Origin of the sequence: Haloferax chudinovii (genome assembly GCF_042663345.1) — an archaeon.
GTDB classification, from domain to species: domain Archaea; phylum Halobacteriota; class Halobacteria; order Halobacteriales; family Haloferacaceae; genus Haloferax; species Haloferax chudinovii.
In genome coordinates this window covers 169875-213923 of record NZ_JBHTAB010000006.1, presented here as the reverse complement: position 1 = coordinate 213923, position 44049 = coordinate 169875, and the positions used below count along the sequence as shown (strand labels likewise).

The 44049-nt window shown below is 58.0% G+C and carries 37 protein-coding genes and 7 pseudogenes; 13 read left to right on the top strand and 31 right to left on the bottom strand.

Annotation, left to right across the window (positions count from 1 at the left end; all coding sequences use genetic code 11):
* On the bottom strand, positions 1-425 hold a 425-nt coding region (locus ACFQI8_RS12755), incomplete at its 3' end, for an NAD-dependent epimerase/dehydratase family protein (RefSeq protein WP_390245322.1).
* Between the two features lie 1004 nt (positions 426-1429).
* Between ACFQI8_RS12755 and ACFQI8_RS12750 the strand changes: the two genes are divergently transcribed.
* Positions 1430-3280, top strand: coding sequence for a DUF2206 domain-containing protein (locus ACFQI8_RS12750; RefSeq protein WP_390245336.1), 1851 nt, complete (start codon positions 1430-1432; stop codon positions 3278-3280).
* Positions 3281-3362: 82 nt separating this feature from the next.
* Positions 3363-4379 (top strand): glycosyltransferase family 2 protein, encoded by a 1017-nt coding sequence (locus ACFQI8_RS12745; protein ID WP_390245320.1) that lies wholly within the window; start codon positions 3363-3365, stop codon positions 4377-4379.
* A 7-nt stretch (positions 4380-4386) separates the two neighbouring features.
* Here ACFQI8_RS12745 and ACFQI8_RS12740 read toward each other — a convergent pair whose 3' ends face one another.
* Entirely contained in the window at positions 4387-5856 is a 1470-nt protein-coding gene (locus tag ACFQI8_RS12740) for a flippase (protein WP_390245318.1), read from the bottom strand.
* Positions 5857-5971: 115 nt separating this feature from the next.
* Positions 5972-7153 carry a carboxylate--amine ligase gene (locus ACFQI8_RS12735; protein WP_390245316.1) on the bottom strand — a complete coding sequence of 394 codons (1182 nt, stop codon included), beginning with the start codon at positions 7151-7153 and terminating at the stop codon, positions 5972-5974.
* A 194-nt stretch (positions 7154-7347) separates the two neighbouring features.
* On the opposite strand from ACFQI8_RS12735, the gene ACFQI8_RS12730 reads away from it, so the two are divergent.
* Both ACFQI8_RS12730 and ACFQI8_RS12725 read left to right on the top strand, forming a co-directional pair.
* Positions 7348-8166, top strand: a complete 819-nt coding sequence (locus ACFQI8_RS12730) for an FkbM family methyltransferase (protein ID WP_390245314.1) — start codon at positions 7348-7350, stop codon at positions 8164-8166.
* A 279-nt stretch (positions 8167-8445) separates the two neighbouring features.
* Complete coding sequence (locus ACFQI8_RS12725; RefSeq protein WP_390245312.1) at positions 8446-9873, top strand: glycosyltransferase family 2 protein; 1428 nt, start codon at positions 8446-8448, stop codon at positions 9871-9873.
* Positions 9874-9960: 87 nt separating this feature from the next.
* On the opposite strand, the gene ACFQI8_RS12720 is transcribed toward ACFQI8_RS12725, so the two are convergent.
* Entirely contained in the window at positions 9961-11226 is a 1266-nt protein-coding gene (locus ACFQI8_RS12720) for a sulfatase-like hydrolase/transferase (protein ID WP_390245310.1), read from the bottom strand.
* A 267-nt stretch (positions 11227-11493) separates the two neighbouring features.
* On the opposite strand from ACFQI8_RS12720, the gene ACFQI8_RS12715 reads away from it, so the two are divergent.
* From ACFQI8_RS12715 to ACFQI8_RS12705, 3 genes are read left to right on the top strand one after another with little or no spacing between them, the layout of a single operon-like run.
* On the top strand, positions 11494-12435 hold the full coding sequence (locus ACFQI8_RS12715; protein ID WP_390245308.1) for a polysaccharide deacetylase family protein: 942 nt from the start codon (positions 11494-11496) through the stop codon (positions 12433-12435).
* 2 nt (positions 12436-12437) lie between these two features.
* Positions 12438-13508 carry a GNAT family N-acetyltransferase gene (locus ACFQI8_RS12710; RefSeq protein ID WP_390245306.1) on the top strand — a complete coding sequence of 357 codons (1071 nt, stop codon included), beginning with the start codon at positions 12438-12440 and terminating at the stop codon, positions 13506-13508.
* Positions 13509-13510: 2 nt separating this feature from the next.
* Positions 13511-14701 carry a glycosyltransferase family 4 protein gene (locus ACFQI8_RS12705; RefSeq protein WP_390245304.1) on the top strand — a complete coding sequence of 397 codons (1191 nt, stop codon included), beginning with the start codon at positions 13511-13513 and terminating at the stop codon, positions 14699-14701.
* 10 nt (positions 14702-14711) lie between these two features.
* Here ACFQI8_RS12705 and ACFQI8_RS12700 read toward each other — a convergent pair whose 3' ends face one another.
* The 7 genes and pseudogenes from ACFQI8_RS12700 to ACFQI8_RS12670 form a co-directional block, all read right to left on the bottom strand.
* Positions 14712-15539 (bottom strand): alkaline phosphatase family protein, encoded by an 828-nt coding sequence (locus ACFQI8_RS12700; RefSeq protein WP_390245302.1) that lies wholly within the window; start codon positions 15537-15539, stop codon positions 14712-14714.
* Positions 15540-15757: 218 nt separating this feature from the next.
* The gene (locus ACFQI8_RS12695) at positions 15758-16609 is read right to left on the bottom strand and encodes a glycoside hydrolase family 16 protein (protein ID WP_390245300.1); all 852 of its coding nucleotides are present in this window, start codon (positions 16607-16609) and stop codon (positions 15758-15760) included.
* A 15-nt stretch (positions 16610-16624) separates the two neighbouring features.
* Positions 16625-16795, bottom strand: coding sequence for a hypothetical protein (locus tag ACFQI8_RS12690; RefSeq protein ID WP_390245298.1), 171 nt, complete (start codon positions 16793-16795; stop codon positions 16625-16627).
* Positions 16796-16895: 100 nt separating this feature from the next.
* A complete protein-coding gene (locus ACFQI8_RS12685; RefSeq protein ID WP_390245296.1) occupies positions 16896-18662 on the bottom strand; it encodes a glycoside hydrolase family 16 protein in 1767 nt (588 codons plus the stop codon).
* 478 nt (positions 18663-19140) lie between these two features.
* Positions 19141-19653: a metal-dependent hydrolase gene (locus ACFQI8_RS12680; protein WP_390245294.1), complete on the bottom strand. Its 513-nt coding sequence runs from the start codon at positions 19651-19653 to the stop codon at positions 19141-19143.
* A gap of 136 nt (positions 19654-19789) precedes the next feature.
* Positions 19790-20019: pseudogene (locus ACFQI8_RS12675) on the bottom strand (hypothetical protein).
* A 3-nt stretch (positions 20020-20022) separates the two neighbouring features.
* Positions 20023-20283 (bottom strand): annotated as a pseudogene (locus ACFQI8_RS12670) (DUF7995 family protein); the annotation flags it as partial.
* A gap of 220 nt (positions 20284-20503) precedes the next feature.
* Here ACFQI8_RS12670 and ACFQI8_RS12665 point away from each other — a divergent pair.
* A complete protein-coding gene (locus ACFQI8_RS12665) occupies positions 20504-21031 on the top strand; it encodes a hypothetical protein (RefSeq protein WP_390245292.1) in 528 nt (175 codons plus the stop codon).
* A 323-nt stretch (positions 21032-21354) separates the two neighbouring features.
* On the opposite strand, the gene ACFQI8_RS12660 is transcribed toward ACFQI8_RS12665, so the two are convergent.
* Positions 21355-22032, bottom strand: a complete 678-nt coding sequence (locus ACFQI8_RS12660; protein WP_390245290.1) for a helix-turn-helix domain-containing protein — start codon at positions 22030-22032, stop codon at positions 21355-21357.
* A gap of 223 nt (positions 22033-22255) precedes the next feature.
* Here ACFQI8_RS12660 and ACFQI8_RS12655 point away from each other — a divergent pair, with 223 nt between their 5' ends.
* A complete protein-coding gene (locus tag ACFQI8_RS12655) occupies positions 22256-23428 on the top strand; it encodes an FAD-dependent monooxygenase (protein ID WP_390245288.1) in 1173 nt (390 codons plus the stop codon).
* A 334-nt stretch (positions 23429-23762) separates the two neighbouring features.
* Here ACFQI8_RS12655 and ACFQI8_RS12650 read toward each other — a convergent pair.
* From ACFQI8_RS12650 to ACFQI8_RS12625, 6 genes and pseudogenes are all read right to left on the bottom strand, one after another.
* A pseudogene (locus tag ACFQI8_RS12650) lies at positions 23763-24412 on the bottom strand (IS6 family transposase).
* 445 nt (positions 24413-24857) lie between these two features.
* Positions 24858-25163 (bottom strand): annotated as a pseudogene (locus ACFQI8_RS12645) (DUF6735 family protein); the annotation flags it as partial.
* A 165-nt stretch (positions 25164-25328) separates the two neighbouring features.
* Positions 25329-25647 (bottom strand): annotated as a pseudogene (locus ACFQI8_RS12640) (biosurfactant protein 1); the annotation flags it as partial.
* A pseudogene (locus ACFQI8_RS12635) lies at positions 25646-26035 on the bottom strand (SWIM zinc finger family protein); the annotation flags it as partial. The pseudogenes ACFQI8_RS12640 and ACFQI8_RS12635, both read right to left, overlap by 2 nt.
* A gap of 215 nt (positions 26036-26250) precedes the next feature.
* On the bottom strand, positions 26251-26721 hold the full coding sequence (locus ACFQI8_RS12630) for a hypothetical protein (protein ID WP_390245286.1): 471 nt from the start codon (positions 26719-26721) through the stop codon (positions 26251-26253).
* Positions 26718-27371, bottom strand: coding sequence for an HXXEE domain-containing protein (locus tag ACFQI8_RS12625; protein WP_390245284.1), 654 nt, complete (start codon positions 27369-27371; stop codon positions 26718-26720). Before ACFQI8_RS12625 ends, ACFQI8_RS12630 begins: the two co-directional genes overlap by 4 nt.
* Positions 27372-27566: 195 nt before the next feature.
* On the opposite strand from ACFQI8_RS12625, the gene ACFQI8_RS12620 reads away from it, so the two are divergent.
* The gene (locus ACFQI8_RS12620) at positions 27567-28208 is read left to right on the top strand and encodes a helix-turn-helix domain-containing protein (protein WP_390245282.1); all 642 of its coding nucleotides are present in this window, start codon (positions 27567-27569) and stop codon (positions 28206-28208) included.
* Between the two features lie 251 nt (positions 28209-28459).
* On the opposite strand, the gene ACFQI8_RS12615 is transcribed toward ACFQI8_RS12620, so the two are convergent.
* Together ACFQI8_RS12615 and kdgK1 are read right to left on the bottom strand one after the other, a co-directional pair.
* Positions 28460-28861, bottom strand: a complete 402-nt coding sequence (locus ACFQI8_RS12615) for a hypothetical protein (RefSeq protein WP_390245280.1) — start codon at positions 28859-28861, stop codon at positions 28460-28462.
* 351 nt (positions 28862-29212) lie between these two features.
* On the bottom strand, positions 29213-30169 hold the full coding sequence (gene kdgK1 / locus ACFQI8_RS12610) for a bifunctional 2-dehydro-3-deoxygluconokinase/2-dehydro-3-deoxygalactonokinase (protein WP_390245278.1): 957 nt from the start codon (positions 30167-30169) through the stop codon (positions 29213-29215).
* 137 nt (positions 30170-30306) lie between these two features.
* Here kdgK1 and ACFQI8_RS12605 point away from each other — a divergent pair, with 137 nt between their 5' ends.
* On the top strand, positions 30307-30954 hold the full coding sequence (locus tag ACFQI8_RS12605; RefSeq protein WP_390245276.1) for a bifunctional 4-hydroxy-2-oxoglutarate aldolase/2-dehydro-3-deoxy-phosphogluconate aldolase: 648 nt from the start codon (positions 30307-30309) through the stop codon (positions 30952-30954).
* Positions 30955-31153: 199 nt separating this feature from the next.
* On the opposite strand, the gene ACFQI8_RS12600 is transcribed toward ACFQI8_RS12605, so the two are convergent.
* From ACFQI8_RS12600 to ACFQI8_RS12560, 9 genes are all read right to left on the bottom strand, one after another.
* On the bottom strand, positions 31154-31528 hold the full coding sequence (locus ACFQI8_RS12600; RefSeq protein ID WP_390245274.1) for a Rid family detoxifying hydrolase: 375 nt from the start codon (positions 31526-31528) through the stop codon (positions 31154-31156).
* A gap of 12 nt (positions 31529-31540) precedes the next feature.
* Positions 31541-32383: an SDR family NAD(P)-dependent oxidoreductase gene (locus ACFQI8_RS12595; protein WP_390245272.1), complete on the bottom strand. Its 843-nt coding sequence runs from the start codon at positions 32381-32383 to the stop codon at positions 31541-31543.
* Between the two features lie 51 nt (positions 32384-32434).
* Entirely contained in the window at positions 32435-33601 is a 1167-nt protein-coding gene (locus ACFQI8_RS12590; RefSeq protein ID WP_390245269.1) for a mandelate racemase/muconate lactonizing enzyme family protein, read from the bottom strand.
* A 41-nt stretch (positions 33602-33642) separates the two neighbouring features.
* Positions 33643-34791, bottom strand: coding sequence for a hypothetical protein (locus ACFQI8_RS12585; protein ID WP_390245267.1), 1149 nt, complete (start codon positions 34789-34791; stop codon positions 33643-33645).
* A 45-nt stretch (positions 34792-34836) separates the two neighbouring features.
* Positions 34837-35682: a carbohydrate ABC transporter permease gene (locus ACFQI8_RS12580; RefSeq protein WP_390245265.1), complete on the bottom strand. Its 846-nt coding sequence runs from the start codon at positions 35680-35682 to the stop codon at positions 34837-34839.
* Positions 35679-36617 carry a carbohydrate ABC transporter permease gene (locus ACFQI8_RS12575; RefSeq protein ID WP_390245263.1) on the bottom strand — a complete coding sequence of 313 codons (939 nt, stop codon included), beginning with the start codon at positions 36615-36617 and terminating at the stop codon, positions 35679-35681. Before ACFQI8_RS12575 ends, ACFQI8_RS12580 begins: the two co-directional genes overlap by 4 nt.
* A gap of 9 nt (positions 36618-36626) precedes the next feature.
* Positions 36627-37898: an ABC transporter substrate-binding protein gene (locus tag ACFQI8_RS12570; RefSeq protein ID WP_390245334.1), complete on the bottom strand. Its 1272-nt coding sequence runs from the start codon at positions 37896-37898 to the stop codon at positions 36627-36629.
* 154 nt (positions 37899-38052) lie between these two features.
* Complete coding sequence (locus ACFQI8_RS12565; protein ID WP_390245261.1) at positions 38053-38853, bottom strand: creatininase family protein; 801 nt, start codon at positions 38851-38853, stop codon at positions 38053-38055.
* A gap of 1 nt (position 38854) precedes the next feature.
* On the bottom strand, positions 38855-39952 hold the full coding sequence (locus ACFQI8_RS12560; RefSeq protein WP_390245259.1) for an ABC transporter ATP-binding protein: 1098 nt from the start codon (positions 39950-39952) through the stop codon (positions 38855-38857).
* Positions 39953-40455: 503 nt separating this feature from the next.
* Here ACFQI8_RS12560 and ACFQI8_RS12555 point away from each other — a divergent pair.
* Positions 40456-41238 carry an IclR family transcriptional regulator gene (locus tag ACFQI8_RS12555; protein ID WP_390245332.1) on the top strand — a complete coding sequence of 261 codons (783 nt, stop codon included), beginning with the start codon at positions 40456-40458 and terminating at the stop codon, positions 41236-41238.
* A 384-nt stretch (positions 41239-41622) separates the two neighbouring features.
* Here ACFQI8_RS12555 and ACFQI8_RS12550 read toward each other — a convergent pair.
* A pseudogene (locus ACFQI8_RS12550) lies at positions 41623-41817 on the bottom strand (transposase); the annotation flags it as partial.
* A 643-nt stretch (positions 41818-42460) separates the two neighbouring features.
* On the opposite strand from ACFQI8_RS12550, the gene ACFQI8_RS12545 reads away from it, so the two are divergent.
* Positions 42461-43765, top strand: coding sequence for an acetamidase/formamidase family protein (locus tag ACFQI8_RS12545; protein WP_390245257.1), 1305 nt, complete (start codon positions 42461-42463; stop codon positions 43763-43765).
* Here ACFQI8_RS12545 and ACFQI8_RS12540 read toward each other — a convergent pair whose 3' ends face one another.
* Entirely contained in the window at positions 43766-44026 is a 261-nt protein-coding gene (locus ACFQI8_RS12540; RefSeq protein WP_390245255.1) for a ubiquitin-like small modifier protein 1, read from the bottom strand.
* Between the last annotated feature and the right edge of the window lie 23 nt (positions 44027-44049).

Here is a 44049-nt window from a genome sequence, read left to right as displayed (position 1 = left end):
CCTTTGGGTTCGTCTTCGCGGACCGGGACGGTTCTGGGACGTCCATAGATTGCCGCGCTTGACGCGAGAACGACTCGCGCGTCTTCGCGCCGGGCCGACTCGAGAAGTCTGAGCGTCGCAGTCGTGTTCACAGAATGGTATCTGAACGGGTCGTCGACGGACTTGCTCACGCTCACTTTCGCCGCTTGGTGGAAGATGAGGTCGACGTCGGACGTCGCTTCGGCGATTGCGCGAGAATCCCGAATATCGGCCTGTACCAGCTCTACCGAGTCGGGAAGTCGAGAAGAAGAACCCGAAGAGAGGTCGTCGACGACTCTGACCTCGTTGTCCTCGGCCAGTACGTCTACGATGTGGCTCCCGATGAATCCGGCACCACCTGTGACGAGAACTGTCTGCCCACTAATGTCTGCCATGACACTACCCACATTGCAATGTCGACTCAAGGTTACTTTGTGTCTTAGTCAGTGGTCTTTACGTCCTCACTATTTAAATTAATATTACAAAATATTTCATTTTTAAATAAATATGCAAAAATATACATATTAGATTCAACTTCGAATGCGATATTTTCGCACCGTCGGCGGGTTTGGCGACCTACTGTCGGAAATATGTCACTACTAAGTATCAAAGTTCCCGGCTTAATTCGGACTTTCATTACAAGACTACATTTGTAATTAGACTGACCGCCAACGAAGCGGCCAATTTCGAGTCTCTCAGCCGTGTCCCTGCCGGCCACCGGGGTTCGAAGCCCGTGTATACCTCCGGTATACACTACCTAATCAAACAGCGGTGAGGACAGTGCCACCGACAACACTTCTCCATCGGCTATAGTTACAAACGTGTGTGATTTTCAACTCATTTTAATGTTCGTCGTGAAACGGAGTGTCACATCCATTCGTCCGCTTCTTGATTATCGCCGAGGTTCGGTTCTCAGTCAGAGTCGGCGGTGACTCGTCCAGACGAGTGTCAGGACAAGCCGTCATTCATCGTCTGACGAAAGTATCGAATAACGGTCATATTACTTACATTGGTTGGGTGATATCTCGAATCATAGCCTCGAATCACGACCATGTTTCCGAAATTGAACAGGGTAGCGCACCCATCTCTCTCACAGACAGTATCGATTCAGTTTACTATCGTAACGCTACTCGCACTGTTTTGGTTGACTCTTGGACTAGGTTCGGCTGGGATATTCGTCTCCGGTCTCAGGGTTGGAAGCACACTCCTCCTGTTATTTTTCTTGCCCGGCCTATTACTCACGCAGTTCGCTCGACTCCGGATTACTCGGGGTGGAGAAGCCGTACTCTACGCAGTCGGGTTGAGCCTCGTCTTCCTTTCGTTGTTCGTCACTTCGGTCGGCATACTCACACCGCTACTGAACGTCCAAGACACATTTTCGTTGCAACCGCTGGCTCTCTCCTTGACCGTCGTGTTGCTGCTGATAACCGCGCTTTTACACGTTGTTGAAACCCCAGAGACACGATTTGACTGGGTTGCGCCAACTCGTTTGACTGTGGGACTGATAGCTGTTCCAGTCGTTGCGGTACTGGCTGCGAGGTTCATGAACGACGGTGGGGACGCCTCGTTGATGTTCCTCTTCGTCGTTCTCGTCGCCGCTGCTGTCGTGGTCAGCTCGACTCGATTCCTCCCGCCGACGCAGTACCCACTGGCCATCTTCCTCATCGGACTTGCGACATTCCTCCATCGAAACCTCCTCACCGGTGGTGTCATCGGCGCAGACGTCCAGTTCCAGTACTTCCTCGCCCAGCATATACAGGTGACTCACGTCTGGTCGCCCGGTGTCGGGAGTCGAATCATGACGCTCCCGATGGTGACCGCAGTCCCGGCTGCTATCTCGACGCTCGCCGACGTCTCAGTCGCGGCGGTGTTCAAGCTCGCATACGTGTTTGTCTTTTCACTCGTCCCCGTCGGAATCTACTACGTTGGACGGAGTATCTTTGGGAACCGGGAGGCGATGCTCGGAAGTCTCTTTTTCATCTTCTATCACATCTCCTTCTCTCTCACTCCGGGGAAGCAGTTACTCTCGGAGTTGTTCGTCGTACTGCTTTTGCTGCTCTTGTTCGAGCACGGCCTATCGACAGTTGGCAACAAAGCTGTCGCCGTCTTACTGAGTATCGGCGTTATTCACACCCATTACGGGACGGCATTCGTGCTTGGCGGGTCGCTACTCGCCGGACATCTCATGCTTGGTGTGGTTCGTCGCATCGTCGACGAGTTCGAACACGATAGCTCGGTCGTATACCCCGTCACATTTCTCGGGTTGGCCATCGCTTGGTACGCGACGTTTTCGCCGCAGTTACTGAACCAGATTCTGCGGATGCCGTTAGTCATCGGACAGCAGGTCGCCAATCTCGTCGTTGGCACGGCAGTTGGAACCGGTGCGAACTACATCGGTGGCCAGGTGACCGTACTCGACCAGCTCAACGTCCTCGTCTACTTGGTCCTGACCGCACTGCTGGGGATTGGGTTGCTGTCACGGGTCGCCACTCACGGGAGTCGATTACGTCGCGGTGAACGCACGGAGTACGTCGACTACACTGCCCTCTCGATACCAATGTTCGTCTTCCTCGCGTCGACGTTCTTCGTCATCGTGAACCTCTGGGCCGACAGGACGTACCAGATGGTGTTAGTCGTCCTTGCACCGTTCGTTGCCCTCGGCTTTCGGGCCCTGTTCGCGGCGACGGTCACGGCGCTCGAACGCCTCGGGAAACCTATAGACCACCATCCCAGATGGTCGCTCCTCGCAGTCCTTCTCGGCGTGTTGTTCGTCCTCAACTCGGGTGCCGCGTATGCCGCGGTCGGGAACGCGGACACGGCCACGTTCGACTCGAACGCCAACGATTACGTATTCACTGACGACGAACGCGCTGGTGCCACGTGGCTCAAGGAACACGCCGGGTTCACTGGCTCCGGTTCGTACCGCTCTCCGAGTGCCGCTTCACCTTCGGACAGCACAGTCACGATATACACTGACTCGGTGAGCTACCAACTGCTCCGTTCGACTACCCCGGAGACGTACTACGACGTCCGAATCGAGCGACTGCGGAGCCCTTGGCACCCAGAGTTCGACCAGAGCCGACTGCAAAGCGGGTACGTGTTCATTCGGGAACGAAGCGTCAGGGACGTTTCCGGGTCCGATCGTCTCCCGATTACGTCACTCTCACGTGAGCATGCCGAGGACGTGACCGAAGCGGGAACGGTCGTCTTCCGGAACGAGGAGGTGACTATCGTGAGAGTCGAGGGCCGATCAGACGGATGATTCGACGACTGGTGAGGGTTCTATTCGCCTTGGAGAGTCCGGAGGGAACGTAACACCCCCAAAACGCTTTTACTGAGATACGATGTTGTATCAGATGATTGTGGCATCGACAGATCCGTCCACTGATCCACTCGTGTCGTACGTTCTGGCGACGTATAACCGGCCAGACGATCTGAAAGAGGCTATCGAGTCCATCCTCAACCAGACCTACGACCCTATCGAGGTAATCGTAGTCAGTAACTCGACGGATGATACCTCGACCATGTTTGAGGACGGCGGTCGCTTCGACGAACCGACCGTCCACTATCACGAGTTCCCCGGCCGGATGGGTGTCCCACAGGCGCGGAATATCGGATACGACCTCGCGTCAGGCGACATTCTCGTGACCATCGACGACGATGCGGTATTGACCAGTAACGATGCGACGGAGACCGTCGTCCGTCTGTTCGATTCGAATCCCGAGATCGGTGTATTGGCCTTCCAGTGCCGTGACTACCGGACCGACGAGGTGAACCCCCACGAGACGCCCGACCCACCGCGGTTCGACATGACACCGACGGTCCCGTATCGCGCGACGAACTTCGTCGGCGTCGGAAACGCGATTCGAAGCGCGGTCATCGACCGAGTCGGTGATTTCCCGGAGGATTTCGTGTACGGGTTCGAGGAGATGGACCTCTCGTTCCGGGTCCACGAAAGTGGCTACGATATCCTCTTTACGCCCGAAGTAGCCGTCTGGCACAAGAAGTCGCCCGAAGCACGACGTACCGACCTCGAAACGCAGGAGCGGCTGGTCGGGAACCGAATCAAACTCGCACTTCGTAACCTCCCGATGCGCTATGTAGTGGTCTCGGCGATTCTGTGGTCAGTGTATGGATTGCTACTCACTCGGCAGCCGTCTTCGCTCTTGAACATCTATCGCCGTCTCTACGACGAACGAGAGACGACTCTTGAGGCGAGACACGTCGTCTCCCCGAGGACGATTCGACGAATCAAATCACGGAAGACGATGTTGTTCTTCTGGTGGTATGGTCCACACCCCGGTCGCCTCTTCGGGAAAGACGGCACTCCACAACGGGTGTTTTGGGAGACGAGTAATTGAATCGCAGCTACTTATCGCTCGTCTGTCCACGACCTGAACGCCGTTCGTCCGAAACGTAACGGGATACTAGCAATCGAACCGCGGGCAGTACGATACGGTTCCTGACGTCCGGAATCGACACAGAAAAGGCGAGGTAGAGAAGTCCCCCGAGCAGTACCTGTAACACTAACGAGAACACGGTATCGACCGGGAAATGCGTCTTGACGCCGTAGACGATAACACCCATCGCAACTGACGAGAGCGTAAACCATCCGATGAGCGGGTACGGAATCGAGAAATCGACGTATCGTCCGAGATAGCGCGTTTGAAGTAGTGCGTTTACGACCCACGAGACGGTCGTCGCCACCGCGGCACCGACGAATCCGATAGTGACGATGAGGACCGGGCTCAGGAGTAAATTGACACTGACGGCGGCGATAGTCGCTTTTGCGGCGAGGTTCGGCTTGTTGATTGCCCTGACTGAAACCCCGACAATATCGTTGATAGATTGGAAGAACTTCTCTATCATCAAGACAACGAGGACCAGCGATGCGATGACGTATTCAGGACCGAAAAGGAACTCGAGAACGTCGGAGCCGTATATCATCGCCCCGACCACAGCGGGAATAGAAAAGAACACCGCGAACCCGATGGCCGTCGAGATGGTCGACTCTATCTGCTTCGCCGACGAATCCGAATTCCACTGGCTGATCTGTGGGAACAGAGTCAACGAGATCGACTTGCTGAACATGAGGACGAGTAGCGTCACCTGCCAAGCGACCTCGTACGCACTGACGTAACTCTGGACGAGGAAAAACCCGATGAGGGCAGAGTCCATCCACTGGTAAATGCTCCCCCCGACGGAGTTCACGACGTCGTACTTCGAGAAATCGAACAACGACCGCATCTGTGGGAGTGCCGGCCGACCAAGGTCGATGTCGCAGGCGAGAACCGCCCAAACCAACGCGACGGCTGAGCCTGCTAAGAGTCCGTAGACAATGCCCTCGGGTCCATATCCACGCGAAACGAAAAGCGAACCGAGCCCGACCCAAGTGAGACGGCGAGCGAACTCGATTGATGCGGTACGGCCGACCCGAAGTCTGCCTCGTACCGCATGAATGTACAGCAGCGAGAGTTCCCGAAGGAAAACGGCGAGTACCAACAACACCGCGAGATCCCCCCCGAGATAGTCGTTGATTCGGCCTCGAAACGCGAGGACGCCGAGTGAGACCACCGTGAGCAACACCAGTTTGAGAGCGAGTGCAGAACTCAATGTCCGGACTGGGTCTTCTCCCTCACTCAGCCGTTTTTCGAGTGCGGAACGGAGGCCGAAATCGGCGGGAATCGAGAGCAATCCTTGGACGGCAAAGAACAGGAAAAAGATACCCAATTGCGTCTGCCCGAGATTTCGGGAGAAGTAGATGATGCCACCGAACATCAGTAGAGCACGTCCCGTCTTTGAGAGGAACAGCTTGAACGTCGATAGTCCTATATCCATGATGGCACAGTGTCGCTAGCGAGTGGGGAACGAATAGTTACCCTGCCGCTACAGGGCACGACGTTCTTCGACCGACACGGTTCGAATGCTGACCTGCGGCCGGGGCGTGACTGCGTCACGATGCACTGAACAGGGTGTTGAGCACACCTCGTGCGAACGGTTTGGGGTCATCGAACGAGATGTAATCGAAGTGGGGGTGCTGGTAGACGGACGAAGCGACTTCGACGAACGCCTCTCTCATCGATGGCTTGTCGACGTTTGGGAAGTCGTCGACGAGGACGCTCCTGAGATACTGGAGTTCGCCGACGAGTAGATGCGTCGCGACGCCTTCCTCGTACCCCGGTCTGATTTCGTCTTTCCGACCCTGGTTCGTGAGCCAGTAGTCGTACGGGTAGGTAGCGCCGGCACGGATATCAAGATTCACGGAAGCCCACACTCGCGGATTGATTTCGAGAAGGTAGAACTCGCCGGTCTCTCGTTCCTTGATGAACTGAACTGACGCGAGTCCGTTCCATTCCAGATGAGTAAGCAACGATTCGGCCAGCTCCTCGACCTCTGGGTCGCGTGTCATCTCCCGAAACACACTCATCCCGCCAGCGTACGTTTTTCCACGAAGTTGCCGTCGAAGACTCGTCTTCACTGGCTCGCCGTGGTCGTAGAGTGCCCGAAACGAGTACTCCTCTCCCCAGTGACACTCCTGCACCACGGGAACGTGGCCAAGCATGTCTTCGATGAGTTGGTCGACGTCGGGCGAGACGCCTCTCGGGATGTACTCGGGGCGTTGCCTGCCTTCACACTCCGTCGCTTCTAGATGGTCTACGTAATCGTGAGTGAGGATTCCGTACCGAGGTTTCACGATGAGCTCTCGATCCCAGTCTGTCACGTCCGTGAGGCGTTCCGTCTTCGGAACGCGGAGTCCGATGTCTTCTGCAACAGTAGCTAATCGATACCCGTCCTGAGCGACCCTGACTGCATCGAACGACGGCCACCCGATCTCGACATGTGGTTTAAAATCTTCAACGTACCGTGAGAGGATGTAGGCGTCTTCCTCCCTGATTGGGAGTATCGCTTCCACGTCGGGGCGCATCGAGAGCGAGACGAGCGCATCTTTGTACGCGATGACGTCCTCGTGTGGTGATGGAACGACGACGGTCTCGTCTGCGTACTTCGATGCGAACGCTGGAACAGTTTCGTCTTCCGAAACGACGACTGTATGAACCCCTTCGGGCGAGAGTGCCCGAAGCGACGCGACGACGCTCACAGATTGATTCGCTGGGACGATGATCGACTTCCACATGATTGTCTTCTCCTCCGCTACTTTTCACCACATCATGATTGTTTATCAATATGATTCACCTTGTGCTTGAGAGTCTGTGTTTGCTGAACGAAGAGGCCCTCAAGAATGTAAATTGGCCTGCAATTGGGGTGTCTTCCTCGTCGAGTGCGTGCTACCCTCAACTATTTGCGCGTTCCCGCCGATAGTCTTCCCCGATGACTTTCGTCTCCAAAATCGGAGACCTCCTGTGGGGTACCCCAGCGTACAGCGTCGGTAACAGACTCTTTGAGACGACAGTCGAGATGTATCTACGCACTCGCCCGGCCCACAAGTTCTCCTGCGGAGAGGCGACAGCCACGTTCCGCCCTCGTACGTTCGTCGAGTGGAACAATCTTCGGCACAGAATCCGGGACGAAGCCGAAGTATTGGAACACGTGCTCTCGAACGTACAGGGTGGCGACGTCTTTTACGATGTCGGCGCAAACATGGGTATCTATGCCTGCCTCGTCGGGGCCAGCGTCCCCGACGTGACTGTCGTCGGATTCGAACCGTATCCACCGAACACCGAATCGCTTCGACGGAACCTCACCGAAAACTCGATTGACGCGACCGTCGTCGAACGACCGCTCTCCGACGGGACTTCGGAAGAGAGGTTTCACCTCTACGACACCCTCGATGCAGGTGCGCAACACGGATCGCTCGACACGAGGTATCCCACCGGAGAGGCGCTCACATCCATACCGACGACAACTATCGCTGGAGACAGCCTCATCGGAGCCGGTCGAATCCCCGAGCCGAACGTCGTCAAAATCGACGTTCAGGGGACTGCGCCGTCCGTACTCATGGGGCTGAAATCGTCACTCACCGGACAACGGTGCCGACTGGTCTACGTGGAGGCGCACGACAACGCAAGCGAGATTACAACCATATTATCGGAGTTCGGGTACCAGATATCGACACTCCGCGTCGACCGACCGAACAAAGATCCCACGGTAGTGGGACGGAAAGTGAATGACTGCGTACCAGCCGCCTGACCCTCGGTTTCGAAGCACAAATCGAACATTGTGACCTTACCAGCAGACATAATTTCTCACATCTAGTATTAAATTCCATAAGATAGGAGTGATCAATAGATTAAATATGTCGTGAGTTGACGTGTTAACCGGAGATACCGATCTGAAGCTTGATGAGCGAGGCTGTACCCAGAGACAGCGGTCGGGCAGACGGCTCAATGAGTGATTGGAATGAGGATGAACACGAGAAAATATGAGCCCCCACTGGCAGTTGATACGAGGGCGGGGGGTGGTTGGGAGATGAAGCGAGAAAACGAGTCACACGAACGAGATGCTGAGCAACCCGCTATCGGATTTGTCGCGACCGACGAAAACATCCCCACGTTGCCACGAGATGTCGTTCACACTCGAAACAACGGGTTCGACGTCTTCGTCACGTATCAGCGATCTGTTGACGAAGACGAATTAGATGTCGTCTCCGAGCTGGGCGCAACTATCGTCGACCCGGTTATCGAGGCGGGACGGGTCAATCCGTACAAGACGTTCGCGAGCGCGCTCGACGGTCAGACTCTCGTCATCGTCTTCCACCTGAACGATTCCATCGAACAAGTGTTCGTGGACTCCAACGCAACGACAGGCGCGCTGGACGAATCGAACAAGCATGACACCGACGTCCTTTCTCGGCCCATTCGGAGAGACTCGGACGGCTCTGTCGAACTAACGGAGAGCTCCTCAGCGAGACCGCGAGAGCGGACGAACGGCGACCAGTTACAACCGGCGAGTGAGTCCTCGGCTATGGTCGCAATCCCGGCATACAACGAGGCGACGACGATAGCGTCCGTCGTACAAAGCGTCGCACCGTATGTCGACGAGGTCCTCGTCGTCGACGACGGAAGCGGTGACGAAACGGCCACCGCTGCACGTGATGCGGGTGCGACCGTCATCGAACACGCAACGAACCGTGGCTACGGGGCCGCGTTGAACACGGCGTTCAAAGAAGCGGACAGGCGGAACGCGAACAGACTCGTAACTATCGATGGGGACGGACAGCACGACCCGAACGACGTCCCGAAGTTACTCTGTAAGCTGGACGAGACCGCCGCCGACCTCGTGATCGGGAGTCGGTTCGTAGCGGGGGCGTCGACGAACGCACCGTTCTATCGACGGTTCGGTCTCAAAGTGATCAACCTCATGACCAACTTGAGTATGGGCGTCGTGAGGCGAGAGTCTCGTGTCGCCGACACACAGAGCGGGTTCCGCGCATACAACGACCAGGCGATACGCTCGATCAACTTAGACACGGGTATCGGCGACCAGATGAACGCGAGTATTGACATCTTGTATCACGCCCACCACAACGATTACCAGCTCGAAGAGGTAGGAGTCACGATAGACTACGACGTCGAAAACGCTAGTAGCCACCATCCTATCGCACACGGGCTGTCTCTCGTGTCGAATATCCTGAAGACCGTCGAACTCGAACGCCCGTTGACTGCACTTGGTGTTCCCGGGTTCTTCGGTTCGACCGTCGGAATCTTCATCGCGTATTTCACGATTTCTAACTATCTGACGACAGGTCAGTTCCAACTCGGTATGGCCGTCACCTCGACGTTGTTCGTGCTCGCTGGGTTGCTCGCTTGCTTCACCGCGATCATTCTCCACTCGATGGGTCGGCTGTTCGAATCCAGTCGGTCGTCGTCGACAGAGTATCCTCCGTTCGATCGCTGACGAGGAGACTTCCTGCCCGGTTGGAGGGTGAGAAGCGATTTGGCAGATAGACGAATCGGGTGAATCAGGACTCGACCCCGAGGGGGCTCACTGTAGATAGCCGAGGTCACGCAGTTGGGTCTTCTGCTCGTCGCTGAGTCCGGCGTCTGACGCCTCGTGTGTCGCCTGTTCGAGATGCGAGGGGATGACGCGTTGTGCTTCGTCTCTGGAGAAATCCGGGGCTCCATAGGTCATACTGCTCGTCAAGGCGATGGAGAGCATGTTCAGCGCCTTCGTCGGAGACAGGTTTCCGAGCCACGCGGGGGAGTACCCCCGGAATACATTGTCGTATCCGATCGCACCGAGTCGTTGGACCGAAGACTTTCGGTGGAAGACGTATCCGCCTGACCGATTCCACGCGGATGTCGCGGCGTAGACGGAGAGTTCGACCGCTCTCCCCGCAACGTCGACGTCGAGGTGCTGCCAGACGTCTGAACGAACTTTTCGGGTCGGTTGTGGAGTGGACCGCCAGAGGTCGACACCGTCCACGTCTGCGGGAGGTTCTCCGCGCTGCGCAGAGATGACTGTGGGAGCGACGTCGACGCCGCTCAGAAGTGGATCGTACGTCTCGCCTTTGGGCAGTCCCGCTCCCGCGAAGACGATCGGAACTTCCACGTTCTCCGGGGACATGGGGTGGCCGTGGCCAAAGCGCCCACCGTTGATCCATTCGCCGAGACACTGACCGTGGTCGCTCGTGAACACGACTAACGTTTCGTCGAGGAGTCCGTCCTCAGATAGTCGTTCGTACAGCCGCAGGAATCGCTGTGCAGAGTTGTGACAGTCTTGGCGGTAGAGGCTCACCAACTGCGGACGACGCTTCTCGTGCGTTCGGAAGAACTCCTTCGTTGAGTCGAATACCCCGTTTTCGAACCCGTATGGAGCGTGTGGTCCGACGTCGTGGACGAAATTGACGAACGGTGGTTCGAGGTCTTCGATTGTCCGCTCGGTATCCACGTGGTTAATCTGGAGTGGTGGTTTATCGGGCGCGTCGAGTTCTATCCACACTGTCTCCGTGTCAAATCCGACGTCATATGCATCGTCGTCGAGCAACGGCGGCCGTTTCGGAAGTCGGTCGTCGAACATCCAGACGCCATGTGTCGCCGGGTACAGGCCCGTGGTCAACGAAGGTATTGAAGACGCCGTGAACGTACTCGCGGATATCGCCTTCGCCGTCACCCCCAACTTTCGTACCTCGTCCGGGAGGAAGTCGTACCGCATCGCGTCGGACACGAATATCAAGACGTTATTTACGGTGGGACGGTCGGCCAGTTTCGAGAGAGGCGTGCCACTAGTGGACGCAGTCGTATCTGTCATGCTAGCAACATAGTATTCGACGGGAGGCCACCTAATAGTTAGTGTCAATCAGTTATTTGATTATCGGTGAAAGTAGAGCAGTCCTCCGTCCGGCGTCAGGTATCGTCCGGGACGTTCACAGGCAGAAAGTTATGCCAAAACCGCGTCTGCCGGGTGTCTAGAGACGAATAGAAGATATCAGTACAAGTGATATTACGCTCTAACTCAGCAATAATCAGATTATCAAATATATAACAATATTCGCTACCGTCAACCCCTGTCTTACCTGTGAGCGAGAAGCGTAACGACTGTGTACAGAACTCGATCTCCTTCGACTTGGAGCACTGGCACAGTGCGACGCTCCTCGTCGACGAGGTGAGAGATCCGATAGACCGTATCGTAGAGTCCACGGAGATCGTCCTCGATTTACTTGACAGACACGACGTCGCGGCGACCTTCTTTGTCGTGGGAGACGTAGCCGACGAGTACCCATGGCTCATCAACCGAATCCACGAGTTAGGACACGAGATCGGCTCTCACGGACAGACTCACAGACCACTGTTCGACCTCTCGCCGACCGAGTTCGAGCGGGAACTGGCTGAGTCGGGTACTGCAATCGAATCAGTGACAGGTGAGTTCCCGATGGGGGTTCGACTCCCAAACTTCTCGCTGACAAGACAAACACAATGGGGGTTCGAAGTCCTCGCACGGAGCAAGTACCGATACGATTCGAGCGTGTTCCCGGTGAAGACGCCGATGTACGGCGTCCCCGGAGGACCGTTGAGACCCTACCGGGTGCATCCCGGACGGCCGTTCGATTCGAGTGCGACAGGTGGCAGCCAAAGAGAGTCGCTTGTAGAATCGCCCCTCGCTGTGACCAATACGATGTTACGGCTCCCCATCGGTGGGGGATTTTACGCGCGGGTTACACCAATTCGTTTGTTCGAGTGGGCGATCGGTCGGCTGAACAAGGCGAGTATTCCGGCAAACCTGTACTTCCACCCGTGGGAATTCAACCCATCGGTCCCTGTTTCGGAACCGAGGCTCCACAGGAGAGCCGTGAGTTTCACGGGAATCGAGCGGTTAGGAGACAAAGTTGAACGGCTCCTCACGACCTTCGAGTTCGGACCAGTGAGCGAATTGATCCGTGCGGAACTTGGGCTGGACGTGTTCAACGAACCGCAGTCCCGGACCAGTCACGAGGTCTCAAAACGGCCCTCTCACCACTGACGATGAGTACGAGCAAGACAAAGACGCAGTTGACGGTGACAGACTGTACAGACAGGCACGAATGGAACGACTTCGTCGAATCTAACGACGGTTCCCCGTTTGGACTGTGGGGGTGGCGCGAAGCCAGTCGGAATTACGGACACGACACGCACTGGCTCGCCGCCCGAGATAGGGGTGACATCGTCGGCGCACTTCCCCTCGTCGAAATTCGAAGCCGTCTCTTTGGTTCGAAGCTCGTCTCACCTCCATACGGTGAACGTGGGTCGGTCATCTTGGCCGACGACGCACCGGAGTCAACGACCACGCATCTCGTCCGACAGATGAAGCGTATCGCGGACGACGCGAGAGTTGATTTCGTCAGTCTCCGTGGGACGACCGTCGACCACGCGCAATTCGAGGGATTCGAACACGAAAACCGGTTCGTCACCTTCGACGTTCCGGTGGGCGTCAACCACGATGAGATGTGGGACGGTCTCAAGGAGAGTCGACAACGGCAAATCGACCAGGCCCGGGAAAACGATCTAGAGTACGTCGTCGGTGACTCAGTCGACGGATTACGCGAGTACTACGAGTTGTATCTCCAGTCGGTGAGAGGCCACGGGTCTCCACCCCACTCCTTCAACTTCTTCAAAAAGGTCTGGGAAACCTTCACAGATCACGGGACACTCCATCTGGGACTGGTACGACACGACGGACGAGCGATTAACGGTATCATGAACCTCGGCTGTGGGTCAACGGTCTCACAGTGGGGGGTCATCACTGATTACGAGTACCGAGATCTTCAGGGTGGGAGTTTCTTACTGTGGAAATCGATGGAGCACGCACACGAAAACGGGTACCAATCCTACGAACTTGGACGAACGAGAGAGGGAACAGGCGTGTACATGTTCAAAAAGAGCTTCGGCGGAGAGAAGATTCAGTACGACGATTTTCACTACTACCCGACCGGACCGGTCGAACTTCCACATCCAGACAAATCGGCCTACAAACCGATAAAAGAAGCTTGGAAGCGTCTCCCGATTCCGGTGACGAAACTCATCGGTCCCACGATTCGGAAGGACATCAGCCTCTAACCATGCACGTACTCTATATCGTTGGACAGAGCACGGGTGGGCTCCCCCACTACGCTGCCGAACTCGCAAACAGCGTTGCGAATTCCGCCGAAGTGACGGTGTTCAAACCGACCGAAACCTCGGCTGACGATCTGTTCCGCGACGATATTGAACTCGTGAACGCGTTCGATCCGATCGGCATCTCGATGCCTGGGCTGTACAAGTTAGACATCAATCCACTGAACATCTTCAGAGGCCTGTACTCATACAGCGCGGTGAAAGAAATCGAGCAGTACAACCCGGACGTCATTCACGACAGTACCGGAATTTTCCCACAAGTGAAGTTTTTCGCCAAACTGCACGATGTGGACGACTATCCGTTCGTGACGACTCGACACGAAGTGCCAGTGAACCGCTTCAGCCTCGCACGCCCTCCCGTCCTCATCGAAGAGATACTCAATCTCACGGTCCCAGATATCGATGAAGACCGGACTGTCGTCCACACGAAGCGACAAAAAGAGGTCCTCGTAAGCCGTGGATTCGACGCGGACGGCGTCGTCGTTATCCCACACGGGGCGTACTCAGTTTTCGGCGGTGTTGACGATATCGAGCGTGAACCCGAGGAGAACACGCTTCTCTTCTTCGGGAACATCGTTCCCCCGAAAGGACTTGACGTACTCGTCGACGCAGTCGAGAGACTCCGCGAAGCGATTCCGGATGTTAATCTGATTATCGCCGGGGACGGGCAACTTTCGAGCGGAGTGCGCAAGACCATTGAACGATATCCCGATAACTTCGAAGTTCACCGTCGGTTCATCCCCAATGACGAAGTCAAGGAGTTCTTCGCGCGGGCCACAGTCGTCGTGATGCCGTACCGAGATCAGCGTGGGACGAAGGGCCACAGCGGTGTTCTCTCGACCGCGTTCTCGTTCGGGAAGCCCGTCGTAGCATCGACAGCGAGTGAGTTTCCCGAACAGGTCGAAGACGAAGGTTGTGGTCTCGTCGTCCCTCCAGAGAACCCCACGAGGCTGGCTTCGGCTCTTGAGACGGTGCTTCGAGACGAGTCTGCCCGGTCCGAGATGTCGCAAAACTGCGTCCGGATGAGTGAGCAGCTCTCGTGGGACAGCGTGGCTCAGCAGTATCTCGACGTGTACAGCGCCCTCGCCGGAGCGCACGAGTTGGGGGACAAACAGGCCGTTCTTCGAACTCCGTGACGGATTCCCGTCACTCGGTATACCCCAAAGCGCGGAGTTGTGCTTCGCGGGAGACGTCGCTTGGTCGCGTGTCGTACGATGCGGGTGTGTGTGTCCCCTCGTCTGTTCCTGTCGTCGTCACCCACGGAACCTGCGTCAAACACGGAAGGTCGATTTGATTCGGATGCCCGTAGATGCCCCACTCTCCAAACGCCTCGCCGTGGTCGGCAGTAATCACGACCCGCTCTGCGTCTACGTTCTGTAAGAGGAGGTCTACGTCGGTGAGGACGAACCGGAGTGTCTCTCTGTACCGGTCGATAGCGACCTGCCGCGACAACTCTCCGCTCGTCACCCGGTCCCACGCGTCGGGATTACTCTCGTTCCTAAAACTGAAATTCGCGCGGTCGAGCGCTGCAGCGTCTTCAGTGAGGAACGGAACGTGCGGCTGAAGGTAGTGAACTAAGAGTCGTTCTGTTTCGGCGTTTCTCCCGTGATGTATCGCTCTGTCAGTGACGGGCCTCGGCCGGACTGTACCCCACTGTTCGTCCCACGCGTACCGCCACACTTCGTCTAATTCACCGAACGTGTCTTCGTTGCAGAATTCGTCGGTGAAGGGGTTAGCTGACACGTACGCAGTCTCGTGAAGGACGTCTCTCCCCGTTCGTTCGAGGGTTTTGGGGAGCCAGTTCCACGTGCACGACGCTACGGAGGGAACGTCGTCGACTCGTTGTATCCAATCGTAGCCGTCTGAGTGACGTCTGAGTTCGTCTGCCCTGCACGCGTCCAAGAGTATACAGACGTCCCAGTCCTCCTCGAAGACGCTACGCCCTGTGATATCTCCTGTCGAGCGGTGGTACACGATTCCAGACCACCGACGCAAACCGCCTGAGAGACCATATTTGTCTACAAACCCCGGAAGGCTTCTGAGACCTTTGCGTAACTCTTGGGGAGTAACCATACGTCTTCGTATTGATTGTTTATACATATCAAATTTTCCCAAAATATTCCGGAGAATAATACAATGAAAGTTGAAAGTGAGGTCTCGATGTTTTTCATTCATAACCTTAGGTGTCGCGTCTACAGAGACGCGTCTTCCCAGAGTCGGACCCAATCGACCACCATCTCTTCCCCCCATCTCTCTGCTCGGTCGGCAGTGCCGATATTGTTGATATTGAGTGAGAACATGAGATAAAACGGTGCTCCGTTGGACAGTGCGGTCAGTAGTGTTTCGTCGAGCCACTTTCGGACGACCTTCCCGTCGACGTAGTGAACTAGCTCTTCGGCCTGCCACTCGACACCGTACGTATGAAACTCCCGCGTGAGGTCCCCACCTGGCGTATACGACGCACCGAGATTCCTATGTGTCGAGCGGTCACCCGCCTCCGTCGAACCCGAATAGTGGACGCTGTGTCTCGAGATGTGCCTATCGTCCCACCCCGTGTCGTCTTGCCAAATCTCCACAACGTCGACCTCCGGCGGCCATTGTTCGGTGTTCGGTTTCGCCCAGAAGGCGTTTTGAAAGCCGATTCGCCCCGCAAACGAGATTCTGGCTTCGAGATAACTTCCCGGTCCGAACGTCACCTTGTCCCGCGTGTTCACGGCACCGGATCGTATCTCGCCTCGTTCGTGTGTCCCTCGGAGCCGGAGTGACCCGCCTTCCGTTCGAACGTTCGCTGAAACGATTCGGGTTGGACTCGTGGACGTTTCGAGTCCCCAGCCCCAGCCCATCGACCACGACGAGGCGTCTAACGAGTCACCCGAGAAGGTATCTTCGAAAGCGAGTTCCCAGTGTGCTCCTCCCGGTGGGCTTGCGCGAAGTCTGTCTCCGTACCGATCAGAGAGCGACTCTCGATTCAGTACGACGCCGCCGACGACGAGACCAGCGCCGGCTGTCGCCCCTGACACTCGGAGGAACTCTCGTCGGTTCATGTCTCCGAATTCTTCTCACCCGTTCGCACGGGGGTCCGAACGCGGAGTGACTGTGACGAACTCCCCGAGTAGCGTGACAACCACCTTCACCGACAACGCCGTCGTGCCACCACCGGCGAGAGAGTTTCCGAGAGATATCGACGGGTGCCGTTCACCGGTCACACGGCTGTAGGTCTCCGAGCGCATGCTACTACTGTGGGGGTAGAGACACAAAGCCGCTTCGTCAAAAAGTCAGTTCCGTGCTTCCAACAGCCCCGAATCCGGATGTAGCTTGCGCTACTACGGATTAGAGCTCTTGGCCGTTGAGCGTCGCGACGACGTCGCCGCCGTACGTCGATACGTCGAGGATACTCCCATCGAACAGCCAATACGCGTCCGCGTCGTCTTTCACAGACCCGTGGATCTTCGAGTTGCCGACGTCGTCGCCGCTGTCAGCAACATCCGACGACGTCTCTGCCTTCTGGACGGTCCCATCGGTTTCAACAAGGTACCAAACGGTTCCGTTGCTGTTCGACCCACGGCGGATGACGAGGAGGTCGACGCGTGACTCATTTACGTAGACGTCTGCAGGTCCATCGAGCGCGATGTCTGTCACATCGCCCTCGAATCGATACGTGTCTGACCCGGCACCGACCGCCCCGCTTGCGGTCGTCCCAGAGACCGAGTCTTCGCTCGTAATCGAGTCGGTCTCGGCGAGTGCACCGCTCACAGAGACGGTGTAGGAGGCCGAACTACTGTACCCACTCCCGTCGATGGTGATGGTGTTGGGAAGTGTCGTCGTCTGCGTCGAGTCCGACGTTTGGCTCTGGTCAGACGGCTTGTAGGGGCCGGGTTCGGAACCGTCGACTAAGTCGGCCGTATTGACCGGTGAGTTGTCGATATAGATATCGAGGTCACCGTCGAATCTGAGGTCCGTGATGTCACCAGTAAACCGGAATCCGGGAAGTGACGACGTCTTACTGGTCGTCCCACCTGCGACGGTACCGTCTTCAGCGACCCAGTAATCCTCGGTCGTGTCCTGCGGTTCGATTCCGATGTTCCCACCACTCGCCTCGAACGCGAACGTGACTGGGTTGCCGTCACCTGATCGGGCCCAGAGATAATGCTCTGTGTCGGTCTGACTGGTCGTATCAGTGGTCGAGTCGGTCGTTGAACTGTCCGAGCTAGTCCCCGAGTGGTCCCAGACGCGGACCCAGTCGATTGCGACTTCTTCGCCCCACTGCACTGAGTAGTCAGGCGTGCCGACATTGTCGATGTTCAGAGAGAACATCATGTAGTGGACACCACCGTTCTGCATCGCCTCCATGGCGGTACTATCGGTGGACTCCCAGACTGCTTCTCCGTCGACGTAGTGAGTGATTCGGTCTTCTTGCCACTCGACTCCGTAGATGTGGTAGTTCTCAGTCAGGTCGTCACCCGGCGTGTAACCGCCGCCAGGGCCGACGTGAGTCGAGTTGTCGCCCGGTTCCGTCGAGGTCGAGTAATGAATATGGTGTCGTGACCGATGGGTGTCGTCCGTCCCACTTCCGTCTTGCATCAGTTCGACGACGTCGATCTCAGGCGGCCACGCCTCGGTATTCGGCTTCGACCAGAACGCGTTCTGGAACCCCTCGCGTCGCGCGAACTTGATCTTCGCTTCGTAGTAACTGCCTGGGCCGAAAGTGACTTTATTCTTTGTGTTCACTCCACCCGCGTACGGTTGGTCTCCGTCGTGCGTTCCCTTCAAATAGAGGTTGCTGTCGCGGACATCGACGTTGCGTTCGACCACTTCGGTCGGACTCATGGTCGTTCCGGTTCCCCAGCCCCAACCGATAGACCACTGCTCTGTGTCCAGAGAATCACCGTCGAAGTCGTCTTCGAAGGTCAGGGTCCATTCGTCTTGGTTTGCGGGACCTCCTTCAGTCACTGCCGCAGAGCCCACACCGATGCTAGAGACGCCCAGTGCTGTCAAGGCACCGGCGCCGGACAGTTTCATGAGATTCCGGCGAGTGCAGTGGAGGGCCCTTGCATTCGTTTCTTCGTCCGGTGTATCCGGACATTCGTCGTCTCTCATAGGTACAGTTTCGTGAAAGGCAGAGGAGTATAAATGTCTTTTTTGAATGAATTTGTAAATATTGGCACGTTAATTGAACAATTAGATTATGTCTAGGATAATACCACGTTATAATTTTTCGAATTTAAGCTAGTGATTAAGATAAATTCAATTTTCTAACAGTAGCTAGATTCAATCAATACTTTAGCCATATATAATTGAGTTATTCATATAATTAATTTATCAAAATAATCTATGTAATCGACATACAGAACTCGGCTATTGGGACATCAAGATCGTTACAAGATATTATAGTTATCAAGTTGGAAATTCTTTTTTCACCGGGAGAAAACAGTCTCTTAATACATATTTTCTGACGATAATTTCGTAGAAAACGTTTGTTAACCCCGCGTTAAGCTATTCTGAAGATCTGATACATCATTGGTTCGTACTGTGTGTTAATTGTCAACGTCACACATAGATATGACGTTCGAGCAGGTCAGTTGTGTGCAGTGCGCGCCCGGAGATACCACCCTATCGCGACGAGTGTGAGGAGACCGAGTTGGACGAAGAGCGCTGGCGAGGGGTCTAACGCTTGAACTCGGGGGAGCAACGTGAGCTCCGTCCCGTAGTCCACTGCCGGGAGTGCAGGCCAGAGGAAAAACGTCGCGTAGTAGCGTTCGCCATCGAGCAATGGCGGGATAATGTCACCGACGATGTGCGTGAAGTACCCAAAGAGAAAGGCGAACACCGCTTCATCTCGGTCCACCCTTCGCCCGACCCGAGTGAGGACAATCCCCACGAGAAAGAAGGTGAAGATGGAGTGAGCAAGCGACCGGCCAGTTGGTAACACGCCGACGTACCATGCGAGCGGTTTGTCAACTAAGTCCGGGAACTGCGTACCGAGTGTGAGCGACAGTCCGACACTGACCCGTGAGATTCCCAGTTGTCGTATTCGACGATAGCCGAAGTACGCGAAAGCACCGAATAACAGGTGTCCCCAAGGCCACATCAACGTAGATTGATCGACGAGCGAACTATGTAATGCGCTTGCTACCCAGTCTCGCCGTTGACGAATACCGTCCCAGCACAACGGACTTGTGACCTCATCGTACCCACGCGGTTCAGGTGACCGCTGTCACACCCGCTTACTTGGTAGTCCGCTCAGCGTCTACTGCTAGCCCTGCAAGGACATCGTCATGTGAGTGGTTCGGACGCGCTCGACAAACGCACGTGCAGCGGCGTCAGTCGGAAACACCGACGCATCGTAGCCGACGCTCCCACCGAACACAGTCCATTCGTCGGTTACCACCCCGCCGGACAGCGGCGTGTATTCGACACGATAGCGATAGCTGTCAGCCGCATCGTCGACGACGATTCAAAGGTACACCACCGGCCCGCGGTATGCCCCGAGATTGTGGCACGCATGCCTGACGAGGTCCTCATCGCGCATGACTGCCGTCGCGTCAAGCTCGTCAACAGCCTCTCGAACACGCTCGAGGTTTCGCTCGAACTCGCGTGGCGTCGCCTGCCATCCGCGCTCAAGCAGTTCTTGGCCGACCTCCGAGCCAATGGGTGCTGCAACCGGCAGGTCGCCCCACCGGGCGCTGCCGGCGACCATTGTCGGCGCACACAAACACAACTCACTACGACGGAGTTCACGTGTACCGTTGCTCTTGAGGGGGGTCGATGACGCTTCACTCTGTTGAACCCACAGTCGTTGAAGCCGTGCTGAACTCAGGGTGCAAGTCGGATCCCGACATAATATCTCGCATGAGAGAGCCGAATCGCTCAAAACAGAGGATGTAGCTATCACCGGCCCATGTCACTAACTTATCTCCTCATACCCCGATAAAAGCCACATGGCCGCGTGGCATCGGGACGTGATGAGTGGGTGGTGGCAGGACGTCGGTGCAGGGGTTGCCACGGCGTCTACAGCCCTTGTCACCTCTTTCCTCTACTCGCTCGTGCTAATGGTCATCCCGTTACAGCTCTCAGCAGATGCGCAGTACTGGGCCGGGTACGCGCCGCAATTCGCATTTGTCGCTGGACTCGTGATTGGCACTTTCGTATGGCGACGGGTTATGTCTCGAGCGTCTACACCGGAACAGGGGGCGTTCGCGGGCAGCGTGCTGGGCCTCATTATCGCGATACTCGTCCCGATACTGGCGGCGATGTACGTGCTGCTATTTCCAGTCCTGCTTAGTGTCGTCACCGGACAGGGGTTGCACTACGCACTACAGCTCTACCCAGCACCGCTGTGGGCTGCTGTCGGTGCCGCTCGAACCATCGCTACTGCGTGGAGCCCGCTCGTCGGTGTTTTGCTTATCCTCATCGGAGCGCTGTTCGGGTGGACGTACCAGCGTCGACGTCGCTTTAGTGGTTACTGACCATTCCAACCACTTGTGAGTGGTTGAGTACCGATGGGCACACACCGCTATTTCCCTGACCGACGCGCCCCCTGTATTCAGTGGGATGCCGAGAATTTCGACGGGCTTCCACGATAAGAGAGTGTATGCAGCACAATAGTCACAAGCCGAGAAAGGTGTGAATGAGAGACAGCTAATGGGGGAACGTGCTGTTTGGGTCGCTTATCTGGTCAGTATATTCTGCCGTATGTCTCAGAGAGGTCACAGAAGAACTGTCTGAAAATCATTCGGCGATCGCTAACAGTTAAGAGCAGAGACGCTTTAGCTCGCAGGACTTACTAATGCTACCGCTCGTCATTGGCGGCACGGGGGAGTAGGGATTTGAGAAGCGTCGATTCGAGTCGCTGTAATCGGTCGCTGATGGTCCCGTTCGTTACCCCGAGTTCGGCAGCGAGTTCAGCTTGTGTCGTCTCTCGCGGGACCTCGTAGTATCCGGCCTGTACAGCCGTTTCGAACAGAGTTCGCTGTTTCTCGGTGAGTGCGAGTACGGGATTACCGTGCGCTTCGCTGTACTCACCGGTGCGAACGAGTGCCAGATCAAGGCTCTCCGGGATCACGCTGGTAGCGTTCATGAGTGCGGTCTCTGATCCCATGAACGTGGCCCGTAGGCCACGCATTTTAGAGTCGGTGATGAATTCAAGCGGCCATTTGAGAACAATAGTGTGCTCAAACACTGCGGTGAGCAGTGCCTCCATCAATGGCGTCGATTCGTAGTGGACGTACGCTAACCCATCACCCTCTGCAGAAACTTCGTAATCCAACACGCCCGGTGTCTGTTCGCACACGTCGGCAACCGTTCCCATGTCTCCACGGAACTGGGCCAGTTCGACGTGTGTTCCGTCGCCTACGGGATTGATGTAATGCGTCGCTTCGATGTGGACGTCGGGGGACGCTGCAACCGCGTCGTCGAGCGGATGGAGCTGCCCTCGTTCCCACGATATAATGACTGTTGCATATCTCATCTGGTCTCACCGGTTCGCCGCAGTTCCCCGTCCACGCTCGTCAGCCGTTGGCTGAGGCGGATAGAGTCTGTTCGGAACCCACGATAAAAAGAGTTCTAGGAGCATCGGCGTAACAGCGACGATGACGCCACTCCAAAAACAGACTGTCCATGGGAAACAGCAACCATCGATTCTTCGACCGGTATAGTATTATGCAACCACCCTACTGCGCTGGGGAGAGCCAATGACGGACACCGTGCGGTACGGAACAGACTTACACATCCTCGTCGTTGGCGGTGGGATTGCCGGATTGACGTGCGCCGGCCTGCTCGAACAGCGCGGCTTCTCACCCGACGTCGTCGAGAAGACAGACAGCTACGGCGGTCTGGGTTACGCCCTCGGGTTGTGGCCGGCCGGGTCGAACATTTTGAAGGGGCTCGGCACGTACGAGGCGTTCGCGTCACACGCGGACCCGATGAACACGTACACCCTGCTGAGCGACAGTGGGAACGAACTCCACAGCTACGACTTGCGTCCGCTCGCTGATGAGTACGGGGAAGCGCAGCTCATCTGGCGACCACGTCTCATCAATGTTCTCCGAGAGACAGTCTCTGACGAGACCATCCGGATGGGGACGACTGTGACGGACCTCCACCAGCATGACGACGTGGTGGACGTGTCGTTCAGCGATGGAACCGAAGACACGTACGACGTCGTTGTCGGCGCGGACGGGATTCATTCGGCAGTCCGTGAGATGGTGTTCGGAGAGATTTCGTTGAATTACGCCGGGATGACGAGTTGGGCGTTTTGGGTCGACGAGGCGATGGTCGAACGCGGCGTCGTCAAAGAACACTGGGGCGACGGTCGATTCGCCGGACTCTACCCGACTGACGACGGACTCGCCTGCTTCCTCGCCGTAACTGCACCGGAGGGGACGCCAGATCCCCTCGATGAACGGAAGGCACGCATCCAGAAAAGCTTCGAGGGAATGGGCGAGTTCATACCGGAGGTGCTGGACGAGCTAGAAACGAAGGATGCAGAGGATATCTGGCACGACGACTTCTACGACCTGCGGATGGACGAGTGGACGAACAGCCGTGTCGTTCTTATCGGCGACGCCGGACACGCCCCGCTGCCAACCGCGGGGGTCGGTGCATCGCTAGCGATGGAGGACGCGGCTGTCCTCACCGACGAGCTGGCCCGAACCGATTCCACCCGCCTCGACCAGGCGCTTGACCACTATGTGGCGCGTCGCCGAAAGCGCGTAGACGAGGTACAGGAGAAATCCCGTCGACTCGGGACCTTCGCTCTCTTCGACCATTCGTTGCTAACCGCAGTACGGGACCAGGTCGTGAAATTCTACTCTCAAGAGCGGATGGAGAACTACTTCCGTGACTTCCTGTCCAGTGAAATCTAATCATGGGATACCCATACCTGGCCCCCGGCCTATCAACGCTTGGTACGTTCGTCGGCTGTGTCGATCACTTTAGCTACTTCGATCGGTATGCACCGAATCCCAGCGTACGCCGGTTCATATCCCCCCACTCCCGGGACCGCGATTCCGTGGCGGGTTACTGACCAGGAGGTCGGAGAATAACAAATAGAGGTGGCTCGGTCCAGGATGGGTCAGTTGGTCTCTTCGATGGACGCTCCAGTAATCGCTGGGTGTACGAGGAGCCTCTGCGCTTCCTTGGGACGCCAATAAACCGAATAATGACGGTCATCCGGTTGGTAGACAGAGGGGGCACCGTCTAGTTAGTGACCCCCTCAACCAGTGGTCGCCCATCGAGCGATTGATGCGGTCGGTGGAAGTTATAGTATTGCGAAAATAATATGAACCACCCGCGGGCGCTTCCATGACTGTCCACGCACGAATTATGGAAGCGGTCGACGCGCATTTTGAGAGTGTGAAACACGTTTCGATGAGATTCGCTCGGGGTAGTCGAGCCGACCGCCCAATCCTAATCGAGAGAGTGAGGTCTGATATCCGTAGCCATCAACGAGAAACACAGCGTCTGAGAGATCGTGTTTCTCCGAGAGTCGATGGAGAAACGCAGCAGCCGGATCAGTAGCGTACCGTTCAAACAATTCGACATCAAGAATCAGTTTTGTCTCGATTTTTATTGCGGTGTACAACCAAGACCGCTCGCCATTGAGTGTGACAGCGGTCCCGTCAGTCGCAACACGCCTCGGCTTCGCCTCAGACAGGTTGTGTAAATGTTATAAATCCGACGAACCTATTACCAAACATCTTTCAGATAGCATTCAACACCGAGAATGCGAAGAATTTGTTTTGTTTCTCTGAGTGAACATTCGGTTGCGTGAAGCTGGACAGCGAACGCTCCCACGTTTCTTCTAAACCCGTCGAAAAGCACTCGCTGAGCAAGTCTACGACCTCCATCCCAAACTCACTCAACGACCTGCTCGTTCCGCAAACTGGCGTAACTAGACAGTGCCCAATAGAAACAGCGGCCAACAGTAGATTAGTTTACACGTCGAATCCGTTTCGCCTGAGTGCCTCTGCCAACTCACTGTCAGGGTCAGCCGCAAACTCAACTAGCGATGACTCTGGTCGTGTTGTCGTATATAGTTCAGAGTCAATATTGTCAGGGATTTCGTTCGTGTGTGTGTTATCTACAACTGCAACTGATATTTTTGGCCCCGTGTCCGTGTCTTTTGATTCGGTCATTAACTGATAGTATGGGGGAGCGATGTTTGGCCTTTGGGATTCGAGTCTAGAAGTCTTTGCTCTGGTGAAGGGGTGTATGATACCCGTACTACTTCGTAGCAAATCGCCTATAGTAATCTCCAGAAGTATCTACTCACAGTTGTCTCTGTATTACTAAGAGGTAGTCGAGGTGGTTGACGACGATCTCGTCGAGGGTGAGCCCGCTGGCGCGGGGCTTTGGCTTGACGACCGTCGACGGTCGGTCCTCGCCGGCGAGGTAGCCGTCGACCGAATCTGCCTCGAGGCCATCTGCCAGTTCTGCCAGTAGCTGTTTCGCCCGCGTGGAGTCGGTGTCGTCGCGACCGAACGGCGACGCAGGCGAGATTCGGTGTTTGAGCTTCAGGTTCGCTGCGCCCCAGTGGCTGTAGTGGAGCGTGCACTGTCCGTCTGTGCGTTCGTACGCAACGAGTGCGCGGTGTCCCATCGAGCAATCACCTCACGGGGCGACCGCGACTGGATCGCCCCGCACCTCTCCCGGGGGACGAACAACGCTACTCGTCGATCGGGTCAGGGGAACTGAGGTCCGCGTGGAGGAACGAACCTCGACGATACTCGCAGGGTGTTGGTTAACCGATGCCCAGCACCGGCGCTACTCGAGACTGGGGGCGTAGCGAGCCGATCCACACACCCGGCACTTCCCAGATTGGTGGTCCCGTTCACGCCTCACCTGGGTCCGATTCATGGGTCTTGAACTAGTGGTCGGTCGCCCATCCACAGGTTTGACAGTCGAGTTCCTGAGTCGTCGGTACCGACGACGCCTGGCGATTAGCCTCGGCCTCGCCAACGGATTCGGTCAGCACCATCGCTGGCACCAGCCACACCGCGTCGTCGGCATCGTCGAGGACCGCGCCGAGACGCGACACCTCGCGGAAGCCAAGCCGTTCCCCACGCTGGTCATAGAGCCGCGACTCGCGCGAGAAACCGACCGCGGAGATCCGCATCGGTCGCGAGTTCTTCACGCAGGAATGCGCGGAGTTCGTCGACGTCGGCGCCATCAAGTGCGGCGTCGAGTTGATCGCCTTCGTCTGGAGGTGGGTCGTCAACACACCGAAGCAACACGGCGACGACGTGCTTGCACGCTCCCGTCCCGTCGTACGGACAATCGCACCACGGGGCAAACCCGTCGGTGGCGAGGTCAACACGGACATCGTACTGATGGCTGCCGCTCACGACGGCGGTGACGGTGGTGTCGACGCGGTGAATTTCGTGGATACGGCTCTCAGCAAGATATCGTTCGCCGCGTTCGAAGACCGCATCCGTGCAGACATCTCGAACCGTGTCCTCAGTTACATCCATGTGTATGGACGATATTCCAGTTCGATCGAGAAAACCGATACGCCGATTTCGCTTTCGCTTCGGAGCGGAGCGGTCCAACTCTGAGAAGCCAGGATACTATGTGCTGGCAATAACTCACCATTTCTGGTTGAAACGAATAGTACTCACACCCACCTGCTGTTCCAGTAGAACGGTGTCGAACTGTCATAATTTTAATTGAACTGCAAGTCGATATTTCACACCGGACCACCAAACCGATCATAGAGTGTACTGATAACTACTCCCTCTACACTAACTACAATGACCCAGAAGAACAGTTCCAGTCCCAGAAGCGGGAGTGGTTCACCGAACATATTGAACGGTGCATGAAACTCGAAGTAGAGAGCCATTAACGCCCAGAGAATTCCACCATATGCCAACCCGCTCTTGATCGTATTTTCTGGTAATGAATCCCGTATATACGCAAAAACACCCCCATGAAGCGCACCGATTAGTAACGAAATGAACATGTATAGCCCTGGATCTGTTTCCATCACTGGCAGCGGTTCCATCTGGGTCATCACGGCGATTAGTTTGTCGCTCTGCTGTTCGGACTGGAATAATACATCATTCCCCACCCGAAAGAACAGAACCTGACTGGTGAGGTTCGCAAAGAAGATACCGATGCTTCCTGCGACACCAGCCGTTACCCACTTGTTGTACCTCATTGGTTACTCCCCGATTTGTTACTAATTTCAGCGTCATGCTCATGACCACTGCCACTATCCCTTCGAACTTCCCACAGGCGGGAAAAGAGGAGCGGCCCTAGAACCAGATAGATGACTGATGTATAGAGTCCGGGGAAGTAGCCGAACTCACCGGTTGCGAGGACTGGATAAAGGGGATGCAGAATTCCGTTTCCGATGACTCCCATGAGCGTGAAAAACCAGACGATGAGCATCGGCCCCTTGATACCACGGTAGATGGCGATTGCACCGAGGGCAAACGCGGCATACGAGATCATGTTGATCTGAACGAACGTGGAGAGTTCAAACGGCGCCGCGTTGAACACCTCGACCGGCCAGCGGGTGTAAAATCCAGTCGTAAATTCCTCAGCGAAGTGTAAGAATTGGACACCGAATGCCACCAAGTAGATCGGGAGCACACGACCTGGTTCGGGCATTTGTTGAAAACTCGTTAATAGATAACACACATACGCGAGGATAATTGCGGGAACAAACGTAACAATCAGTGACAATCCCGGAGAGAGATAGGTAAAGGTTGCAACCAAAACCAGTGTCATCACACCCGGGAGAATTGCTTCTCGAGTACGCAACGCTGCGGTTAAATCCTGGGACTCGTTGATTCGAACGCCCATCTCAAACCCCTCCGCTCGTAGTGGTAATTACAGAGCCAGCGAACACTGCTCTCATCCACGGTTCGGTGCGCAACTGGTGCCGAACGAGGCTTTGTCTTATCATGAGGCAAATTATCGTTTAGCTGGAATTTGCATATCGACGTTGCCTCACCTGGAAAGGCTTATTTATATATCTCAAGAGCTCAGATTATTCTCATGAAGTCGGTTACGCTGGAAATCACAGTCGAAGGCGGCTTCCACCCGGCGAATCAGTTACTCGCAGCGGACCCGTCGATAATCCGTGAGTCACTTCACTATGTTACCGTTCTCGAAGATGGGTCGATTGTCCTCCTCTACCATCTTCGAGGCGACCTCGCTCAAGTAAGAACGTATCTCACGGACCACGAAGAGGTCATCTCCTGTGATGTGCCAGAGAGCGAAGATGGACTCGTGTATATCCACGGTCGCCCAATCGAGCCGATTCGTAAATTTTTCTCTCTTGCCCGGGCGCATGGAATCGTGTTCGAGACACCCATAACACATACTGATAGGGGACTCAGGATCACAGTCAGTGGAGAAGAACAAACGCTTCATCGTGTAATCTCGGAAATTCCGTCAGATATTGAACTAACCCTCCTCAGAAAGGGAGAGCGCAAGCCAAAAGAGAGTGATATGATATCGTTACTGACTGAGCGGCAGATGGAGGTACTCACTGTTGCAGTTGAGGAGGGATACTACAAGACTCCAAGAGGAACGACCCACGAGAAGATCGCTACTCAGATCGGTGTCGCAACCACGACTGTGAGCGAGCACCTTCGGAAAATCGAACACCGTGTATTCTCTACACTTGTCAGATGATTTTATTATAGAATGTTCCACTGACCAAGTCAGCCACTCAAGGAACGTACAAGCTCGAGGAACTAATTAGGGTCTCTTGCTGTCTATGCATACGTCAGAGAGAACTCCCGGCAAAACCTCGCTCAGGTACTGGCGGTCCGGGTATCAAACTGAGTCCGATACTGGTGCACGAGCAGAAAGATGAGCGGCGTCCCAATGACGGTTGGCCATAGCCAACTGACCACCGACGGCAGGAACGTGAAATTGACTGACTAAAAGGCGGTCACTGTCGCGATATACCCGCCTGCCATCCGCGAAAGATGACCGTAGAACCACGCACGAGGGTCAGACACCCCCTGCCTAAACTGCTGGATGCCGTTGCTACCAAACCCGAGGGCGATACCGCTGAACACGAACATGACCGTCCCGAACCCCGACCCAGACAAGAGCTGAGTTACCCCAAACCCACTCAGTCCGACACCAGCGCCAACGAGTAGCACTGTCGCTGCCCAGTCGACGAAAGCAGGCCTATCTGTCACCCGCTTGCGCGAGAGGACGCGGTACCCCGAGAAGACAAAATAGAAAACGAACACCGCAACGAGCGCGAGGAACTGCCTGAACGGGTTCGGATCAAAAACGGACAACGCGAGTACCGAGGCTGAAACGAACGCCATCGAGCCGACGCGTCCACAACTCGTGGGGTGGTAGCCGTGAAAAATTTTGCAAGTAATTCACAAGACTACGCAAGGATAACGTCCAACAATCGCACCAATCGTTCAACGGACGAACGCCGTTCGAGGTTGTCAACAACTATATATTTACGTCAAGGAACAGTTTTGTCTCGAGTCTATTACAATATGGAATCAAGGCTATTTGCCATCGGTTTTGGGAGTGGCTCTCTCGGCTGCGACCTGCTTCGACGTCGCCTCAGGCGGGTCGTGAGCGCGGTCAACCATGAAAACCCGAGCACGTCCGACAGCCACCCTCGTGTCTCTCGTATCGGCCGCTCAGTCGGTGAACCGTGGTTACCGGCTGATGCTACCCCCGGACTGCTCGCAGACGCGCTCGACCTCGGCGGGAGTGATGACGGCTAAGTCACCGTCTAGCGTTCGCTTGAGGGCCGCCGTCGCAGCACCCGTTTCGAGCGCGTCGGGGACGGGTTCACCGCGAATCCGTGAGGCGAGATAGCCGCCGACGAAGGCGTCGCCCGTACCTATCGGGTCGACTGTCTCGGTTTCGAACGCACCCTGCTCGTACGTCTCGCCGTCGGTGCGGGCGAGTGCGCCCTCGTCGCCGCGAGTGACGAGCACCGTCTCGAAGCCGAATTCCGCTTCGAGTGACGCCGCAATCGCGGCCGCGTCGCCGTCGCGTCCGAGGACGGTTCGGGCGTCGCGCGCCGCGACGACGAGCACGTCGACGAGCGGGAAGAGCGGTTCGAGCGTCTCGCGTGCCGCTTCGGGACTCCACAGCTTCGACCGATAGTTCAGGTCGAACGCGGTGGTCGCTCCCGCGCTCCGCGCGGCGTCGAGAAGAGAGCGCGTCGTCGCTTCCAACTGGTCGGACAGCGCGGGCGTGATACCGCTCGTGTAGTAGTAGGTGACGTCTTCGAGGAGATGCGTCGGGAGTTCGCTGGGCGTCGCAGTCGTCACCGCGGCGTCCGCCCGGTCGTAGATGACCGACGTGCCACGCGGTTCGCCGCCGTGTTCGAGGTAGTACGTTCCCTGCCGGTGGTCGTCGCTCCAGACGACTGCGGGTTCGACGCCGTGTCGACGCACGTCGGTCGCGACCCGGCGGCCGAGCGCTGAGTCGGGGAGTTTCGACAGCCACGCGGCGTCGGCTCCGAGCCTGCTGGCCGCGATGGCGACGTTCGACTCCGCCCCGGCGGTGCTGAACCGCACCGTGTCGCTCGTCTCTAAGCGGCCTCCTCTCGGAGGAGACAGGCGAACCATCGTCTCGCCGAACGTTACCAGTTCAGGCGTCACAGTATCCACTCTCTCGGGTCGGGTCTTGCATACTCGAACGTCGCAGAGTCGCGGCATAAGGACTCCGCTCTCGACGATGTTTGCTCGCGCCAGTCGCGGACCCCGAAGGTTAAGCACTGGGTCGTCCTGCTACGAGTATGGTCGCTTCCACCGCTCAGCGAATCGCAGAGTCGGGTCTCGTCGCAATCATCCGCGGGACCGACCCCGAGACGGCAATCGAGACAGTCGACGCGCTCCGTCGCGGCGGGGTTTCGACGGTCGAGATAACCGCGAACACCGAGGGCGTCCTCGACATGATTCGAGACGTGTCTGAATCGTTCGCGGCCGACGAGGTCACCGTCGGCGCGGGGACCGTTCTCGACGCGGCAACGGCGCGGGAGACGACTCTCGCCGGCGCGGAGTTCATCGTCACGCCGTCGTTCGACGAGGGCGTCGTCGAAACCGCGAATCGCTACGGCGTGCCCTCGCTCGTCGGCATCGCCACGCCGACCGAAGCCGTCAACGCCTTCGAAGCCGGTGCCGACATGGTGAAGGTCTTTCCTGCGGGCACGCTCGGACCGGGGTTCGTCTCGGCGCTCGGCGGCCCCCTCGGCCACATCCCGACCGTTCCGACCGGCGGGGTCGGACTGGACAACGTCGGCGAGTTCTTCGACGCGGGCGCGACGGCCGTCGGCGTCGGGAGTTCCATCGTCGACACCGAAGCCATCGCTCGCGGCGAGTTCGACGTCATCGAAGCGAACGCCCGCGCGTTCAGAGAGGCTGTCGAGGCCGCCCGGACCGAGTGAGGTCGGCCGACTCCGATGGCCGCGACGGCCGGGCCGTCGAGCGTTCTGAACTGCACGAAACGAAAGCTGAACCCAACGGTCCACACCGTTTCGGGACCGCGGGGAAGGTAGCGTCGTCACTCCCGACGCGGTGTTGCGCCGTCGGCTTCCGCTCTCACCTACAGTCGGGACCGAGTCTCGGAGTCGTTGACTCGGTGCGTCACCGCTCGGCGACGACCTCGATTTCCACGTCGATGTCGACGGGGAGTTTCACGACTTCGACGGCGCTCCGTGCCGGATACGGTGCCGACATGTACTCGCCGTACACCTCGTTCACCTCGTCGTAGTAGCGCATGTCTTTGAGGAAGACGGTGGCTTTCACCACGTCCGCAAGCGACGACCCGCCGGCCTCCAGAATCGCCTCGACGTTCTCGAGGGTTCGCTTCGTCTGTTCCGCCGGCGTTCCATCGATGACTTCGCCCGTTTCGGGGTCGACGGGGCCCTGTCCAGAGACGTAGAGTTTGTCGCCCGAGGCGATGCCCTGCGAGTACGGTCCGATGCTGTCCGGTGCGTCCGCTGTGGTTAGTTCTTTCATCGCTGATGTGGGTTAGCGTCGTGATGGTACTTCGTCCGCGTCGTACACTTCATTGATGAACGACGTCGAGAGACTCGTCGTGAGGCCGCCGTCGAGGACAACGTTCTCGCCGGTGATGAAACTGGACAACTCCGATGCGAGGAACAGCGAGGTGTCCGCGACCTCGCGCGGCGTCCCGAAGCGACCGAGCGGGTACTGGTCGAGCCAGCCTTCGCGCGCGTTCGAATCGCCCGTTCGGCCCTCTGTGTTCTCCATCTCCTCGCGCCTGCTCGCAGTTTCTATCGTGCCTGCGGAGATAACGTTCGAGCGAACTCCGTGTTGGCCGTAGTGGGCCGCGATGTTTCGCGACATCGCGAGGAGACCGCTTTTCGCCTCCGAGTAGCCGGACAGACCGATGCCGAAGAGCCCGTTGACCGAGCCCATGTGGACCATCGAGCCTCCGCCGGCGGCGACCATGGCCGGAAGGACCTCCTTACTCAGGAGGAACTGGCTCTTGAGGTTCAGGTCGACCATCCGCTCGAACGTCTCCTCGTCGCAGCGGTGGGCCACGTTCGCGGACTCGTCCGAGCCGCCCGCGTTGTTCACCAGCACCTTGACCTCGCCGAACTCGTCGAGCGCGGTATCGACGAGGCTTCGAACCTCGTCGCGGTCGGTCACGTCGCATTCGACCGGAACGACCCGGCCGTCGTGTGCGGCGGTGAGCTCCTCGGCGACCGGTCTCACGTCGTCCAACGAGCGCGAGCAGATGGCGACGTCTCCGCCCGCCTCCGCGAATCGCGCCGCGATTTCGCGACCGATACCTCGGGAGGCACCGGTTACGATTGCCGGACGGTCTCGTAGTGATAACTCAACCATAGCGTGCGCATCCATGTGGTCGGAGCTATTCAACCTTGCTATGGTGTTGCATTATATTCGGTACGCTTCGACGGCGTCTCGGTCGACCGAGATGCCGAGTCCGGGTCCGCGCGGTGCGGGGAGACAGCCGTCTTCGACTTCGAACGGCTCCGCGATGACGTCGCCTTCCCACGCGTAGTACGTCGAGTCCGGGGGGAGTGAAAAGCCCGGAATCCCGCTTACGGCGTGGAGAATCGCCGCCGTTCGAATCCCAAGGTCGAACGCACAGTGGTGGGTAAACGGCACGCCGGCGTCTTCGAGTATCGCCGCCTGTTGACGGATACCGCTGATGCCGCCGGCCGGGGTGAGGTCGATGACGCCCACGTCCATCGCGCCGGCCTCGACGAGCGAAGAGATGTTGTGTGGCACGTAAGTGTCCTCATTCGGGGCGATGGGCTGTCGAAGGCGCTGTCGCAACCGTGCGAGCGACACGTGGGAGTCCACCCGAATCGGCTGTTCGAGGTACTGCAGGTAGATACCCTCGTCTTCGAGCATCGCGCCGACGCGAACTGCTTGGTCGAGCGTCCAACCCTGGTTCGGGTCAAGGCGGAACTCCAGTTGTCCGTCCGTCTCGTCGTGCATCGCCTTGATCCGCGTAACGTCCTGTCGCCAGTCTCTCCCCGCTTTCGTCTTGAGCACGTCGAACCCCGCGTCTAGTGCCTCTCGGGCTTTCACGCGAGACTCCTCGGGCGGCAGGATTCCGAGGCAGAACGCGACCGGGACTGGACCGGGGCTCCGGGTGCCGTCGGCCACGTGGGACCGGTGCTGGAGTGTGCTCTGGGTCGGCGCGGTCCAGCCACCGAGCAGTTCGTACACGGGTCGGTCGAGCGCTTTCCCTACGATGTCCCAACAGGCCGTTTCGACGGCGGAAAAGAACATGTCGACGTTCGTGTACTCGACGAACACCTGTCGGCGGAGGCGTTCGATTTCGAACGGCGACTGACCGATGACCATCGGCCCGATACCGTCTTCGATGAGCGACTCGGTCGCCGTCGGCGAGAGGAACACGCGCATCTCGCCCCAGCCTTCGATTCCCTCGTCGGTGTCGACACGGACGAGCACGCGCTCCATCGATTCGAGCTCGCCGTGATTCGTGGTGTACGGGGCGATTCCGAGCGGTTCGTCGATACTCGTTAGCGGGACGTCGACAGTAACCGCCGTCACGTCGGTTATCTCCATACCAACGCTTGTAGGGGGCGACAGTATGAAAGTATCGTTTGTTACAGACTCGCGTCCGTGGCCTCCCGAATCCACGACAGCGACTGCTCGGGCAGCAGTCCGTAGTTGTAGAACGAGACCCGCGGCACGTCGGCGGCTCGTAGTGAGTCGACGATGTCGACGAGCGTTTCGCCGTCGTGTATCGCCGGGTGACCCGGGAGGAGTCCGACGTGTAACGGTACATCATCGGTGACCGCATCGACGCTTCGATAGGCGTCCATCACCGCCTCTCGAGAGGACTCGTACGCCGGCAGACAGAAGTAATCGACGTGCTCGGACAGCCGGTCGAGGTCGGCTCCGACCATCCACTCGCGGCCGGGTTCGGGCGCGCCGACGTAGTATCCGAGCGGCGTCGACCCGCTCGCCGCCGACAGGTCCGCGTAGAGCGTCGCCAGCGTTTCTTCGCGTACGTCGACGTAGTCGGCGACCGCGTCGTGCTCGCGGAGCCATAGCTCGGGTGAGAGACCGTGCGGAACGGTTCCATCGACGATTTCGTCGAGCGTCTGTGCGACGGTCTCCCGAGTTGATTCGACGTCGACGCCCGCGTCCGACGCGGTCGCCCGACAGTGGTCGCAGAAGCACAGTCCGAAGAGGAACTCACCGAGCGTTCCCAGCCGAGCGTGAATTTTCTGGTGGTGCCAACCGAATCCCGTCCCGTAGAAGTAGTCGAAGGTCTCGAGTTCGATTCGGTCGAAGTGGGCCGAGTCGGTCAGGTCGCGGACGAGCCCGATGAGGTACTCCTGCACGTCGGGGTTCGACGGGCAGAGGCCGAAGACGAGGTCGTCGCCGTGCGCGGAGGTCAGCGTCACGTCTCGATGGCGCATCCCGAGCCGTGAGTTGTGGCAGCCGACCGTCCACGAGTTCAACCGGACGTTCTCGAGGCCGTCGGCGATTTCAGCGACCCAATCACCGGTCATCCCCTCGTACGGAACCGGTTCGAGGCGGCCGTAGCCGCCGTCAGGGCGGAAGTATGAACTCGCGCGTGCGAAGAAGGTCCGCCGCTCCGGGTTGTGCGGCGCAAACGCTTGTACGGCGTGATAGTTCGTCGCGAGGGTCACCTCGTCGACGCCCAGTTCGACGATGTGAGCGCCCGTCTCTCGTGGTCCCGAATCGAGCACGTCCCACGGGTACGCCCAGATAGCGAACTCCATAGCGGGTCGTCACGCGGGTCGATAATAAATATACAGGGGGGGGCGTTACTCCTTGACCGCGCCGGCAGTCATTCCCGCCACGATGTACTGTTCGAGGAACGCGAACAGGACGAGGAGTGGGATGATACCGATGACCGAGACGGTGAGCATCATCCGCCAGTCGGTCTGGAGCGCGCCGACCATCGAGAAGACGCCGCGCGGAATGTTGTACTTCCCGCTGTCGGTGAGGAACGTCAGCACGAACAGTAGCCGGTTCCACGCGTACAGGAACGTGTAGGTGATGCTGGCGACTAGCGCGGGTTTGGTCAGCGGAAGAACAATTTTCGTGAGTACCTGTAACTGGCTGGCACCGTCGATGCGGGCGGATTCCTCCAGTTCAACGGGAACCGTCTTGAAATAGCCGTAGAGCATCCAGATGTTGAACGGGAGGGTGAACGCCGCCGCGGGGACGATAACGGCCAGGTACGTGTTGAACAGTCCGAGCCGGCTGATGACGTCGAACAGCCCCACGATGAGCACCACGGGGGCGAACATCTGGACGACGAGGACGGCGAGCAGGAACGTCCGCTTGCCCACGAAGTCGTTCCGCGCGCAGGAGTACGCGGCGGGAATCGCGAGCAGAAGCGTCAGGACGACGGTTCCGAGCGAGATGACGAAACTGTTGGCAATCCAGAGGAGCACGTCGGTCTGCGTCCAGACGTCCACGTACGCCCCAAGCGACGGCTGGGACGGGACGAGCGTCGCCGGTGCGGAGAATATCTCCGACTCCGGTTTGAACGTACTGGAGAACATCACGTAGAACGGGAACATCATTATCCCGAGTAGGGCGATGAGCATGCCGTAGACTCTGACTCGTCGCAGTCCTCCCTCGTCGTGGCCCGCCATCGTCACAGCTCCTCACCTCCGCGGGTGTAGACCCTGAGATAGACGACGGCGAACAGGAGCAACAGCAGGAACCCGATGACGCTGTAGGCGGCACCGAGCCCGAGATTCCCGTTCTGCAGGCCGACCTGGTAGATGTGTATCACCAGCGTCGCGGTCGTGCTAATCGGACCGCCGCCCGTCATCGTCCAGATAACGTCGAAACTGACGAAGGTCCAAATCGTCGAGAGGAGCGTCGCCATCAGGATGACGCTCTTGAGCTGTGGGAGCGTGATGTATCGGAACTGGTGCCATCGCTCGGCTCCGTCGATGGCCGCGGCCTCGTAGAGGTCCTGCGGAATCGACTGCAGACCCGCGAGGAAGATGATAGCCATGAACGGCGTACCGATCCAGATATCGGCCACGACGACGCCCAACCACGCGATGTCGGGGCTCCCGAGAATCCCGATACCCTGCTCTATCACGCCGAGTTTGAGCAGAATGGCGTTGAGATAGCCGAACTGTGGATGTTCTATCCACCGGAAGACGACCGCAGAGATGGCGTACGGAATTCCCCACGGGATGAGAAACGCCGTTCGGAAGAACTTCCGACCCCGAATGTCGCCCTTGAGGTGAACTGCGATGAGCAGACCGAGTAACGTCTTTCCGGCGACACCGACCGCGACCCACCGCCCCGTTTGCCAGAGGAGACGGTAGAAGATGTCGCTGTTGAAGATGTCGACGTAGTGTTGCAACCCGACGAACGTCTCGATAGTCGAATCGGCGGGAGAGCGATACAGCGACAGGCGGAACGTCTCCAGTATCGGGTACCCGACGACGGCGACGAGAAACACCGCAGCGGGCGCTATCAAGAGGTACGCGCGGCGGTTCCGCTTGATATGCGCGGCGGACTGTGCCAGTCGCGAATCGTCGCCTGTCCGGGTGCGTTCTTCAGCGAGGCTCATATCGTTGCATTAGTTCATCGCGTCTTCGAGGTCGCTCTGGGCGTCATTCAAGGCCTTCTGCGGACTCTTCTGGCCGGCGAGCGCTTCCTGTATCGCTTGGACCATCCGGTCGTTGAACTGGCTGAAATTGCTGAGCTTCGGCCGAGCACGGGCGTACTGTCCGGCCTCGACGAACGGTCCCCAGTTCTTCGATTCGGAGAAGTACTCCCGTTCGCCGACCGCCTCGACGACCGGGAGGAAGCCCTTCTGTTTCGAGTACTGGAAGCGGCGCTCCTCGTCGAAGTAGAAACGAATGAGGTCTCGCGCGATGTCCTTGTGTTCGCTCTGGCTGAAGATTCCTAGGGTGTCGATGGTGAACAGGCTGTACCGGCCCGCGGGCCCCTTCGGGACTTGGACGATACCGTAGTCGAAGTCAACCTCGCCGTTCTCCTGTGACTCAGTTATGTTGAGCCCCGTGTACACGTGCCCGATGACCATCCCGAGGTCACCGTTCTCGAACAGTTGACGGATGTCCTGTCGGGTCGACGAGAGCGGTGAGGACTGTGTCACGCCGTGTTCGAGATGGAGGTCGGTGTAGAACGAAAGCGCCTCGACGGCGCCGTCGGAGTTGACGACGGGCATCCCCTCGTCGTCGACCAGGTCGGCGCCGTGCGACCAGTGGTAATGGTAGTACTGTGAACCCGTCTCGATGGCGTCGGCACCGGCGAGGCCGAGCGCCGGGACGCTCACTTCGTCGCTCTCGGTGAGGGCCTTCGCCGCCGCGAGCATGTCCTCCCACGTGTCCAGCGCCGGATTTTCCGGGTCGAGACCGGCGGCCTCGAACGCGTCTTTGTTGTAGTAGAGACACTTGTTCGACGCGGCCCACGGGACGCCGTAGTGCGAGCCGTTGTACATCGTGCCGTTGGCGACCCCCTCGGCGAACTTCTCGCCGAACTCGCCGTCCATCAGGTCGTCAACCGGTTCGAGCGCGTCCTTCCCGACGAGTTGCGGAATCCACCGAGCGGGCCAGCGGCTCACGTCCGGGGCTTGCCCGCCGTCGACTCGGTTGTTCACGGTTTGCCGTGCGTTGTCCCAAGTCACACTCGTGAACTCGACGTCAACGTCGTACTCCGACTCGAAGGCGGCGTTGTTCTCCTCGAAGAACTGCTTGATGTTGTCACCGACGCCCATCGTGAGGAGTTGGACGCTCTGGGTGTCGTCCCCACTCTCACCACTGCCCTCGCCGCTAGAGTCGCTTTCGCTTCCGTCCCCGCCGCCGGTACAGCCAGCGACGGCGATCATGCCACCAGCACCGAGCGCTTGAAGGAGCCGCCGACGGTCCAGAGTCTGTCCGCTAGCTTCTTCTGTGGTATTCTCTCGCATCATCGCTACCAATTGCCCCCAAATATATAATTGTTTTTATCCATATTTTATTTTCATTATGGTTGTCGGTGTCTCACGCGTTCTGTTCGTGAACCGCATCGAGCAGTGAAGCGAGTTCCTCGGCGATAACCGACCGAATCCGCTCTCCCTTCTCGGCGCTCGCCTCCTCGGGGTGCCCGATGGCACCCGTCTCGGAGTACGCGTCGAACGACCGGTAGACGCTCACTGAGCCCCCGTCGAGGAGGTCCTGTCCGCCCCAGCGGTACGACTCGCTTAGTGGTTCACCGTTCCGGGTGGACGAGTCGCCGACGAGGTCGGGCCGGACCGCAAGCATGAGCGACGTTTCGAACTCGCCCCCGTGAGCCATCCCACCGGTCTCGGTGTCTCGAAGCGCCTCGATTCGGTCAGTCGCCAGCTCGAAGTAGGTCGTTCCGAGCACCTCGGCATCGGTCTCGACGCCGACCGTGCTGACGACGGACCCGATGAGGGGGCCGTTGCCGCCGTGGCCGTTGACGAACAACACGGCGTCGAAGCCGTTTTGAAGTCCCGTGTTCGCGATGTCCTCGAGCGTCGCGCGAATCGTTTCGAAGTCTAACGACAGCGTCCCGCCGAAGGTGAGATGATGCGGTGAGAACCCGCTCCACACAGTCGGCGAGACGACGACGGGGAGACCGTCGGTCTGCTTGACCGCCGAATCGACCATCGCCTCGACTAGGAGGGAGTCGGTCACTACCGGCAGATGTTCACCGTGCTGTTCGATGCTTCCTACCGGAATCACCAGAACCGACCCCGGTTTCGCTCCCACCTCTCGAATCTCGGTCGCGGTCATTCCTGCCCACTCGTGCTCGCGTCGTCCGATTGAATCATACATCATGTTAGGCGGAGTCCGTCAGTCGCGTCTCGGCCACCGGTACGCGCGCGCCATCGCTACCAAAGAGGTGCATGTCGTCCACGTCGAACCCGAGCGTTATCTCGTCTCCGACGGTCGGTCGGAACTCACTTTCGACCCGCGCGACGGCCTCGGACGAGCCGCGGGCCGTCTGCAGATAGAGGAAGTTGTCCGAACCGACCGGTTCGACGACGTCGACGACCGTCTCGACGTAGCCTCTCTCACCGTCCGGCCTGAGGTCTTCCGGTCGGACGCCCAGCGTGTATTCACCAGCGGGAATATCGACACCCAGCGTGAACTCGAAGCTCGAGGATTCGAAGTGAACGCCGCCGTCGTCGTCCGTTGCGGTCACCTCGAAGAAGTTCATCGAGGGCGACCCGATGAACCCGGCGACGAACTCGTTGTTGGGCTCGTCGTAGCACCGCTCCGGGGGGTCGACCTGTTGGAGTTTGCCGTCGTTGAGGATGGCGATACGGTCGGCCATCGTCATCGCCTCTGTCTGGTCGTGAGTGACGTACACCGTCGTGACGCCGAGGTCCTCCTGAATCCGCTGGATCTCCGTCCGCATCTGCGTCCGGAGCTTGGCGTCCAGGTTCGAAAGCGGCTCGTCCATCAAGAACACGTCGGGGTCGCGCACGATGGCTCTTCCGAGTGCGACCCGCTGTTGCTGACCGCCCGAGAGCTGTTTCGGGAGGTCGTCTAACAGCTCCGAAATCTCCAGCATCTCGGCGGCGTCCTCGACGCGGTTCCGGACCTCGTCGTCGTCTTCCCCGGCGAGGCGCAGTCCGAAGGACATGTTCTCGCGGACGGTCATGTGGGGGTACAGCGCGTACGACTGGAACACCATCGCGATGTTCCGGTCCTGCGGCCGCACGTCGTTGACGACGTGCTCGCCGATGGCGATCTCACCTCCGGTGACGGTCTCGAGCCCCGCCACCATCCTGAGCGTTGTCGACTTCCCGCAACCGGACGGCCCGACGACGACGACGAACTCCCCGTCGTCTACGGTGAGGTCCAACCCCTCGACGGCGAGGATGTCCGCGTCGTACTCCTTACTCACGTTCGATAGTCTTACCTGGCTCATGTCGGCTGAGGACTACTCCTCAATCCTGCATAATAAATGTTGGTAATGAGAGCGAACGACGCGCTCCCAACCGTGTTGAATCGTATTCGGCGCCGCTACGGTCTTCTCAACACCCCAGTCGTCGGGTGAAGCGTCTATCCGGTCATCGGTTCTCGCTTCCCCTCACGTCTAACCGAGGGACTCGGCGGCGGTTCCCCGCGATGTCACTACCGTCGACACCCCGTATTCAACACGGTCGAAAGTGCAGAACCTCGACGTAGGCCTACACTACCGTTGATATTCGTCGAACACGCCCTCTCAACCGGTATTTCGGCCTATTCACGGGACGCGGTTCCGGTCCCGGATTCGACGTGCTCGGGAAATACGCATCAATGTAAAGTAAAAATAGCGTGTTATGCGCTGTACTTTTTTCTGTGGTGAATACGCGAGGTTCTCTTTCCGAGAGGGTTGAATGCCAATTGAACAGGGGAAATACTTTCACCGAGTGCGGGAAAGACCGTAGCATGTCCGATGGCAACGTCAAAACAATACGCGCGGTCGAAACGACGTTCGAGATTCTCGACGCCCTCAGCGGCGTCGAACCGGCTGGCCTCTCGGAACTCGCGTCGACGGTCGACATTCCGGCAAGCACGATTTACGTCCACCTCAACACGCTCGTCGAGCGGGGGTTCGTCGTCAAGGACGCCGGAGAGTACCGTCGCTCGTTTCGCTTTCTCGAGGTCGGCGGGGACGTCCGGCAGCGGGTCGACATCGCTCGACTGCTCAGGAATAAGGTCGAAGAGCTCAGCCGAGTAACGGGCGAGATAGTCGGCGCTGCGGTCGAAGAAAACGGGAAACGGGTCATTCTGTATCGAAGCACCGGGGAGAAGGCCGCGGCGGACGAGATTCCGATCGGGAATCGCACGGAGATGCATTGGACTTCGCTCGGGAAGGCGATTTTAGCGTACCTCCCCGAGGCTCGCCGGACGGAAATCATCGAGCGACACGGCCTCCCGTCGGGGACGAACAGGACCGTTAGCTCGCTGGCGGAACTCGAAGACTCGCTCACGCGGGTCCGTGAACGGGGGTACGCCATCGACGATGAGGAACACCTCCGCGGTATTCGAGGTATCGCCGTTCCGCTTCTCGATAAGAACGGGGAGGTTAAGGCATCTATCGGCGTGACGGGGCCCCGAGACCGGTTCACACCGGCCTACATGGCGGAGCTACTGAACGTACTGCAGTACAGCAAAAACGAACTCGAAGTGCGTAACCAGTACTCCGAGTACACGAGCATAGACGGGTGATTACCCACGCTCGCCGTATAGTAATTACAGAGCTATGTTTGTAATTCTTTACGAGGCGATACGATGGGTATCGCTCGTCTCGGAGTCTTACCGGCCTTCCGGCCGAGCAAACGGATAAAACGACGATGCGTCGGTATAGTCACCCACGGGATAGTATTGTGTGAAATGAGATATATTGGTGCGACAGTATCCTCTCTGCATCGCTGACGGAGCGACCATCTGTCGGACGGCCTGGTCACAGTCTCCCTCACATGTGGTGCTCTTCGTTCCACTTTGATGATCGAAACCGAAGAAACCAATATCTATCGTCGTGTATATGACGGTTAGTTAGACTAAGCCGGTTTACTGCGCATGACTGACTACCAGCACCGCTTGGCGAGAGCCCTACAGTAGTTGTTTGAGGTAGTTACCCACTTTCGGAACCGAACGTTGCTCAAGTGCAGTATCAATCGCGGTTGTTAGCTCGTCAAGGGAGTCGAAGAACTGGTTGCTTAGACCTGCTTGAAGCTGTCCCCAGCACTCCTCAACCGGGTTTAGCTCCGGCGAGTACGATCGGAACGTCACGAATGCGAGGTCGTCATAAGAGCCGTTGTGTCGGTTTCTTTCCGTCCGCGTTGTCGAGGGCGTCTTGCAGTTCCTCGACGGGGATCCCGTCGAGATGCTTCACTATCGCTCATAACAGTCTCTGTGCAAAAAATTCTAATGGTTACTATGGCAAAAAATCGCTCACAGATAGTCAGGTAGCGAAGACCGACAGCCTACAAGGGTTGGTCACAGCTCGAACCCTTGACCGGTCGAGCAATTTCTCGATACCAAGGAAACAAGCGTCGCTCGTTAGTGGCTCGTTCTAAGGACCAAGGTTTTCGGAGTTAGAATAGAAATGACACTAAAATATGACTTTCGAATAGCTCATTGTCCGAGACAGACAATGAGTATTAGCAGAAAATCACCCCGTGCTCAAATCAATGCAATAAATCATATGCCGCGATATAAAATTTATTTCAGAAAGAAGCACGCACGGCGCTTTGAGAGCGGCTAGAGCACTGGTCTAAACACCGAGAACAGGCGTCAGACGGGCTCTTCAACAGATGTGCATCCCTATAAGCGTGGGGCAAGTGGCGTATCGTCGATGAGAACCGTGGAGAACGCATCTGACGTTCCGGGTGAGGCTGGTTTCCGCATACACAATAGATAACATGCGACAGTTCCAACGTCAAGACACATGTCTGAAAAGCCAGCTGAAACACTCGAAGTAGACGATTTCACACTCGGACTCGTCGGACCCGAACAGGAGTGGGCGGGAACGGTCCGCGACGGGGGGACTGTCAAGACGCACACCCCCGCCGGTTGCTGGGGACCGATGATCACCCCGTCGTTCCGCGGCGGACACGAGGTCACACGGCCGATTTACGTCGAAAACGCCGAACCGGGCGACGCGCTCGTCGTCCGAATCAAGGACGTCGAAGTGACGAGCGTCGCGACGAGCACCGGTAGCATGGCGGAGCGAGAGGGCGCGTTCGGTGACGACCCGTTCGTCGACCACCGCTGTCCCGGGTGCGGGACGCCGTGGCCCGAGACCGTCGTCGAAGAGACGGGAGCGGAGTCGATTCGGTGTGCGGAGTGCGGCGCCAACGCCTCGTCGTTCGGGTTCGAATACGGTTACACCGTCGTCTTCGACGACGACCGAACCGTCGGCATCACCGTCGGCGCCGACGGTGCCCACCAGTTAGCCGAGCGCGCCGACGAGGCGATGGCGCTCCCCGAGAACTCGCGGCAACACCCGATTTTGCTGTACGAGCCCGACGAGATGCCCGGCGCACTCGGACGTCTTCGACCGTTTATCGGCAACATCGGAACGACGCCGGCGGTCGAACTGCCCGACTCGCATAACGCGGGGGATTTCGGGCAGTTCCTCATCGGTGCCGAACACGACTGGGGGCTCCCGGACGAGGCGGCGCTCGAAGCGCGGACCGACGGCCACCTCGACTCGAACGAGGTGCGGCCCGGCTCGGTGCTCATCTGCCCCGTTCGGGTCGACGGTGCCGGCCTGTACGTCGGCGACCTCCACGCCAACCAAGGAGACGGCGAACTCTCGCTCCACACGACGGACGTAAGCGGGCGGACCGAACTCGAAGTGGAGGTCATCAAGGGTCTCGACCTGCCGGGGCCGTTGTTGCTCCCGAACGAAGCGGACCTCCCGCACATCGCGAAACCCTACACCGACGCCGAGCGTGCCGCCGGCGCGGCACTCGCGGACGAGTACGACGTCGAGACGCTTCACGACTCCCTGCCGCTTCAGGTCATCGGGTCGGGTGCGACCATCAACGACGCGACGGAGAACGCGTTCGCGAGGGCGAGTTCGCTGTTCGGTATCAGCGAGGGAGAGGTTCGCTCTCGGTGCACGTTCACCGGCGGCATCGAAATCGCTCGCCTGCCGGGCGTCGTCCAGCTGTCGATGCTCGTCCCGGTCGAACTGCTCGACGAGGTCGGCCTCACCGAGACCGTCCGCGAGCAGTACGGGGCGTAGTCAGCCGCCCCGCATCGCCGGAAAGAGCTTCACCGTTTCCCCATCCGGTATCGCGTCGTCCAACGCCGCCTTGCGCGCTCCGACCATCACCCGGACGCTCGGGCGGACGCCACCGCTCTCGTCGTAGAGGTGTGTTTCCGCGTTCGGATAGCGAGCCACGAACGCATCGAGCAGGTCGCGAACCGTTCCTCCGCTCGGTGCTACGTCGACCGTCTTTCCACCTGCCGCGGACCGAAGCGGCCCGTAAACGGTAACCTGCATACCGATTGGAGGGAGGCAACGCA

Excerpts from the sequence above, each read along its gene's own strand:
- ACFQI8_RS12745 (WP_390245320.1), top strand. The coding sequence starts at position 3,363 with ATGTTGTATCAGATGATTGTGGCATCGACAGATCCGTCCACTGATCCA.
- ACFQI8_RS12740 (WP_390245318.1), bottom strand. The coding sequence starts at position 5,856 with ATGGATATAGGACTATCGACGTTCAAGCTGTTCCTCTCAAAGACGGGA.
- ACFQI8_RS12735 (WP_390245316.1), bottom strand. The coding sequence starts at position 7,153 with ATGTGGAAGTCGATCATCGTCCCAGCGAATCAATCTGTGAGCGTCGTC.
- ACFQI8_RS12730 (WP_390245314.1), top strand. The coding sequence starts at position 7,348 with ATGACTTTCGTCTCCAAAATCGGAGACCTCCTGTGGGGTACCCCAGCG.
- ACFQI8_RS12725 (WP_390245312.1), top strand. The coding sequence starts at position 8,446 with ATGAAGCGAGAAAACGAGTCACACGAACGAGATGCTGAGCAACCCGCT.
- ACFQI8_RS12720 (WP_390245310.1), bottom strand. The coding sequence starts at position 11,226 with ATGACAGATACGACTGCGTCCACTAGTGGCACGCCTCTCTCGAAACTG.
- ACFQI8_RS12710 (WP_390245306.1), top strand. The coding sequence starts at position 12,438 with ATGAGTACGAGCAAGACAAAGACGCAGTTGACGGTGACAGACTGTACA.
- ACFQI8_RS12705 (WP_390245304.1), top strand. The coding sequence starts at position 13,511 with ATGCACGTACTCTATATCGTTGGACAGAGCACGGGTGGGCTCCCCCAC.
- ACFQI8_RS12695 (WP_390245300.1), bottom strand. The coding sequence starts at position 16,609 with ATGAACCGACGAGAGTTCCTCCGAGTGTCAGGGGCGACAGCCGGCGCT.
- ACFQI8_RS12690 (WP_390245298.1), bottom strand. The coding sequence starts at position 16,795 with ATGCGCTCGGAGACCTACAGCCGTGTGACCGGTGAACGGCACCCGTCG.
- ACFQI8_RS12685 (WP_390245296.1), bottom strand. The coding sequence starts at position 18,662 with ATGAGAGACGACGAATGTCCGGATACACCGGACGAAGAAACGAATGCA.
- ACFQI8_RS12680 (WP_390245294.1), bottom strand. The coding sequence starts at position 19,653 with ATGTGGCCTTGGGGACACCTGTTATTCGGTGCTTTCGCGTACTTCGGC.
- ACFQI8_RS12665 (WP_390245292.1), top strand. The coding sequence starts at position 20,504 with ATGGCCGCGTGGCATCGGGACGTGATGAGTGGGTGGTGGCAGGACGTC.
- ACFQI8_RS12660 (WP_390245290.1), bottom strand. The coding sequence starts at position 22,032 with ATGAGATATGCAACAGTCATTATATCGTGGGAACGAGGGCAGCTCCAT.
- ACFQI8_RS12655 (WP_390245288.1), top strand. The coding sequence starts at position 22,256 with ATGACGGACACCGTGCGGTACGGAACAGACTTACACATCCTCGTCGTT.
- ACFQI8_RS12630 (WP_390245286.1), bottom strand. The coding sequence starts at position 26,721 with ATGAGGTACAACAAGTGGGTAACGGCTGGTGTCGCAGGAAGCATCGGT.
- ACFQI8_RS12625 (WP_390245284.1), bottom strand. The coding sequence starts at position 27,371 with ATGGGCGTTCGAATCAACGAGTCCCAGGATTTAACCGCAGCGTTGCGT.
- ACFQI8_RS12620 (WP_390245282.1), top strand. The coding sequence starts at position 27,567 with ATGAAGTCGGTTACGCTGGAAATCACAGTCGAAGGCGGCTTCCACCCG.
- ACFQI8_RS12615 (WP_390245280.1), bottom strand. The coding sequence starts at position 28,861 with ATGGCGTTCGTTTCAGCCTCGGTACTCGCGTTGTCCGTTTTTGATCCG.
- ACFQI8_RS12605 (WP_390245276.1), top strand. The coding sequence starts at position 30,307 with ATGGTCGCTTCCACCGCTCAGCGAATCGCAGAGTCGGGTCTCGTCGCA.
- ACFQI8_RS12600 (WP_390245274.1), bottom strand. The coding sequence starts at position 31,528 with ATGAAAGAACTAACCACAGCGGACGCACCGGACAGCATCGGACCGTAC.
- ACFQI8_RS12595 (WP_390245272.1), bottom strand. The coding sequence starts at position 32,383 with ATGGTTGAGTTATCACTACGAGACCGTCCGGCAATCGTAACCGGTGCC.
- ACFQI8_RS12590 (WP_390245269.1), bottom strand. The coding sequence starts at position 33,601 with ATGGAGATAACCGACGTGACGGCGGTTACTGTCGACGTCCCGCTAACG.
- ACFQI8_RS12585 (WP_390245267.1), bottom strand. The coding sequence starts at position 34,791 with ATGGAGTTCGCTATCTGGGCGTACCCGTGGGACGTGCTCGATTCGGGA.
- ACFQI8_RS12575 (WP_390245263.1), bottom strand. The coding sequence starts at position 36,617 with ATGAGCCTCGCTGAAGAACGCACCCGGACAGGCGACGATTCGCGACTG.
- ACFQI8_RS12570 (WP_390245334.1), bottom strand. The coding sequence starts at position 37,898 with ATGATCGCCGTCGCTGGCTGTACCGGCGGCGGGGACGGAAGCGAAAGC.
- ACFQI8_RS12565 (WP_390245261.1), bottom strand. The coding sequence starts at position 38,853 with ATGATGTATGATTCAATCGGACGACGCGAGCACGAGTGGGCAGGAATG.
- ACFQI8_RS12560 (WP_390245259.1), bottom strand. The coding sequence starts at position 39,952 with ATGAGCCAGGTAAGACTATCGAACGTGAGTAAGGAGTACGACGCGGAC.
- ACFQI8_RS12555 (WP_390245332.1), top strand. The coding sequence starts at position 40,456 with ATGTCCGATGGCAACGTCAAAACAATACGCGCGGTCGAAACGACGTTC.
- ACFQI8_RS12545 (WP_390245257.1), top strand. The coding sequence starts at position 42,461 with ATGTCTGAAAAGCCAGCTGAAACACTCGAAGTAGACGATTTCACACTC.
- ACFQI8_RS12540 (WP_390245255.1), bottom strand. The coding sequence starts at position 44,026 with ATGCAGGTTACCGTTTACGGGCCGCTTCGGTCCGCGGCAGGTGGAAAG.